Here is a 52,352-nt window from a genome sequence, read left to right on the forward strand (position 1 = left end):
GGCCTTCGCGGTCGGCGCATTCGACCTCGAACAGCTCGAGTCCGGCCGCCTGTGCCACCACGCGCGCGAGCTCGGTCTTGCCGGTGCCGGGCGGGCCGTAGAGCAGCACGTTGACGCCGGCCTGCTGCTGCGCGACCGCCGCGCGCAGCAGCGCGCAGAGCAGGGCGGCGTCCTCGCGCACGAAGTCGAAATCTGCCAGCGCCAGGCCGGAGCGCGGCGCCGGCCGGGTGAAGACCGCCATCAGCTCGTGGCGGTCGCGGTACTCGCGCAGCAGCACCGGCGGCAGCCGCTCGCTGACCTTCATGAGGTCGGCCAGGTCGGTGATGTTGTGTTCGGGCAGCAGGTTCTCGAGCAGGCCGATGCGCTCGAGCCGGCTGCCAGCGCGCAGCGCCTCGGCCAGCTGGGCCGGTGCGGCACCCGCGACCTCGGCGATCGCCGCGTAGGCCTCGTGCGCATTGCCGACCTTGAATTCGAGCAGCAGCGCGCGCAGCTCGCGCTGGTAGCGCGCCAGCGTGCCGTAGCGCAGCAGGGCGCGTTCGGCCGGATTGAGCTGCAGCAGTTCGCCCAGTGCCGCGATGTTGCGGTCGAGCAGGCTCTGCTGGCCGTCCAGGTGCCGGCCCAGCCAGGCGCCTGCGCTCGCGAGCAGCACCCGGATGTCCTTGGGCGCTTCGCGCGCATAGTCGTCGAGGTGGAAGAACAGGGTGCCTTCCTCGTAGGGCCCGAGCCAGATGCCGAAGCGGTCGAGCCAGGCCCGGTCGTCCAGCCTGGACTGGCCCTGCCACAGACCGTCGTCGTCGCCACAGCGCCGCAGCAGGAAAGCACGCAGGCGCTGCAACACGCCCAAAGGCCAGACCAGGTGGCGGCCGGTCAGCCCGAGCAGCGGCACCAGCTCGCTGCGCAGGTTGAAGCGTGGCCCGAGCCGGGCCGCCAGCGCGAGCACGAACTGCGAGCACATCAGGTCCAGTGTCGGCGCCTGTTCGAGTCCGGCCGGCAGCAGCAGCCGGCCCTGGCCGGGCGACAGGGCCGGGCCGGCCTTCGGCTCCTGCGGCAGGAGCTCGGGCGCGGCCGGCGCGGGCGGGCAGGCTGGGGCCGCCACCCATGTCTGCGCCGGCGATGTCGAGCGTTTGGCCATGCTGCTACCTCTTGCGGGCAACCCCGAGGTCGCCGATGCGCGAACCATAGCGCAGCCCGGCCGGCGCGCCAATAGGGGAAGCCATGCGCCCCGATCCGGCCTGGATTGAGTGTCGGCATGGGTTCATGCATTTTTTGCATGATTCGACGCTAGGCAGTTTCATGGCGGTTTCGTAAAATAGTCCACCTTGGCCGATACCGGGGCTGTTGGCGGGTCCAGACTGCGCCTGACAGCCCTTTGCTTGCTTGAACGCGAGTGATACCGGGCGCCGACCGAGGACTGGTTTTCTTGCCGGAAAAGGGATATGGAAACACGTCATGACCGACGCTTTTCCATATCGCTTTTTTATTCTCTGGAGCCTTTCCCATGAACGCACCCGTGCTGCAGGGCATCAATGCCCCCGCCTACGTCAAACATGCCAAGCTGATCGCCTGGGTCGCCGAGATGGCCGCCCTGTGCAAGCCGGCCAGCATCTACTGGTGCGATGGCTCGCAGGAAGAGTACGACCGCCTGTGCCAGCAACTGGTTGATGCCGGCACCTTCAAGAAGCTGAATCCGGCCAAGCGCCCGGGCAGCTTCCTGGCCTGCTCCGACCCGTCCGACGTGGCCCGTGTCGAGGACCGCACCTACATCTGCTCCGAGAAGAAGGAAGACGCCGGCCCGACCAACAACTGGATGGCCCCGGTCGAGATGCGCGCCACCCTGAACCCGCTGTTCGACGGCTGCATGGCCGGCCGCACCATGTACGTGGTGCCGTTCTCGATGGGCCCGCTGGGCTCGCACATCGCCCATATCGGCGTCGAGCTGACCGACAGCGCCTACGTCGCCGTCAACCAGAAGCTGATGACCCGCATGGGCAAGGCTGTCTATGACGTGCTGGGCACCGATGGCGACTTCGTCCCCTGCATGCACACCGTCGGCGCTCCGCTGGCCGAAGGCGAAACGGACAGCACCAGCTGGCCCTGCAACCCGACCGTCAAGTACATCGTCCACTACCCCGAGACGCGCGAGATCTGGTCCTACGGTTCCGGCTACGGCGGCAACGCACTGCTCGGCAAGAAATGCCTGGCGCTGCGCATCGCTTCCACCATGGGCCGCGACCAGGGCTGGCTGGCCGAGCACATGCTGATCCTCGGCGTGACCAATCCCGAAGGCAAGAAGTACCACATCGCGGCCGCCTTCCCGAGCGCCTGCGGCAAGACTAACTTCTCGATGCTGGTGCCGCCGGAAGCCGGCTTCGCTGGCTGGAAGGTCACCACCATCGGCGACGACATCGCCTGGATCAAGCCGCACGCTGACGGCAAGATGTACGCGATCAACCCGGAAGCCGGCTACTTCGGCGTGGCTCCGGGCACCAATATGCAGACCAACCCGAACTGCATGCGCTCGCTGGACAAGAACGTGATCTTCACCAACGTCGCGCTGACCGACGACGGCGATGTCTGGTGGGAAGGCATGGAGAAGGACGGCGGCGGCGTGCCGGCGCACCTGATCGACTGGCAGGGGAAGGACTGGACGCCCGAGATCGCCAAGCAGACCGGCGCCAAGGCCGCGCACCCGAACTCGCGCTTCACCGTCGCCGCGACCAACAACCCGGCGCTCGACGCGCAGTGGGATGACGCCAATGGCGTCGCGATCGACGCCTTCATCTTCGGCGGCCGTCGCTCCAACACCGTGCCGCTGGCGACCGAAGCCCGCACCTGGATCGAAGGCGTCTACATGGCCGCGACCATGGGCTCCGAGACCACCGCGGCCGCCTTCGGCGCCCAAGGCGTGGTGCGCCGCGACCCGTTCGCGATGCTGCCGTTCTGCGGTTACAACATGAGCGACTATTTCCAGCACTGGCTGGACATGGAGAAGAAGCTCGAAGCGACCGGCCACACCCTGCCCAAGATCTTCTGCGTCAACTGGTTCCGCAAGGGCGCCGATGGCAAGTTCGTCTGGCCGGGCTACGGCGAGAACATGCGCGTCATGAAGTGGATGATCGACCGCCTCGAAGGCCAGGCCCAGGGCGAAGACCATGCCTTCGGCATCAGCCCGACCTACGAAGAGATCAACTGGGAAGGCCTGGACTTCAGCCGCGAGCAGTTCGCGTCGGTCACCGACATGAACGCCGAGGACTGGAAGGCCGAGCTGGCGCTGCACGACGAGCATTTCGACAAGCTGGCCTACCACCTGCCGCAGGAACTGGTCGCGACCAAGGCCCAGATGGAAGCCCGCATCCTGGGTCAGTGATGAGCCCAGGCGGGACTTGAGTCCCGCCCGGTCCCGCAGGACCGAACCCGCAAAGCCCGCTCAAGCTCCGGCCTGCAGCGGGCTTTTTGCTGTCCAGGGGCCTGCAGCCCTTTCAGTACAATCGCCGGCCCGACGATCGGCTCTCTAGGAAGTTCCATGCATTACTCAGTCTCCCACCACAAGCTCAACCTGGTCCTGGCTGCCCACGGACTGTCCTCCGGCGATGCCGGCGGCATCGACAAGCTGTTCGGTGGCGCCGATGGCTATTACTGGTTCGGCACCCTGCGCGACCTGTGCCCGAAGGGCGCGACCATCACCTGGGAGAACCAGTACGAGATGGTCAAGGCGATCCAGGCGCACGAGAACGCCACCGCCGAGGAAGACGAGATGAAGCCGCAAGTGCCGAGCGCGGCCAATATCGCGGCCCTGTCCAAGCTGCTGTGCGATCCGATCTGAGTTGAGCTGAACCGGCCTCGATCCCGGCCGTCACGACCCTGGCCCCCGTCGCATAATGGCGGAAAAGCTCAGGGATTTGAAAATGACAAGTCGGTGGAAGTCGGCCCTCTGGCCGCTGGTCCTGCTGGCGGCGGTCGGCGCCGGGTTGTTCGGGTGGGCGCCTTGGCGCGACTCGGGCCTGCCCGCGGGCCTGGTCAAGGGCAACGGCCGCATCGAGGCAACCGAGATCGCGGTCGCCAGCAAGCTGGCCGGCCGGGTGCTGGCAATCGAGGTCGGCGAGGGCGACTTCGTCAAGGCCGGCCAGGTGCTGGCCCGGATGCAGGTCGACAGCCTGCAGGCGCAGCGCGACGAGGCGCTGGCCCGCCTGCAGCAGGCCCAGCAGGCGGTCGGCACCGCCGAGGTCCAGGTGGCGCAGGCCGAAAGCAATCATCAGGCCGCGCTGGCGCTGGTGGTGCAGCGCGACAGCGAGCTCGACATGGCGCAGCGGCGGCTGCTGCGCTCGGAGCAGTTGGCGCGCGAAGGCTTCTTTTCTGATCAATTGCTCGAGGATGACCGCGCCAAGCGGCGCAACCAGCAGGCCATCCTGAGCGCGGCCCAGGCCCAGGCGCGTGCCGCCGAGGCGGCCGTGCGGGCGGCGCGGACCCAGATCCCCGCCGCCCAGGCCCAGGTCCGGGCCCTCGAGGCGACGCTGGCCCGGATCGATGTCGAGCTGGCCGACAGCGTACTCAAGGCGCCGCGCGACGGCCGGGTCCAGTTCCTGATCGCGCATCCGGGCGAGATCGTCGCCGGCGGCGGGCGCGTGCTCGATCTGGTCGATCTGTCCGATGTTTACCTGACCTTCTTCCTGCCCGAGACCGTGGCCGGCCGGGTGGCGCTCGGCAGCGAGGTGCGGATTCTGCTCGATGCCGCGCCGGAGTTCGTGATTCCGGCCAAGGTCTCGTTCGTGGCCAGCCAGGCCCAGTTCACGCCCAAGACGGTCGAGACCGCCAGCGAGCGCCAGAAGCTGATGTTCCGCGTCCGGGCCCAGATCGACCGCGAGCTGCTGTTGCGCCACCTCGACCAGGTCAAGACCGGCCTGCCCGGGGTAGCCTGGCTCAAGCTCGACCCACAGGCCGCCTGGCCGGCTGACCTGGCGCTCAAGGGGCAGCCGTGACGGGGCCGGCGCCCCTGGACGCCGCGCTGGCTCCGGTGGCGCGGCTCGAAGGGGGGGCGCAGCGCTACCAGCAGGTGGTCGCGCTCGCGGGGGTGACGCTGGAGATTCCGGCCGCCTGCCGGGTCGGCCTGATCGGCCCGGACGGGGTCGGCAAGTCGAGCCTGCTGTCGTTGCTGGCCGGCGCGCGCGCGCTGCAGACCGGACGGGTCGAGGTGCTGGGCGGCGACATGGCGCGCCAGCGCCACCGGCGCCAGGTCTGCCCGCGCATTGCCTACATGCCGCAGGGCCTGGGCAAGAACCTCTATCCGACCCTTTCGGTCGAGGAGAACCTGCAGTTCTTCGCCCGCCTGTTCGGCCATGACGCGGCCGAGCGCCGCCAGCGCATCGACCAGCTGACCCAGGCCACCGGCTTGCAGCCTTTCCTGGCGCGCCCGGTCGGCAAGCTGTCGGGCGGCATGAAGCAGAAGCTCGGCCTGTGCTGTGCGCTGATCCATGATCCGGACCTGCTGATCCTCGACGAGCCGACCACCGGCGTCGATCCGCTGGCCCGGGCCCAGTTCTGGCAGCTGATCGACGGCATCCGGGCCCAGCGCCCCGGCATGAGCGTGCTGGTGGCGACCGCCTACATGGACGAGGCGCAGCGCTTCGACTGGCTGATTGCGATGGATGCCGGCCAGATCCTGGCCGAGGGCCGGCCGGCCGACCTGCTGCAGCGCACTGGCGCTGCGACCCTGGAGGCGGCCTTCATCGCCCTGTTGCCCGAGGCCAGGCGGCAGGGCTATCAGGCGATCGAGATCCCGCCGCTGCAGCCGGACCAGGATTGCGCGATCGAGGCCGACGGCCTGACGATGCGCTTTGGCGATTTCGTCGCGGTCGATCAGGTCAGCTTGCGCATCCAGCGCGGCGAGATCTTCGGCTTCCTGGGCTCGAACGGCTGCGGCAAGTCGACCACGATGAAGATGCTGACCGGCCTGTTGCCAGCCAGCGCCGGCAGCGCCAGGCTGTTCGGCCATCCGGTCGATCCGAAGGACATGGCAACAAGGCGGCGGGTCGGCTACATGTCGCAGTCCTTTTCGCTCTACGGCGAGCTGACGGTGGCGCAGAACCTGGCGCTGCACGCGCGCCTATTCCATGTGCCCGAGTCCGAGGTCGCGCAGCGGGTGGCCGAAATGGTCGGGCGCTTCGGCCTGGCCGAGGTGCTGGCCGAACTGCCCGAGAAGCTGCCGCTCGGCATGCGCCAGCGGCTGTCGCTGGCCGTGGCCATGGTGCATAGACCTGAGCTGCTGATCCTGGACGAGCCGACCTCGGGCGTCGATCCGATCGCGCGCGACCAGTTCTGGCGTCTGATGATCGAGTTGGCGCGGCGCGACAAGGTGACGATCTTCATCTCGACCCATTTCATGAACGAGGCCGAGCGCTGTGACCGGATCTCGCTGATGCATGCCGGCCGGGTGCTGGCCAGCGCGGCACCGGCGGCGATCGTGGCCGAGCGCGGCGTGGCGACGCTGGAAGAAGCCTTCATTGCCCATCTGCTGGCGGCGGGTGGCGGCGCGGGGTCCCCCAGCGATGCCGCGCCAGCCGGCCAGCTGGCCGGACCGTCATCCGATCCGGGCCTGGCAGCGCCGCCCGCTGCGGCGCCGGGCCAGTCCCCGGCGCTGGCCGCTGGCGCCGAAAGCGGGCAGGATGCCAGCCGTCCGGAACCCTTCGGTCGGTTGCGCCGCAGCCTGCGCCGGATCTACAGCTACAGCTGGCGCGAGGCGCTCGAACTGCAGCGCGACCCGGTGCGCGGTGCGCTGGCGCTGCTGGGTTCGCTGCTGCTGATGTTCGTGATGGGCTACGGCATCAGCATGGATGTCGAGAACCTGCGTTACGCCTTGCTCGACCGCGACCAGACCGCGCTGAGTCGCGACTACGCCCTGAACCTGTCGGGCTCCAACTACTTTGTCGAGCGCCCGCCGCTGCAGGACTACGCCGAGCTGGACCGGCGCCTGCGCAGCGGCGAGCTGTCGCTGGCGCTCGAGATACCGGCCGGCTTTGCGCGCCGGGTCGAGCGCGGCGACCCGGCGCAGATCGGGGCCTGGATCGATGGCGCGATGCCACAGCGCGCCGAGACCGTCAGCGGCTTCGTGCAGGGCATGCATCAGCATTGGCTGGCGCAGCAGCAGCGCCAGCGCACCGGGATGACGCCGGCGGCGGCGGTCGCGGTCGAGACCCGCTTTCGCTACAACCCCGACATCAAGAGCCTGCCCGCGATGGTGCCGGCGGTGATCCCGCTGCTGCTGCTGATGCTGCCGGCCATGCTGACGGCGCTGGCGGTGGTGCGCGAGAAGGAGCTGGGCTCGATCATCAACCTGTATGTCACGCCGACCACGCGCACCGAGTTTTTGATCGGCAAGCAGCTGCCCTATGTCGCGCTGGCGCTGGTCAATTTCGGCCTGATGAGCCTGGCTGCCGTCACGCTGTTCGGCGTGCCGATGACCGGCAGCTTCGCCACCCTGGCGCTGGCCGCGCTGCTCTACAGCCTGAGCTCGACCGGAATGGGCCTGCTGGCCTCGACCCTGGTGCGCAGCCAGATCGCCGCGATCTTCTTCGCCATGGTCGGCACGCTGATCCCGGCGGTGCAGTTTGCCGGCCTGATCCACCCGGTCTCGTCGCTGGAAGGCATGGGGCGCTGGATCGGCGAGATCTACCCGGCCAGCCACATGTTCGTGATCAGCCGGGGCGTCTTCAGCAAGGCGCTCGGCTTCAATGACCTGGCGGCTTCCTTCTGGCCGCTGGCGGTCGCTGCGCCGCTGATCCTGGGCCTGGCCGTGCTGCTGCTGAAAAAACAGGAGGCCTGATGCTGCGCCATCTCGCCAACATCTACCGGCTCGGCATCAAGGAGCTCTGGAGCCTGTGGCGCGACCCGATGATGCTGTTCCTGATCATCTACACCTTCACGGTCGCGGTCTACACCGCCGGCACCGCGATGCCCGAGACCTTGCATCGCACGCCGATCGCCATCGTCGACGAGGACGACTCGGCGCTGTCGGCCCGCCTCATCGGCGCCTTCTATCCGCCCTCGTTCACGCCGCCGGTCCGCATCGGCCAGGCCGAGGTCGACCCGGGACTCGACGCCGGCCGCTACATCCTGGTGCTGACGATTCCGCCCGATTTCCAGCGCGACTTGCTGGCGGGCCGGTCACCTGCGGTGCAGCTCAATGTCGATGCGACCCGCATGAGCCAGGCCTTTGCCGGCAGCGGCTTCGCGCAGCAGATCATCCAGGGCGAGGTGGCCGAGTTCCTGCAGCGCCAGCGCGCCGTGCCGGTTTATCCGGTCGAGCTCGTGACCCGGGTCCGCTTCAATCCGACCCTGTCCAACACCTGGTTCGGCTCGCCGATGGAGCTGGTCAACCTGATCACGATGCTGTCGATCATCCTGACCGGCGCCGCGCTGATCCGCGAGCGCGAGCATGGCACGGTCGAGCATCTGCTGGTGATGCCGGTCACGCCGACCGAGATCATGCTGGCCAAGATCTGGTCGATGGCGCTGGTGGTGCTGCTGGCGTCGGCGCTGTCGCTCAACGGCGTGATCCGCGGTGTGCTGCAGGTGCCGATCGAGGGCTCGCTCTGGCTGTTCTTCAGCGGCGTGGCGCTGCATCTGTTCGCGACCACCTCGATGGGCATCTTCATGGCGACGCTGGCGCGCAGCATGCCGCAGTTCGGCCTGCTGATGGTGCTGATCATGATGCCGCTGCAGATGCTGTCGGGCGGCGTGACCCCGCGCGAGAGCATGCCGACCTGGGTCCAATGGGCGATGTCGCTGGCGCCGACCACCCATTTCACCGAGCTGAGCCAGGCCATCCTGTATCGCGGCGCCGGCATCGACGTGGTCTGGAGCTCCTTCGTCGCGCTGGCCTTGATCGGTTCCGTGCTGTTCGCGCTGTCGCTGCGGCGCTTCCGGGCCACGATTGCCCAGCTGGCCTGATCCGGGGTGAGGCAAGGTCCAGCCCGCCTGACGCCTGACGCCTGACGCCTGACGCCTGACGCCTGACGCCCGCCGCCTTCAGCGCAGCGTCAGCGCCAGCGCGACCGGCAGAAAGACCACCGCGGCCAGGTTGCCGAGCAGCACCATCGACGCGACCTTGTCCGGTTCCTGGCCGTAGCGTTCGGCGAACATGTAGTTGAGCACCGCGGGCGGCAGCGCGCCGAACACCAGCAGCAGCGCCTGCTCGCGCTCGGGCAGTCCGATCAGGCGCAGCATGACCCAGGCCGCCGCCATGCCGGCGAGCGGGCGCAGCACTGCACCGAACAGGCCGAAGCCGACCGCCTCGATGCGCGAGTCGGCCAGCCGCACCCCGAGCGCGAACAGCATCAGCGGGATCGAGATGTCGCCGACCATCCGGATCGCCGTCAGCAGCGGTGGCCAAAGCTCGATTCCGCTCAGGCCGACCGCCAGCCCGGCGAAGGTGGCCAGCACCGGCGGCGATTGCCAGGCTTGCAGCCAGCTGCTGCGCGGGTCGAGCAGCCAGGCGCCGAAGGAGAAATGCAGCAGGTTCGACAGCACGAACAGCACCACCATCGGCGCCAGCGCCGCGTCGCCAAAGGCCAGCACCGCCAGCGGCAGGCCGAGGTTGCCGCAGTTGTTGAACATCATCGGCGGCACCAGCGTCCGGGGCGTGATGCCGAGCGCGCGCGCCGCCAGCCAGCCGACCAGTCCGGTGCAGGCGATGACGCCCAGGCCGGCCAGCAGCAGCGGCAGATAGTCGCTCAGGCGGAACTCCTTGCCGGCCATGGCGCCGAACACCAGCGCCGGCACGAAGACCGCGAGGTTGAGCCGGTTCGCGTGCGACAGGTCGGGCTTCATGCGCCGCGCCACCACATAGCCGAGCGCGGTGATGGCGAACAACGGAAACAGGATCGAGAGGATGCGGATCAGCATGGATGCCATTCTGCAGCGTCGCGCTGGGCATTGATCTTGCATGATGGAGGGGTTTGTCTGTCTACCCCCTGATTCATGCCCTGGCACGCCCATCTCGACCTCCAGTATCGCCGCGACCCGAGCGGCCAGACCCTGCTGCGGCACCGCCACAGCGGCCCGCTGCGCATCTTCAAGAGCCTCTATCCCGAGGGACTGGCGGTCTGCCACAACGTGATCGTCCATCCGCCGGGCGGACTGGTGCAGGGCGACCGGCTCGAGGTCGATGTCACGGTCGCGGCGGGCGCGCATGCACTGGTCTCGACCCCGGGCGCGACGCGCTTCTACCGCAATGCCAGCGGCGAGCCGGCCGAGCAGCGGGTGCGGCTGGCGCTGGAGGAGGGCGCGCGGCTGGAATGGTTGCCGCTCGAAACCCTGGCCTATGACGGTTGCCGCGCGCTGAACCGGGTCGAGCTCCAGATCGCGCCGGGCGCCGAGCTGCTGGCCTGGGATGTCGTGAGCCTGGGTCTGCCAGCGGCCGAGCTGCCTTTTGCCAGCGGCTGCCTCGAGCAGCAATGGGACTGGCCCGGGGTCTGGCTCGAGCGCGCCCGGCTCGATGCCGCCGATGAGCGCCTGCTGCGCAGCCCGGTCGGGCTCGACGGCCAGAGCACGCTGGCCACGCTGGTGCTGGCCTGTGGCAGCGCGCTGACGCGCCACCGGCGCGAGGCGCTGCTCGAGGCCTGCCGCGACCTGATCGAGACCCATGCGCTGGCGCCGCGCTGCGGCGCGACCTGCCCGAACGACCAGATGCTGGTGGTGCGCGCGCTGGCCGGCCAGGTCGAGCCGCTGATGCAGCTCTGGCAGGCGCTGTGGGCGCTGCTGCGGCGCGAGGCCTGGGGCATGGCCGATGCGCCGCCGCGGATCTGGAGCGTCTGAGCTGCGCCGCTGGCCGGGGTGACGGCATTGGACTGGGCGCTGGCATGGCTTGTACGCCATCTGGCGTACAGACGGTTCGGGGGGCGATCCTTAGCATGGAGACATCCGCTGCAAAACGGCCTGAAAGGGATCAAAAATGATCCGAAACGGCCGGCCAGCGGCGGAAAACCCTCCAACCCCTCGAAACGGAAATCGCCATGTCCAGCTATTCCACGCGTCGCCTGACCCTCAAGACCCTGTCGGCCGCTGCCGCCGTCGCTTCCATGGGCCTGTTCGGCCTGCCAGCCCATGCCGCCGACACCATCAAGGTCGGCGTGCTGCACAGCCTGTCGGGCACGATGGCGATCTCCGAGACCGTGTTGAAGGACACGGTGCTGATGGCGATCGACGAGATCAACGCCAAGGGCGGCGTGCTGGGCAAGAAGCTGGAGCCGGTGGTGGTCGATCCGGCTTCCAACTGGCCGCTGTTCGCCGAGAAGGCCAAGCAGCTGATCGACCAGGACAAGGTCGCGGTGGTGTTCGGCTGCTGGACCTCGGTTTCGCGCAAGTCGGTGCTGCCGGTGTTCGAGGAAAAGAACAGCCTGCTGTTCTACCCGGTGCAGTACGAGGGCGAGGAACTGTCCAAGAACGTGTTCTACACCGGCGCGGCGCCGAACCAGCAGGCCATCCCAGCGGTCGAATACCTGATGAGCAAGGACGGCGGCGAGGCCAAGCGCTTCGTGCTGCTGGGCACCGACTATGTCTACCCGCGCACCACCAACAAGATCCTGCGCGCCTTCCTGAAGTCCAAGGGCGTCGCCGAGTCCGACATCATCGAGGAGTACACCCCGTTCGGCCACAGCGACTACCAGACCATCATCGCCAAGATCAAGAAGTTCTCGTCCGAGGGCAAGAAGACGGCCGTGATCTCGACCATCAACGGCGACTCCAACGTGCCGTTCTACAAGGAACTCGGCAACGCCGGCCTGAAGGCCAAGGATGTGCCGGTGGTGGCCTTCTCGGTCGGTGAAGAAGAGCTGCGCGGCGTCGACACCAAGCCGCTGGTCGGCCACCTGGCAGCCTGGAACTACTTCATGAGCGTGAAGAACCCGGCCAACACCGAGTTTGTCAAGAAGTGGAGCGACTACGCCAAGGCCAAGAACATCCCGGGCCACAAGGACAAGCCGCTGACCAACGACCCGATGGAGGCGACCTACATCGGCATCAACATGTGGGCCCAGGCGGTGGCCAAGGCCAAGTCGACCGATACCGACAAGGTGATCGCGGCCATGGCCGGCCAGACCTTCAAGGCGCCGGGCGGCTTCGTCAGCACCATGGACAAGGAAAACCATCACCTGCACAAGCCGGTCTTCATCGGCGAAGTCAAGGCTGACGGCCAGTTCAAGGTGGTCTGGAAGACCAAGGGCCCGGTGGTCGCCGACCCGTGGAGCGACTACATCGCCGAGAACAAGGGCAAGGTCAACGTGCCGGCCAAGAAGTAAGGCGATCGGGCCAGGCATCGGGGTCGGGCTGCGGTCTGCCCCTGTTGCCTGGAGGCTTGAACGGGCCGCCTTGCCGCGGCCCGCTGTTTTTTCGGGAAGTCGATGATGCGACACAAGATGATGGACGCGCTGCGGCACAGCGTGCTGAGACTGGGGTTGGGCCTGGCCTTTGCCTGCGGCCTGCCGCTGGCCGCCCATGCCCTGACGGCGCCACAGGCGCTGGAACTGGCCGCGGGCGAGGCCGACGAGCGGGTGGCGCAGCTGCTGCAGCTGGCCGCCAGCGACGACGCGCGCGCCCATGCGCTGATCCGCGCCCTGTCCGACGAGAGCGTGCAGGTACAGAACGGCCAGGTGTTGATCGTGCAGGGCGCCGAGGCCATCGATGCCGTCAGCGGCGCCGTGGTGGCGCTCGGTGATGGCGCCGAGGAGGCCGTGGTCAACAACCGCCTGCGTGGCGCGCTCGACAGCGCGCTGGCCGGCATGGATCTGCTGCAGGGCGATGCCGCGCGTCAGCGCGAGGCGGCCGCCATCCTGCAGCGTGGCGCCTTCGACGACCCGACCCCGGCCCAGCTGCCGCTGGTCGAGCGCGCGCTGTCGCCCGAGTTTTCCGCCCGGCTCGACCCGGCCGCGCGCGAGTCGCTGCAGCTGGCGCAGGCCGCGCTGCACCTGGCCAGCAACGACCCGGCGCAACGCATTGCCGCTGCCCGCAAGCTGGCCGGGGTCGGCCAGCCGATCGTCAAGGCGCTGCTGAGCCAGCGCCTGGAGTCCGAGACCGACCCGGCCGTCAAGACCGCGCTGAGCCAGGCCCTGAGCGCGGTCGAGCGCGCGCTGAGCACGGCTTCGGTGCTGGGCCAGATGTTCACCGGCTTCAGCCTGGGCTCGATCCTGCTGCTGGCCGCGCTCGGGCTGGCGATCACCTACGGCCTGATGGGCGTGATCAACATGGCGCATGGCGAGCTGATCATGATCGGCGCCTACGCGACCTACCTGGTGCAGCTGGCGTTTCGCCAGTACCTGCCGGGCGCCTTCGACTGGTATCTGCTGGCGGCGCTGCCGCTGTCCTTCCTGGCCTCGGCGCTGGTCGGCGCGGCGATGGAGCGCAGCGTGATCCGCTTCCTCTACGGCCGTCCGCTCGAGACCCTGCTCGCGACCTGGGGCATCAGCCTGGTGCTGATGCAGGGCGTGCGCAGCCTGTTCGGCGCGCAGAACGTCGGCGTCGAGAACCCGTCCTGGATGAGCGGCGGCATCACGCTGCTCGGCAGCCTGACCCTGCCCTGGAACCGGATCATCATCATCGGCTTTGCGGCTGCGGTGCTGCTGGCGGTCGCGCTGCTGATCGGCAAGACCCGACTCGGCCTGTTCGTGCGCGGCGTGACGCAGAACCGCCCGATCGCGTCCTGCATGGGTGTCAATACGGCACGCATCGATACCTACGCCTTCGCGCTCGGTTCCGGCATCGCCGGTCTGGCTGGCTGCGCCTTGAGCCAGGTCGGCAACGTCGGCCCGGACCTGGGCCAGAACTACATCGTCGACAGCTTCATGGTGGTGGTGCTGGGCGGGGTCGGCCAGCTGGCCGGCACGGTCTACGCCGCGCTGGGCCTGGGGCTGCTGAACAAGCTGCTCGAGGGCTGGGCCGGCGCGGTGCTGGCCAAGATCGCGGTGCTGGTCTTCATCATCGTCTTCATCCAGAAGCGTCCGCAGGGCATCTTTGCCCTCAAGGGTCGCCAGGCCTGATCCGGGAGCCATCCTCATGACAACTCAAGTTCTGACTTCCGCCACTGGCCTGCCGGCCAAGGGCCCCCTGCTCGCGCGCAGCGGCTGGGGCGCGATCCTGGTCGCGCTGCTGGTGGTCTGCGCGCTGGCACCGGCGCTCAATCTGCTGGTGCCCGAGTCCAGCATCTTCCACCTGAGCGACTACATGGTCGGCCTGCTCGGCAAGATCATGTGCTACGCGATCTGCGCGCTGGCGATGGACCTGATCTGGGGCTATACCGGCATCCTGAGCCTGGGCCACGGCCTGTTCTTCGCGCTCGGCGGCTATGTGATGGGCATGTACCTGATGCGCCAGATCGGCCGCGAGGGCAGCTACCAGAGCGACCTGCCCGACTTCATGGTGTTCCTGGACTGGAAGGAACTGCCTTGGACCTGGGCCCTGTCCGACAGCTTCGCCGCCACCTTGCTGCTGGTGCTGCTGGTGCCGGGACTGGTCGCCTTCGTGTTCGGCTACTTCGCGTTCCGCTCGCGCATCAAGGGGGTGTATTTCTCGATCATCACCCAGGCGCTGACCTTCGCGGCGATGCTGCTGTTCTTCCGCAACGAGACCGGCTTTGGCGGCAACAACGGCTTCACCGACTTCAAGCGCCTGCTCGGCATGCCGCTGGCGACGCAGGAAATGCGCATGACGCTGTTCGTGCTGACCGGCCTGACGCTGCTGGGCTGTTATCTGTTCGCGCGCTGGCTGGTCAGCAGCAAGTTCGGCCGCGTGCTGCAGGCGATCCGCGACGCCGAGAGCCGCGTGATGTTCTGCGGCTACGACCCGCTGCCGTACAAGCTGACGATCTGGGTCATCTCGGCGGTGATGTGCGGCGTCGCCGGTGCGCTCTACGTGCCGCAGGTCGGCATCATCAACCCGGGCGAGATGAGCGCGGCCAACAGCATCGAGATCGCGGTCTGGGCCGCGGTCGGCGGCCGGGCCTCGCTGATCGGCCCGATCGTCGGCGCCTTCATCGTCAACGGCGCCAAGAGCTGGCTGACCGTGACCTTCCCCGAGTTCTGGCTCTACTGCCTGGGCGCGCTGTTCATCGTCGTGACGCTGTACCTGCCGCAGGGCGTGGTCGGACTGGTGCAGAAACTGCGGATCAAGAAAGGAGGCCAGGCATGACGCCCGAGCTGATGGAGCAAGGCGCGCAGCGCTATGAGCGCGCGCAGGAGGCCCTGGTGCAGGGCAAGACCGCCTCGGGCGGCCGTGCCGCCGCCTTCTCGCGCCCGCTGGTGCGCGGCGAGGTCGACACCACCCATGGCCGCATCCTGTATCTGGAGGATGTGCAGGTCAGCTTCGACGGCTTCAAGGCCATCAACGGCCTGAACCTCGACATCGCGCCCGGCGAGCTGCGCTGCATCATCGGTCCCAACGGTGCCGGCAAGACCACGATGATGGACATCATCACCGGCAAGACCCGGCCCGACTCGGGCAGTGTGTTCTTCGGTTCCACCATCGACCTGCTGCGCTACAAGGAACCCGAGATCGCGGCCCTGGGTATCGGCCGCAAGTTCCAGAAACCGACCGTGTTCGAGGAGCTGACGGTGTTCGAGAACTTGGAGCTGGCGCTGGCCACGCACAAGGGGGTCTGGCCCAGCATGAAATTCGGCCTCAATGGCGAGCAGAAGGACCGGCTGTCCGAGGTGCTGCAGACCATCCACCTGAAGGATGCGGTCCGGCGCCGCTCGGGCGACCTGAGCCACGGCCAGAAGCAGTGGCTCGAGATCGGCATGCTGCTGATGCAGGAGCCGAAATTGCTGCTGCTCGACGAGCCGGTGGCCGGCATGACCGACGAGGAAACCGCGCGCACCGCCGAGCTGTTCCTGACGCTCAAGGGCAAGCATTCGCTGATGGTGGTCGAGCACGACATGAGCTTCATCCGCGCCATCAGCGAGAAGGTGACCGTGCTGTGCGACGGCGCCGTGCTGGCCGAGGGCACGCTGGACCAGGTGCAGGCCGACGAGCGCGTGATCGAGGTCTATCTGGGCCGCTGAAGGACATATCCATGTTGCAGATCGAACAAATCCACCAGTACTACGGCGGCTCGCATATCCTGCGCGGCGTCGACCTCCAGGCCAAGGCGGGCGAGATCACGGTCGTGCTGGGCCGCAACGGCGTCGGCAAGACCACGCTGCTCAAGTCGCTGATGGGCCTGGTGCCGATTCGCGCCGGCCACATCGTGCTCGACGGCCAGCCGATCGAGAAGACCACGCCCTACGAGCGCGCGCGCGCCGGCATCGGCTTCGTGCCGCAGGGGCGCGAGATCTTCGGTCGTCTGACCGTGCACGAGAACCTGCTTATGGGGCTGGCGACCAAGAAGGCCGGCACGCCGATTCCGCCTGCGCTCTACGAGCTGTTCCCGGTCCTCAAGCAGATGCTGGGCCGCCGCGGCGGCGACCTGTCGGGCGGCCAGCAGCAGCAGCTCGCGATCGCGCGCGCGCTGGCAGCGGCACCGAAGCTGCTGGTGCTCGACGAGCCGACCGAGGGCATCCAGCCCAACATCATCAAGGACATCGGCAAGGTGCTGAAGAAATTGGCCAAGGAAGGCCTGAACGGCGAGCCGATGGCAATCATTCTGGTCGAGCAGTACTACGACTTCGCCGAGGAGCTGGCCGACCGCTACCTGGTGATGGAGCGCGGCGAGGTGATCGCCAGCGGCCCCGGCGCCGAGATGCCCGAGAAGGGCATCCGGCAGCTGGTGGCGATCTGAGCCAGGCGGCAATCCGCAAGACCAGCCAGTCCCCAGCCAAGCCCCCAGCCAGTCCGAAGCCAGTCCGAAGCCAGTCCCAAGCCAGCCCGCCAGGTCCGAGGTGGGTGGCGTCGGCGGCCGATTTGCTGGCCGCGCAGCGGACAGATGAGGCCGACGGCGTCACCTACCTCGGACCTGTCCATCACAGGCAGATCGATGAGGCCGCCAGTGCCAGTAGGGTAGAGGTCCGGGCCGGCTGGCACTGTCAGCCTCTCCGTCCGCTGCGCGTCCAGCAAATCGGCTACCAGTAGGGTAGAGGTCCGGGCCGGCTGGCGCTGTCAGCCTCATCCGTCCGCTGCGCGTCCGGCAAATCGGCCGCCAGCGCCAGCCGGCCCGTACCTCGTTGCTGTCAGGCTTGCGGCTGCAGCTGCGGCTGCTGCGGGATCGCGTAGCTGCCGACCACATGGGCCACCGGTTCCTCCAGCCCCTCGGAGTAGAGCAGCACCTCGCCGGTCGCGAGCAGACGGCCGACCTTGATCAGCTTGCAGACACCGATGATGCGGCGATCGGCCGCGGGCTTGCGCAGGAAATGGATGGTCAGGTCGGTCGTGACGGCCAGCGGCACGATGCCGATCTCGCCGAGCAGCGCGACATAGAGCGCGACGTCGGCCACGCCCATCAGGACCGGCCCCGAGACCGTGCCGCCCGGGCGCAATTCGGCCGGACCGACCCGGTGCGAGACGGTGGCGCCACGCGCGCCGACCGATTCGACGACGCACAGGCTTTGGGGAAATTCGGCGGCCAGGAAGGCCGCGACTTCATCTTTGCTGGCTGGCAAGGCTTGCTCCTGGGTGGCTGGGGCCATCATGTTGACCGGACTGCCTGTCGCGCGGCTTGCGCGCCCGGGCTTCAGAGCGCCTTGTCGACCAGATGGCCGCGGAACAGCCAGGGCAGGCTCGGGCCCTGGCCTTCGGGCACGCCGTCCTTGACTTCGACGCTGATGGCGAGTTCGGTCGCGCTGCCCAGTGCTGCCAGTGCGGCGGCGTCGAGCGGCAACTGCGGCGTCCGCTGACGGCGCGCGATCAGGCCGAGCGAGAGCGGGGCCTGGTCGCCGTTCAGCGCCCAGAGCTGCAGGCTCTCTTCCCGGCCTTCGCTGACCTGGTTCAGGCGCTGCAGCTGGATCAGCTGGGAGACCGAGTCAATGCTGACCAGCATGGCCGGCTGCTGCTCGGCGTCGAGCAGCACCGCGAGCTGGCGGATCTGCGGCTGCTCGGCCAACTGGCCCTGCAGATGCCGGATCTGGGTCTTGAACTGCTCGAACAGGCTCAGGCCGGTGGCGCCGCCGATGAACAGCAGCAGTGCGAGCAGGATGGCGAGCGCGCGCCACCAGGCGCTGACGCGGCGGTCGCGCACGGTCGGTGCGGGGTCATTTTTCTCGGGCAGGTGGTCGGTCATGGCATGACTGTAGCGCCAAAGTTTGTCGGCTCCAGTGCTCGCCCATCACAGGGCCCAGGGACAGGCCCGGGACTGCCCAAGGACGGGCCAGGGATGGCACCGGGACAGGCTTGTGCTGCGGCCAAGGTTTTGCCTATCGGTTAGATAGAGACTATTGAATTTATTTTTCAATAGCTTGGGACTAATATTGAGTCTGTTCGAACGACAACCCGTTCTTTTCTTCCCCCGACTCGTACAGGAAACCTCATGTCCCGCATCAATACCGCCGTCCAGCCGTTCAAGACCGAAGCCTTCCACAACGGCAAGTTCATCGAAGTCACCGAGCAGGCCTTCCAGGGCCGCTGGTCGGTCGTGATCTTCATGCCGGCCGCCTTCACCTTCAACTGCCCGACCGAGATCGAGGACGCCGCCGACCACTACGCCGAGTTCCAGCAGGCGGGCGCCGAGGTCTACATCGTCACCACCGACACCCATTTCGCGCACAAGGTCTGGCACGAGACCTCGCCGGCGGTCGGCAAGGCCCGCTTCCCGCTGGTCGGCGATCCGACTCATCGCCTGACCCATATGTTCGGCGTCCATATCCCGGCGGAAGGCCTGGCGCTGCGCGGCACCTTCGTGATCAACCCCGAAGGCGTGATCAAGACCATGGAAGTGCACGACAACGCCGTGGCGCGCGATGTGCAGGAAACGCTGCGCAAGCTCAAGGCGGCCCAGTTCGTCGCTGCCAACCCGGGCCAGGTCTGCCCGGCCAAGTGGAAGGAAGGCGCCGCCACCATCGCCCCGTCGCTCGACCTGGTCGGCAAGATCTGAGCGCTGCCAGTGCCCGTTGAACCGGCCGGGATGTCCCGGCCGGACTGAACCGAAAACCCTCCCCATTTCAAGAACGGAACCCCATCATGTTGGACGACAGCCTCAAGACCCAATTGCAAGCCTATCTGCAGCGCGTGAACCGCCCCTTCGAGCTGGTGGCCTCGCTCGACGACTCGGCCAGCGCGCGCGAGCTCGAGCAGTTGCTGGTCACGATCGGCGGTCTGTCCGACCAGATCAGCGTACGCCTGGATGGCAGCGACGCGCGCAAGCCCTCGTTCAGCCTGCGCCGCCGCGATGCCGGCACCGGCGCTGAGCCGCAGAGCCTGACCTTTGCCGCCATCCCGCTCGGCCATGAGTTCACCTCGCTGGTGCTGGCACTGCTGTGGACCGGTGGCCATGCGCCCAAGGTCGAGCCCGAGCTGATCGAGCAGATCCGGGCCCTGGACGGCGACTACCGCTTCGAGGTCTACATGTCGCTGAGCTGCCACAACTGCCCCGACGTGGTGCAGGCGCTGAGCCTGATGGCGGTGCTCAACCCGCGCGTGCAGACCGTGGTGATCGACGGCGGACTGTTCCAGCACGAGGTCAAGGCGCGCGACATCATGGCCGTGCCCAGCGTTTACCTGAACGGCGAGCTGTTCGGCGCCGGGCGCATGAGCCTGGAGCAGATCGTCGCCAAGCTCGACACCGGGGCGGCGGCGCGCGACGCGGCCAAGCTCGACGCCAAGGACGCTTTCGATGTGCTGCTGGTCGGCGGTGGCCCGGCCGGCTCGGCGGCGGCGGTCTATGCGGCGCGCAAGGGCATCCGCACCGGCATGGCGGTCGAGCGCATGGGCGGTCAGACCAATGACACGATGGCGATCGAGAACTACATCTCGGTGCTCGAGACCGACGGCCCCAGGTTCGCCGCCGCGCTCGAGGCCCAGGTGCGCCATTACGGCGTCGACGTGATGACCCAGCAGCGCGCGGTCGAGCTGATCCCGGCCACCACGCCGGGCGGCCTGATCGAGGTCCGGCTGGAAAACGGCGCCCGGCTGCAGTCGCGCAGCGTGATCCTCTCGACCGGCGCGCGCTGGAGGAATGTCAATGTCCCCGGCGAGCAGGAATACAAGAACAAGGGCGTGGCCTACTGCCCGCATTGCGACGGCCCGCTGTTCAAGGGCAAACGCACCGCCGTCATCGGTGGCGGCAACTCAGGCGTCGAGGCCGCGATCGACCTGGCCGGCATCGTGTCCCATGTCACGCTGATCGAGTACGGCGACCAGCTCAAAGCCGATGCGGTGCTGGTGGCCAAGCTCAAAAGCCTGCCCAATGTCACGATCCACACCAACGCCCAGACCACCGAGATCACCGGCGACGGCAGCAAGGTCAACGGCCTCAAGTACCGCGACCGCGTCAGCGGCCTTGAGCATCAGGTCGAACTCGAAGGCATCTTCGTGCAGATCGGCCTGGTGCCGAACACCGAATGGCTCAAGGGTACGGTCGAGTTGTCGCGCTTTGGCGAGATCGTGGTCGATGCCAAGGGCCACACCAACGTTCCGGGCGTGTTTGCCGCCGGCGACTGCACCACGGTGCCGTACAAGCAGATCGTGATCGCAGCGGGCGAGGGCGCCAAGGCAGCGCTGAGCGCCTTCGAGCACCTGATCCGTCAGCCGGCAGCGGCTGCCGATACCGCCGTGGTCCGGGTCGAGCAACCGGCGGCGCTGGCCTGATCGGGGCCGGGCAACGCCGCCTGGGGCCGTGGGGGCGCCGGGCGGCTGACGTGCCTGATGCGCCTCAGCGCTGTGGTGACCGGCTGCCCCAGACGGCGGCGCCGACCACCAGCGCTGCCGCGAGCGCGATGTTCCAGCGCAGCGCCTGTCCCGTGCTCAGCAGTAGCAGCGCGGTTGACAGCAGCGGCGTGATGAAGGCCAGCAAGCCGATCCGCCTCGGGTCGCCGCACTTGATCGCCGCATCCCACAGGAAGAAGGCGCCGCCGAGCGGGCCCAGCCCTAGCAGCGCAATCAGCGCGACATCGCCGGCACTGAGCGCTGTCGCGGGTTCGAGCAGGGCATGGCAGGCCAGCGACAGCAGCCCGGACACCAGCGCGAAGCTGCCGACCGCCGCGGTCGGGAAGGCCGGCACCCGGCGCGTCAGTAGCGAATAGCTGGCCCAGACAAAGGCCGATGCCAGCGCCAGCAGATAGCCGGGCTGGAAGCCGCTGCCGGCGCTGGAGGCCTCGCCGCCGCGACCAAGGATGGCGATCGCGGCACCGGCAAACCCCAGCAGCGCGGCCATCACATGCCGGCCATGCAGGCGCACGCCCGGCAGGAACAGCGGCGCGAGCACCACCATGCCGAGCGGCCACAGGTAGTTGATCAGGTTGGCCTCGACCGCCGGCGCCTGGCGCAGCGCCAGGAACAGCAGCCAGTGAAAGCCGAACAGGCCGTAGATGCCGACCAGCAGCGTCGGCAGCGGCACTTTCCAGGCCTGCAGGCGCAAGCGTGACAGCGGCAGCGCGATCAGGCTGCCCGCCAGCAGCCCGAGTCCGGTCAGCAGGAACGGGGGCACATGTGCCAGCTCGACGCCCAGGGTGGCCAGCGTGCCCCAGAGCGCAATCGCGGCCAGGGCCAGTAGATCGGATTTCATGGCTGGCGATCATAGCGGCCCGCCTTGGCTGCCCGGCTCGGTCCGGCACCCGGTGGGTGCTGCGGTGACAAGCGCGTGAAATCTTGCTGAAAACAGGGTAAACCCTTGTTACCGTATATCGTATACGGTAAGACAATATCCGAAGTTCTTCTTTTTCCCCGCCCACCCTGATTCAGCAACAAGGCCGCCCCGTGGATTCCAGCAGCTCCCTTCCCCTTGCCGGTGACCCGTCGCCGCTGCTGCGGCTGTCCCTGCCTCAGGCCGCGCGCCTGTCGACCTCGGATTTCGTGGCCGGGACCCTGCGCGAGGCGATCGTCTCGGGCCAGCTCGGCAGCGGCACCCTGCTCAAGCAGGACGAACTGGCCGAACGCTTCCATGTCAGCAAGATCCCGGTGCGCGAGGCCTTGAAGCGGCTCGAAGCCGAGGGGCTGGTCAGCTTCATCCGCAACAAGGGCGCGCTGGTGGCCTCGATGTCGCCCGACGAGATCTGGGAATATGTCGAGATCCGCGCCATGCTCGAGGCGCGTGCCGCCGAGCTGTCGGCGCCGCGCATCAGCGACGCCAACCTGGACAAGGCCCGTGCCGCGCTTGAGGCCTTTGGTTCCGAGCGCAATCCGGCCCGCTGGGGCGAGCTCAACTGGCAGCTGCATTCCGCCCTCTATGGCGACGCCCAGCGCCCGGTGCTGCTGGCGGAAATCCGTTCCCTGTACGACAAGGTGGAACGCTTCGTGCGTGCACTCCTGGCCGTGACCCCCGAATTGCCGAAAACCCAGCGCGAGCATCACATCATCATCGATGCGTTTGCCGCCCGGGATGCGGAGAGGGCGGCAACTCTGACGCGGGCCCATGTGCTCGATGGCGGAGCCTCCCTGGTGAAGTACCTCTCCGAACACCGCGCCGAACCGCGCACGAGTCCCGTCTGATCCCTCCATTCCAAGGAAATAGCCATGAAAAAAGCGTTGATTGCTAGCGCGGTGTTTGCCGCCCTGTCGGGTGCTGCCGTCGCCGATACGGTGGTCGCCATTGCCGGACCGATGTCGGGTCAGTACGCCTCGGCCGGCGACCAGATCAGGAAGGGCGCCGAGATGGCGATCGCCGACATCAACGCCCGCGGCGGGGTGCTGGGCCAGAAGCTGGTGCTCGAAGTCGGCGACGACGCCTGCGACCCCAAGCAGGCGGTGGCAGTGGCCAACCAGATGGTCAACAAGAAGATCGCCTTCATGCACGGCCACTGGTGCTCGTCGTCCACCATTCCGGCATCCGAGGTCTATCTGGAATCCAACATCCTGATGGCCACGGTCTCGACCAACCCCAAGGTCACCGACCGCGGCCTGAAGAACGTGTTCGCGATCGCCGGCCGTGACGACCAGCAGGGCCAGGTCGCTGGTGCCTATCTGGCTGACAAGTTCAAGGGCAAGAAGATCGCCGTCGTCGACGACAAGAGCGCCTACGGCAAGGGCCTGGCCGACGAGATCGCCAAGGCCATGGACGGCAAGGGCGCCAAGCCCGCGCTGCGCGAGTCGATCACCGCTGGCGAGAAGGACTACTCGGGCCTGATCGCCAAGCTCAAGCAGGCTGGCGTCGAGGTGCTGGCTTTCGGTGGCTACCACACCGAAGTCGCGCTGATCCTGCGCCAGGCCGAGCAGGCCAAGCTCAACCTGACCGTGCTGGGTGGCGACACCATGTCCAACACCGAGCTGGTGACCGCCGCCGGCAAGGCCGCCAACAACGTGCTGTTCACCTTCGGCCCGGATGCGCGCAAGAACCCGGCTGCCGCCCCGATCGTCAAGAAGTTCCGCGACGCCAAGGTCGAGCCCGAAGGCTATGTGCTGTACGCCTACGCCGCCTTCCAGCTGTTCGAGCAGGCCGCCAAGAGCGCCAACAGCGTCAAGTACAACGAACTCGAAAAGAGCCTGCGCGGCGGCAACTTCGACACCGTGCTCGGCAAGATGTCCTTCGATGCCAAGGGCAACAGCAAGGCACCGGCCTTTGTCGTCTACCAGTGGAAAGACGGCAAGTACGACTACGTCAAGTGATCCAGCCTCCGTGCCGCTGGCACCGGATCTGACCGTTTTTCTCTCACCAGCTCCCCGCGCGTCTTGCTGATGCCCGCGGAGCCACCGGGCCCGGGACTTTCCGGGCCCGGTTTCATTGCCTCACTGCAGGAGGATCCGGAACATGCTTGCCCATGCCTTCCAACAACTCATCAACGGACTGGCCCTCGGCTCGGTCTACGGCCTGATCGCCATCGGCTACACCATGGTGTACGGCATCATCGGCATGATCAACTTTGCCCATGGCGACATCTACATGGTGTCGGCCTTCATCGCGGTGACCAGCTTCACCCTGCTGGCCGCGCTGGGCATCACGTCGGTGCCGCTGGCGCTGCTGATCGTGCTGGTGGTCGCGATCGCGCTGACCTCGGCCTATGGCTGGAGCGTCGAGCGCATCGCCTACCGTCCGCTGCGCAGTGCGCCCCGGCTGGCGCCGCTGATCTCGGCCATCGGCATGTCGATCTTCCTGCAGAACATGGTGCAGGTCACCCAGGGCGCGCGCGTCAAGCCGATTCCGCCGCTGCTGACCGGCGGCATCGACCTGTTCACGCATGACGGTGTCACGGTGTCGTTCGCGTACAGCCAGATGCTGATCATCGTCGTGACGCTGGCGCTGATGCTGGGCTTCACCTACCTGATCACGCGCACCTCGTTCGGCCGCCAGCAACGCGCCTGCGAGCAGGACCGCACCATGACGGCGCTGCTCGGCATCAACGTCGACCGCACGATCTCGCTGACCTTCATGATCGGTGCCGCGCTGGCCGCCGTTGCTGGCGTGCTGGTCACGGTCTATTACGGCGTGGTCGATTTCTACATCGGTTTCGTCGCCGGCATCAAGGCCTTCACCGCCGCGGTGCTCGGCGGGGTCGGCTCGCTGCCGGGCGCGATGCTGGGCGGGCTGATCATCGGCCTGCTCGAAGCGTTCTGGGCTGCCTACCTGTCGCCCGAATACAAGGATGTCGCCACTTTCGCGATCCTGATCCTGGTTTTGATGTTCCGTCCCAGCGGTCTGCTCGGGCGGCCTGAAGTGGAGAAAGTCTAATGACTGCTGTGATCCAGACCTCGCACGCGCCGACCCGGTCCGAGCGCCTGAAAGATGCCGGCGGCGTGGCCTTCGTGGCCCTGGTGCTCGGCATTCCGATGATCGGACTGACCACGGTCGACGCGGGCGGCATGCTCGAAGTCAGGACGCGCTGGGCCGCGCTGGGCCTGTTCATCCTGCTGGCCTTCCTGGGCCGGCTGCTGTTTTCCGCGCTGGGTGATCGGCTGCGCGCGCGCCAGCGTACCAAGGCCAGGCTCAGTACCGGCGCGCCGGCCGCGGGCAGCCGGCCCGTGCTGCTCAAGGCGCTGGGCTGGGGCCTGCTCGGCCTGTCGCTGGCGCTGCCAATATTCTGGGGCGACAACCGCTATGTGATCGACACCGCCACCACGGTGCTGATCTACATCATGCTGGGCTGGGGCCTGAACGTGGTGGTCGGCCTGGCCGGCCTGCTCGACCTGGGCTATGTCGCCTTCTACGCGGTCGGCGCCTACAGCTATGCGCTGCTGTCGACCCAGTTCGGCTGGGGCTTCTGGGAGGCGCTGCCGGTCGCCGGTGGCGCGGCCGCCGCCTTCGGCCTGCTGCTGGGCTGGCCGACGCTGCGCCTGCGCGGCGACTACCTGGCGATCGTGACCCTGGGTTTCGGCGAGATCATCCGCATCATCCTGGTCAACTGGACCGACCTGTCCGGCGGCCCGAACGGCATCTCGTCGATCCCGCGCCCGACCTTCTTCGGGCTGCCGTTCAAGCCGCCGAGCGATGACGGGCCGGCCACCTTCGCGGGCTTCTTCGGGCTGGAATACGTCCCCGAGCAGCGCGTGGTGTTCCTGTACTGCCTGATCCTGGCGCTGGCGTTGCTGACCAACCTGTTCGTCAGCCGCATGCGCAAGCTGCCGATCGGCCGCGCCTGGGAAGCCATGCGCGAGGACGAGATCGCCTGCAAGGCGCTCGGCATGAACGTGACCAACGTCAAGTTGTCGGCCTTCGCGCTCGGCGCGATGCTGGGTGGCTTTGCCGGCGTGTTCTTTGCCGCGCGCCAGGGCTTCATCTCGCCCGAGTCCTTCGTGTTCTCGGAGTCGGCCATCATCCTGGCCATCGTGGTGCTGGGCGGCATGGGCAGCCAGCTCGGGGTCGTGCTGGCCTCGCTGGTGCTGGTGCTGATTCCCGAGGTCGGCCGCGATTTCGCCGAATACCGCATGCTGATCTTCGGCGCCGCGATGATCCTGATCATGGTCTGGAAGCCGGGCGGCCTGCTGTCGCACCGCGAGCCGACGCTCAAGGCACCTTCGTCCTTCATCCGCCAGTCGAAACGGGAGGCCGCATGAGCCCCATTCTGCAAGTCGATCATCTGACCATGCGCTTTGGCGGCCTGACCGCCATCGGCGACCTGTCCTTCGCCGCGCCAGCGCGCCAGGTAACCTCGATCATCGGCCCCAACGGCGCCGGCAAGACCACGCTGTTCAACTGCATCACCGGCTTCTACAAGCCGACCGAAGGCAGCGTGCGGCTGCAGCATCCGGTCGCGGGCGAGATCCGGCTCGAGTCGCTGGCCAGCCACCGCGTCGCGCGTGACGCCCAGGTGGTGCGGACCTTCCAGAACATCCGCCTGTTCCCGAAGATGACGGTGCTGGAGAACCTGATCGTGGCCCAGCACAACCCGCTGCAGGCGGCGTCGGTGTTCTCGCTCGCCGGCCTGCTGGGCCTGCCGTCCTACCGCCGCGCCGAAACCGCCGCGCTGGAAAAGGCGCTGAACTGGCTGGAACGGCTCGGTCTGCTGGCGCTGGCCGATACCCCGGCCGGCGAACTGCCTTACGGCACCCAGCGCCGGATCGAGATCGCGCGCGCGCTGTGCGTCAATCCGGTGCTGCTGTGCCTGGACGAACCCGCCGCCGGCCTGAACCCGCGCGAATCGGCCGAGCTCAACCAGCTGCTGCTGCAGCTCTCGCGCGAGGAGGGCGTGTCGGTGCTGCTGATCGAGCACGACATGAGCGTGGTGATGAAGGTCTCGGACCACATCGTGGTGCTCAACTACGGTTGCAAGATCGCCGAGGGCCAGCCGCTCGAGATCCAGAACAACCCGCAGGTGATCAAGGCCTATCTGGGCGAAGACGACTCCGAGGAGGTCGCGGCATGAGCTTGTTGAAATTGTCGGGGGTGCATACCCATTACGGCCATATCCACGCCCTCAAGGGCCTCGACCTCGAGGTGGCGACCGGCGAGGTCGTGACCCTGATCGGTGCCAACGGCGCCGGCAAGTCGACGCTGATGATGACGCTGTTCGGCGCACCGCGCGCCAGCGCCGGCCGGATCGTGTTCGAGGGCGAGGACATCACGCGGCTGAGCCCGCACGAGGTCAGCCGGCGCGGCATCGCGCTGGTGCCCGAGGGCCGCCGGATCTTCCCGCGCATGACGGTGCTCGAGAACATCCAGATCGGTGCCACCTTTGCCGATCCGGCCAACTTCGATGCCGACATCCAGCGCATGTTCGCGATGTTCCCGATCCTGGAGCAACGCCTGCAGCAGCGCGCCGGCACGCTGTCGGGCGGCGAGCAGCAGATGCTGGCGATCGCGCGCGCGCTGATGGGCCGGCCCAAGCTGCTGATGCTCGACGAGCCCTCGCTCGGCCTGGCGCCGATCTACATCCGGCGCGTGTTCGAGATCATCCGCGAGCTCAACCGCGACTACGGCATGACCATCCTGCTGGTCGAGCAGAACGCGCACCATGCGCTGCGCGTGGCGCATCGCGGCTATGTGCTGCAGCATGGCGAGGTGGTGCTGTCGGGCAGCGGCGCCGAGCTGCTGGCCAGCCCCGAGGTGCGCGCCGCCTACCTGGAGGCCGGGCATTGAGTTCAGCCGAACGTCCAGTCCCGCGCGGCCTGCCCCTGGTCGTGCTGGGGATCGGGTTGCTGGCCATTTCCTTTGGCGCCATCCTGGCCCGCTACGCCCAGGCGGCGCAGATTCCGTCGTTGGCCGTGGCGGCCTGGCGGCTCGGACTGGCGGCGCTGCTGGTCACGCCGCTGGTGCTGCTGCCCTGGCTCGGCCGCGCCGGCACCTTGCGGCGCCAGGGCGCGGGCCCGCTGCTCACCAAGCGCCAGCTCGGGCTGGCGTTGGCGGCCGGCCTGTGTCTGGCGGCGCATTTCGGCACCTGGATCACCTCGCTCGAATACACCTCGGTCGCCTCGTCGGCCTCGCTGGTGACGACCAACCCGCTCTGGATCGGCATCGCCTCGTTCCTGCTGTTCCGCGAGGTGCCGAACCGCTTCCTGCTGGCCGGCATAGTCCTGTCGCTGCTGGGCTCGCTGCTGATCTTCGTCTCGGACAGCCAGCAGGCGGGCAGCGGCGCCAACCCGATGCTCGGCAACGGCCTGGCCATCGTCGGCTCCTGGTGTTTTTCAGCCTATCTGATGATCGGTCGCCGCCTGCGCGCCAGCCTGAGCTTGACGCTCTACATCTGGCTGGCCTACGGCATTGCCGCGCTGTTCCTGTTCGGCGCCACGGCCGCGCTGGCTCAGCCGCTGCTGGATTTCAGCTCGCTGGGCTGGCTGGCGCTGATCGGCATGGCGCTCGGGCCGCAACTGGTCGGCCACACCAGCTACAACTGGGCGCTCAAGCATGTCTCGCCCGCCTTCGTCGCCGTGGTGACGCTGGGCGAGCCGGTCGGCTGCGCGCTGATGGCCTACCTGTTCTTCGGCGAAACCCTGGCGCCGCTGCAGTCGGTCGGCTTCGGGCTGCTGCTGGTGGGAATCTACCTCGCGGCGCGCAGCGAGCGCTGAGTCGGGCGGGCCAACGCATCCGCCTTCCCTGGCAAGAGGATGGGTTTTGTATGGAAATTATTTCTATATAATCAGGGCATTACGACCAAGCAGCGCTTTCGCAACAACAAGTACCGGCTGGAGGTGCGCGAGCGTGACCACGGCCCGGCTCATTGCCATTTGGTCGGCGGCGAGGTGGACGTCATCATTTACCTGGATAGCTTGGCCACCGATGGCGCCTGGCCGCGCGGCCTGCGCGCCGAGGTGATGGAGTGGATCCGGGGCAACCTGGCTGATCTGTGGAAGGAGTGGTACCTATGGCACGCATGAAACGCGCCCGCCTGGCGGGCATCGAGGTCCTGAGCGATTTCAGGATGCGCCTGGCCTTCGTCGGCGGCGAGGTCTACGCGCTGGATTTCAAGCCGCTGTTCGATGAGTCACCCGGTCTGGCGCGGCTGCGCGACCCCGAGGTCTTCGCGACCGCCACGCTGATCGACGGCGAGGGCTGGACGGTCGAATGGCCCGAGCTGGACATTCAGATCGGTGCCGACACGCTCTGGCTCGACGCGCAGGCGCAGAATGCCGCCGACGAGAACACCCGCATCTTCGCCCAGTGGCGCGCACGCCACGGTCTTAGCCTGTCGCAGGCCGCGCAGGCACTCGGTATGACGTCGCGCACCATCAGCGCCTACGGTACTGGCGCTCGTCCCGTACCGCGCTACATCGCCCTGGCATGCAAGGGCTGGGAAGTAGAGCATCGCCCCACGGCTTGAGCAAGCGCGCAATTTTTGCGAGCCTTATCGGTCGCCATCTGCATTTCCCGCTTTCGGGTGAAGGACTGGATTGCTATGCCCCGCAATGGTTGCCTGAAGGCAGGCACGAAAAATCCCTAGCTGGTTCGCTGCAGCGCCCGCACCCGGTTCACCGCCATCGCCGCTGCGGCGGTCCGGGTCTCGACCCCGAGCTTGCCGTGGATGCGCTCGAGGTGCTTCTTGACCGTGGCCGGGCTGGCGCCCAGGATGTCGGCGATGTCGCGGTTGATCTTGCCCTGCGCGACCCAGTACAGCACCTCGGCCTCGCGCGCGGTCAGGCCGAAGGCGCTGACCAGGGCCTCGATCGCGCTGCCGTCCGAGCTTTCCTCCATCACGATCAGCCATTCGCCTTCGGGGCTGTCGTCCGAGCATTCTTCCTCGCCCAGGCGGCGGTGCAGCCGGAAGGTCAGCCGGCTCGGGCCCTGGTCCAGATGCAGGCGCGGCGGCTCGAGCTGGCGTTGCGCCTCGGGCAGGTGACGGCGCAGCCACTGCAGCACCGGTTCGGGCGTGATGGGCGACTCGGTGTCGCAATGGCGCCGCAGCAGCTCGCGCGCCAGCGGGGTCTGCCACATCAGCCGGCCGTCGCGCGCGCGCACCGTGATGGTCGCGTAGCCGAAGGCGTCGAGCGCGTTGCGCGCCTGCTGGCGTTCCAGCGCGCCGAGCCGGGCCTGGCGCGCCGCGCGCAGGTGCACTCCCATGCGCGCCATGACCTCCAGCGGCTTGACCGGCTTGGTCACATAGTCGACCCCGCCGGCCGCCAGCGCCTTGACCAGATGCTCGGTCTCGGTCAGCCCGGTCATGAACAGGATCGGGATCTGCGCCAGCTCGGGGTCGGCCTTGAGCCGGCGCGCGACCTCGAAGCCGTCGATGCCGGGCATCAGCGCATCGAGCAGGATCACGTCGGGCCGGGCTTGGGCGGCGCGCGCCAGCGCGGACTGGCCGTCGAGCGCGACCAGCACCGTGTAGCCGGCGGCGTCGAGCGCGTCGTGCAGCGGCGCGATGTTGTCGGGCATGTCATCGACCAGCAGCACGACGGCGTCGTCCGGGTCGGCGTTCAGGGGGGCAGGGTGCACAGGGGGTCTCCTGCCGCCGGCTGCGGCTGCAGCGCGGCGACGATGGTCTCGAAGCGGAATTCGCGTGCCAGCGCCTGCAGCTGCGCCAGCCAGTCCGCGCAGTCGGGATGGCTGGCCTGCAGCGCGCTGGCACGCTGGACGAAGCCGCGGTAGTAGCCCAGCCGCGCCAGTTCGAGCAGGCTATCCATCGCCTCGGCGGGCAGGCCCGGGCCGGCTGGCGCCGTCAGCAGGGCGGCGCTGGCGGCAGCCGGCCCCTGGCTTGCAGCCAGATCGGCACCGGTGCCGGCTTCGGTCTCGGTTGTGGTCTTGCGCTGCCACTGCAGGTCGAGCCGGCGCTGCAGCCAGTCCAGCAGGTCCAGCCGCCGTACCGGCTTGACCAGGAAGTCTTCGGGCGGCAGGCCGATGTCGTTGTCCAGTCCGCGGTCGAAGGCATTGGCCGACACGATCGCCAGCGCCGGTGCCGGCTGCAGGTCGAGCGCCTGAATGTGACGCAGCGTCTCCCAGCCGTCCATGCCCGGCATCGCCAGATCCATGAAGATGGCGTCGGGCCGCAGGCCCGCCTGCAGCTGGGCCAGCGCGTCCTCGCCCTGGGTCGCCAGGCTGACCGCGAAGCCCAGCGGCTCAAGCCAGCGCGCCAGCAGCTGGCGGTCGGCCTCCTCGTTGTCGACCACCAGCAGCTGCCGGCGCGGCCCGGCATAGCCGGCGGCGTCGCCAGCCAGGGTCCGTGCCGGCCCGCTGACCCGCACGGCGCCAGCCGGCCGGGCATGCAGCTCGGGTAGGAACAGGCGCAGGCGGAAGGTGGTGCCATGGCCGGGCTCGCTTTGCGCGCTGAGCTCGCCGCCCATCAGCTCGGCCAGCATGCGGGCAATCGTCAGGCCCAGTCCCGAGCCAGGCGCGCTGGCACTCGCCGCGCTCGCCGCGCGCGCGAACGGCTCGAACACCCGGGCCAGTTCGGCCGGTGCGATGCCGGGGCCGGTGTCGACGATCTCGAAGGTCGCCATCTGGCGTGCGTAACGCAGCGTCAGCCGGACCTCGCCCCGGCTGGTGAACTTGACGGCGTTGCCCAGCAGGTTGATCAGGATCTGGCGCAGCCGCTGCTCGTCGCTGCGCACCGCGGCCGGCCAGTGCTCGGGGCCGTCGAAGCCGAAGCGCAGGCCCTTGGCCGCGGCCTGCAGCTCGAACATCTGCGCCACTTCCTGCAGCAGCGCGCGCAGGTCGACCGGACCCTGCTGCAGCGCGAGCTTGCCGGATTCGATGCGCGCGATGTCGAGCGTGCCCTCGATCAGCGACAGCAGATGCTCGCCGCCGCGCAGGATGACGCGGATCGCGTGCGCGCGCTGCTGGCCCAGCTCGCCGTCCTGCTGCAGCAGCTGGGCATAGCCCAGTATGCTGTTGAGCGGCGTGCGCAGCTCGTGGCTGATGTTGCTGATGTAGCGCGTCTTGGCCTGATTGGCCTGGTCGGCCTGGGCCCGCGCCGCCTCGGCGACCTGGCGCGCCTGCTGCAGCTGCAAGTCGGTGTGGTGATGCGACTCGATTTCGCGCAGCAGCAGGCCGGTCTGGCGGTTCGATTCCTCCTGGGCGACGGCGCGGCTCTTGTGCGTCAGCACCAGCCACCAGGCCACGATCGCGAACGCCAGCAGCAGCGCGGCATAGATCTTGGCGTAGCCGGCGCGCAGCGCCTGCTGCAGCGCGTCCAGCGAGTCGGGCGTGGCCGGCAGCTCGGCCAGACCGCTCCATTCCTGGCGGTAGAGCAGGCCCAGCAGGCCCGCCAGCAGCAGCGCTACCACCAGCATCAGCAGCAGGTAATGCGCCAGTCCGCCGTCCAGATGCGGCCAGCAGCGGCGCGGCGTCAGCCAGCGCAGCGCCCCGGTCCATTGCACCGCCAGGCTGGCGTGCGGCTTGCAGCGGTCGCCGCAGCGCGCGTCGAGCGTGCAGCACAGCGAGCAGATCCGGCCCTGGTAGGCCGGACAGTAGGCGCTGTCGGGCGTCTCGTACTCGCGCTCGCAGACCACGCAGCGCACCAGCCTGGGCACCGCCTGGGCGCTGCCGCCAGTACCAGCGCAGGCTGAACCGGCGCAGCCCGCACCGGCACAGCCGCTGTCACAGCCGGCCGCGCTGGCGCCGTCCTGGCCGACGTCGGCCTCGGGCTCGCGCGCCAGATAGTAGCGGCCCCGCGTGGCCCAGGCGATCAGCGGCGAGGCGATCAGCGCGGTCGCCATCGCGACCAGGGCCGAGAAGGCCTGGGCGGTCGGGCCGAACAGGCCCAGGTGGGCGCTGATCGACAGCAGCGAGGCCAGCAGCATCGCGCCGACGCCGACCGGGTTGATGTCGTACAGATAGGCGCGCCGGAACTCGATGCCGGGCGGCGACCAACCCAGCGGCTTGTTGATCACCAGGTCGGCCACCACCGTCATGATCCAGGCGATCGCCAGGTTGGCATAGAGCCCGAGCACATCGCCGAGCGCCTGGAACAGGTCCATCTCCATCAGCATCAGCGCGATCGCGGCATTGAACAGCACCCAGACCACCCGACCCGGGTGGCTGTGCGTCAGGCGCGAGAAGAAGTTGCTCCAGGCCAGCGAGCCGGCATAGGCGTTGGTGACATTGATCTTGAGCTGTGACAGCACGACGAACAGCGCAGTGGCCCAGACCGCCCAGCGGTAGGGCAGCAGCGTTTCCCAGGCCGTCAGGTACATCTGGTTCGGATCGACTGCGCGTTCGGCCGACACCATGTTCGACAGCGCCAGCCAGGCCAGCACCGCACCGCCCAGCATCTTGAGCACGCCCGGCAGCACCCAGCCCGGCCCGCCCGCCAGCACCGCCAGCCACCAGTGCAGGCGTCGGCCCGGCTGTGGCGGCGGCATGAAGCGCAGGTAATCGGCCTGTTCGCCCATTTGCGTGATCAGTGCCACGCCCACGGTCAGGCCAGCACCAAACAGGTGCCAGTCGAAGGCGCGGCCCTGGCCCGATTCCCCGGCGTAGTGCGTGATGCCCTCCCATGCACCAGGTTCGAGCATCCAGACTGCGCCATAAGGCAGCAGCATCAGCAGCAGCCAGAGCGCCTGGGTCCAGACCTGGAAGCGGCTGATCGCGGCGATGCCATGCATCACGAACGGGATCACCGCCAGCGCGCAGATCAGGTAGCCCCAGGCCGGCGGGATGCCGAACGCGAGCTCGAGCGCATAGGCCATCACGGCCGCCTCGAGCGCGAAGAAGATGAAGGTGAACGACGCGTAGAGCAGCGAAGTCAGCGTCGAGCCGATGTAGCCGAAGCCGGCGCCGCGCGTCAGCAGGTCCATGTCGACGCCGTGGCGCGCCGCATAGACGCTGATCGGCAGTCCGGCCAGGAAGATCAGCAACCCGGCGCTCAGGATGGCCCAGACCGCGTTGACGAAGCCGTACTGGACCAGCAACGTGGCGCCGACCGCCTCCAGCACCAGGAACGAGGCGACGCTGAAGGCGGTGTTGGCGACCCGCCATTCCGAGCCGATGCGCGAGCGCTGCGGCGTGTAGCGCAGCGCGTAGTCCTCCAGCGTCTCGCTGGCGACCCAGCGGTTGTAGTCGCGCCTGAGCTTGACGATGCGTTGCGGGGCGGCGGCCTGGGACGGATCAGGCGTGGTCGGGGGGCGGTTCACCTCGGGTGTCGTGCAGCTTTCGTGCCACCGCGCGGCCCCCGTACGGTACGGCGGGCACGGCTCTTGCAAAAGGTCAGCCATGGACCTGACCCCGCGCGAAAAAGACAAGCTGCTGATCTTCACCGCTGCCCTGCTGGCCGAGCGCCGGCGCGCCCGCGGCCTGAAACTGAACTACCCGGAGGCGGTCGCGCTGATCAGCGCCGCCGTGATGGAGGGCGCACGCGACGGCAAGAGCGTGGCCGAGCTCATGAGCGCCGGCCGCGAGATCCTGACCCGGGCCGACGTGATGGACGGCATCCCCGAGCTGATTCCCGACATCCAGATCGAGGCCACCTTCCCCGACGGCACCAAGCTGGTCACGGTGCACCAGCCGATCGCCTGATTCAACCCTCCACCGCGAGCACGCCACCATGACCTCCCTGCTGATTCCCCTGATGGCCGCGATCGCCGTCTCCGCTCCGACCGCCGTGCTGGCCCATGACGGCCACGGCCTGCTCGGTTCGCACTGGCACTCGACCGACGTGCTGGGCTTCGTCGCCGTGCTGGTGATCGCGCTGGCCGCCTCGTTCTGGTCCAAGCGCTAAGTGAGCAGCGCCATGATCCCGGGCCAATACCTGCTCGAAGACGGCGAGCTGCTGCTCAACCCCGGCCGCCGCAGCTTGACGCTGGTGGTCAGGAATACCGCCGACCGGCCGATCCAGGTCGGCTCCCACTATCACTTCGCCGAGACCAATGGCGCACTCGACTTCGACCGCGCGGCTGCGCACGGCATGCGGCTCAACATCGCTTCCGGTACTGCGGTGCGCTTCGAGCCCGGCCAGCAGCGCACGGTCGAGCTGGTCGACTATGCCGGCGAGCGCGTCGCAACCGGTTTCCGTGGCCTGGTCAACGGCGCGCTCGATTCCCGCGCCCCCCTCGCTGCGGCCTGAGAACAAGGACATCCATGGCAACCATTTCCCGCCGCGCCTATGCCGACATGTTCGGCCCCACCGTGGGCGACCGCGTGCGCCTGGCCGATACCGACCTGCTGATCGAGGTCGAGCGCGACTACACCCTGGCCGCTGGCGGCGGCCTGCGTGACGCTGACGGCCGCCCGCTCGGCTACGGCGAAGAGGTCAAGTTCGGCGGCGGCAAGACCATCCGCGACGGCATGGGCCAGGGCCAGCGCAGCCGGGCCCAGGGCGCGGTCGACCTGGTCATCACCAATGCGCTGATCGTCGACCACTGGGGCATCGTGAAGGCCGACATCGGCGTGCTCGACGGCCGCATCTGCGCCATCGGCAAGGCCGGCAACCCCGACATCCAGCCCGGCGTCGACATCGTGATCGGTCCCGGCACCGAGGTGCTGGCAGGCGAAGGCATGATCGTCACCGCCGGCGGCCACGATAGCCACATCCACTTCATCTGCCCGCAGCAGATCGAGGAAGCGCTCTATTCCGGCATCACCACCATGACCGGCGGCGGCACTGGACCTGCGACCGGAACCAACGCGACCACCTGCACCAGCGGGCCCTGGTACATGGAGCGCATGCTGCAGGCGGCCGAGGCGTTCCCGATGAACATCGGCTTCCTCGGCAAGGGCAACGCCAGCCAGCCGCAGGGCCTGCTCGAGCAGATCGAGGCCGGCGCGATCGGCCTGAAATTGCACGAGGACTGGGGCACGACGCCGGCGGCGATCGACAACTGCCTCAACGTGGCCGAACAGACCGATACCCAGGTCGCGATCCACACCGACACCCTCAACGAGTCCGGCTTCGTCGAGGACACGCTGGCCGCCTTCAAGGGCCGCACCATCCACACCTTCCATTGCGAGGGCGCCGGTGGCGGCCACGCTCCCGACATCCTCAAGGTGGTCGGCGAAGCCAATGTGCTGCCGTCCTCGACCAACCCGACCCGCCCCTACACCGTCAATACGCTCGACGAGCATGTCGACATGCTGATGGTCTGCCACCACCTCGACCCGGCCATTCCCGAGGACCTGGCCTTCGCCGAGAGCCGGATCCGACGCGAGACCATCGCGGCCGAGGACATCCTGCACGACCTCGGCGCGATCAGCATCATGAGCAGCGACAGCCAGGCCATGGGCCGCGTCGGCGAGGTCATCACCCGCACCTGGCAGACCGCGCACAAGATGAAGCAGCAGCGCGGCTGGTTGTCGCCGTCAGAGGGCCGTGGCGAGCCGGTCGAGCGCGACAGCCGCAACGACAACTTCCGCGTCAAGCGCTACATCGCCAAGTACACCATCAACCCGGCGATCGCGCATGGCATCAGCCACGAGATCGGCTCGGTCGAGGTCGGCAAATGGGCCGACCTGGTGCTGTGGAAGCCGGCCTTCTTCGGCGTGAAACCGGCGCTGGTATTGAAGGGCGGCATGATCGCCGCCGCGCTGATGGGCGACCCCAACGCCTCGATCCCGACGCCGCAGCCGGTGCATTACCGGCCGATGTTCGGCGCCTACGGCGGCGCGCTGGCCCGGACCTCGCTGACCTTCGTCTCGCAGGCCGGGCTCGATGCCGGCATCGCCGCACGCTTCGGGCTGCAGAAACGCCTGGTCGCGGTGCGCGGCTGCCGCAGCGCCAACAAGGCCGCGATGAAGCTCAACGACTACGCGCCGCGCATGGAAATCGACGCCCAGACCTACGCGGTGCGCGCCGACGGTCAGTTGCTGACCTGCGAGCCGGCCCACAGCCTGCCGATGGCACAACGCTATTTCCTGTTCTGATCATGCTGCACGCTTCCAGACGCATCCCCCAGGGCGCTGGCCTGGCACCCGTATTGCTCAAGCGCGCGCCCACGCTGACGCTGGACTGGGACCTGCGCCAGAAAAGCCGCTTCGACTGCGAGGACAGCGAAGGCCGGCGCATCGGCGTCTTCCTGCCGCGCGGCACGCTGCTGCGCGGCGACGACATGCTGGTCACGCTCGACGGCAGCTTGCTGCGCGTGGTCGCCGCGCCGCAGCCGCTGCTGCGCATCACGCATTGCCCCGCGCACGGCAGCCCGTTCGACCTGCTGCGCGCGGCCTACCATCTGGGCAACCGCCATGTGCCGATCGAGCTCAAGCCCGACCACCTGAAGATCGAACCCGACCATGTGCTGGCCGACATGCTGCGCCAGATGCACCTGATCGTGGCCGAGGCCTGCGAGGCCTTCGAGCCTGAAGCCGGTGCCTACGGCGAGCATGCCACCATGGGGCATTCGCACGGCCACGAGCCTCACGGGGCGCATGACCATTCCCATGACAGCCATGGGCACTGAAATGAAACCACCGCTGGACAGACCCGCAGCGCCCCTGGCCGGTGAGGTTGCCGCTCCCGTCCTGGCCGATGCCCTGCTGCCGCTGATGTGGCTGGCCTCGCCAGCGCTGCCGGTCGGTGGCTTCTCCTATTCCGAAGGGCTGGAGCCCGCGGTCGAGGCGGGACGGGTGCGCGACGAGGCCAGCGCCGCCGACTGGCTGGCCGACCAGCTCCAGCTCGGCCCGGCGCGCGCCGAACTCGGCCTGATCGCGCAGGCGGTCGAGGCCTGGCGCCAGCAGGACTGGCCGACGCTGCTGCGCCTCGACCAGTGGGTGCGCAGCACGCGCGAGACCGCCGAGCTGCGCCTGCAAAGCGAGCAGATGGGCCGCTCGCTGATCGAATGGCTCAAGTCACTGCAGCGGCCCGACTTCTCGCCCCAGCAGCTGCCGCCGGCGCTGCAGGCCCCGACCTATCCGCTGGCCTACGCGCTGGCACTGGCGGTCCAGCTGCCGCCCGGCCAGCCCCCGGCGCACGGCCTCTATGCCTACGCCTTCGGCTGGGCCGAGAACATGGTGCAGGCCGCGATCAAGTCCGTGCCGCTCGGCCAGAGCGCCGGCCAGCGCATCCTGCAGCGGCTCTGCGCCGAAATCCCCGCCGCCATCACCCGCGCGCTGCGCCAGCGCGAGGACGAGCGCCAGGCCTTCAGCCCGATGCTCGCGATCCTGTCGGCGCGCCACGAAACCCAGTATTCCCGTCTGTTCCGCTCATGAACGCTCCCTCCCTGCACCAGATCCCCGGCCGCACCAAGATCCTGCCCCCGCTGCGCGTCGGCATCGGCGGCCCGGTCGGCTCCGGCAAGACCACCCTGCTCGAAATGCTTTGCAAGGCGATGCGCGCGCGCTACGACCTGATCGCCATCACCAACGACATCTACACCAAGGAAGACCAGCGCCTGCTCACGCTGAGCGGCGCGCTGCCGGCCGAGCGCATCATGGGCGTCGAGACCGGCGGCTGCCCGCATACCGCGATCCGCGAGGACGCCTCGATCAACCTCGAGGCGATCGACCGCATGCTCGAGCAGTTCCCCGATGCCGACATCGTCTTCATCGAGTCGGGCGGCGACAACCTGGCCGCGACCTTCAGCCCCGAGCTGTCCGACCTGACGATCTACGTGATCGACGTAGCCGCCGGCGAGAAGATCCCGCGCAAGGGCGGCCCCGGCATCACCAAGAGCGACCTGTTCGTGATCAACAAGACCGACCTCGCGCCCCATGTCGGCGCCGACCTCGAGGTCATGCGGCGCGACACCGCGCGCATGCGGCCCGACCACGAGCGCCGGCCCTGGTTCATGACCAACCTCAAGACCCTCGACGGCCTGGCCGACGTGGTCGGCTTCATCGAGCGCCGCGGCCTGCTGAGCCAGTCCTGAAGTTGCCTCCCGCGCGGGTACCGATTCCCGCGCCGCAGCGACGAAAAAAAGCCGCTCCAGGGAGCGGCTTTGCAATTTGCGCCTGACCGGGCGTGCAGCCCGGCAGTCAATCAGATGTAGAACAGGTGGCTGTCGAGCGCTTGGCTGGCCTTGGCCAGGCGCTGAGCGGCCGACGACGCCTTGGCCGCGCTCTGCACGGCGCGCTTTTCGATCGCCAGCAGGCGGGCGGCGGCGCGGGCCTGGGCGCGGCGGGCGGCCCACTGGTCCAGGCGGGCGACAGCGCGTGCGCTCATGCGGCGCACGGTGCCGGTCAGCAACAGGCTGCCGGCGAAGACCACGGCCCACAGGGCAACCCAGGCCAGGAACAGGTGGTCGTCGAGCCAGGTCTCGATCAGCTGGTCAGCCACCACGGCCAGGGCGGCGACGGAGGCGGCCAGCAGCAGGGCGGCCAGGCCGCGTGCATTCTCGGGCTTGGTCGACGGGCTGTAGCTGCGGGGGAACAGGGTGGCGGCGATATTCATGATTTTCTTTCCTCTCGGCGGTGGCTGTTGCGCTGCAACAATCAATGGTGCGATCTTAGGGTAAACCCGCATTGCATGCCAATTTATTTTTGTAATGCAATATATTCACATCGCATATGAATGAACTCAACTTCCGCACGCTGGACCTCAACCTGCTGCGCGTCTTCGACGAGGTGATGTCGGAGCGCAACCTGACCCGCGCTGCGCACAATCTCGCGACCACCCAGCCCGCCGTCAGCAATGCGCTGCGCCGCCTGCGCGAGCTGCTCGGCGACGACCTGGTGCGACGTTCAGGCTATGGCGTCGAGCCCACGCCGCTGGCGCTCACGCTCTGGCCCACGGTGCGCGACGCGTTGCGCCAGTTGCGCGACTCGCTCGCGCCGGGCGTGTTCGACCCGGCGCAGGCGCAGAACCATTTCGTGCTCGCGATGGCCGACTCGACCGCGACCAAGCTCGCGCCCGGCCTGGTCGAGACCCTGGCGCAGGAAGCGCCCGGGGTCACGCTGCGGCTGCTGCCGCTGACCACGCGCGACCCGCGTCCGCTGCTCGAGCAGGGCGAGGTCGACCTCGCGGTCGGCTATTTCCCCGGCGTGCTGACCGAACTGACCGCCAGCCATTTGCAGGAGAGCGCACCGCGCTTTCTGCACCAGCGCCTGTACGAGGGCCGCTATGTGGTCGTGATGCGGCGCGGTCACCCGCTGGCAGGCCGTCCCATCACGCTGGCTGATTTCTGTGCCGCGCGCCACCTGCTGGTGAGCTTTTCCGGCCGGCCGTTCGGCTTCGTCGACGAGGCGCTGGCGGCCCAGGGCCTGGCTCGGCGCGTCGTGCTGACGGTCAACCAGTTCTTCACTGCCGGCCGCGTGGTCTCGACCTCCGACCTGCTGACGGTGCTGCCGCTGCATTTCATCGGTGCCACCGGCATGGAAGCCGAGCTGACCCACTGCGAGCTGCCGCTCGATCTGCCGCATGTCCATGTCGACGCGCTGTGGCGGCGCCAGCAGCATGGCCAGAGCTCGCACCGCTGGCTGCGCGAGGCGGTGTTCCGCGCCGTCGGCAAGGGAGTGCCCGCGTGAGGCTGCAACTGCTCAGCGACCTCCATCTTGAGGCCAATCCCCACTGCGTGATCGAGCCAGCCCCAGGCGCCGACCTGCTGGTGCTCGCCGGCGACATCGGCTCCTACCAGGCCCGCCAGGCCGGTGTCATGACCGAGCCCGACTGGGGCCTGCAGCGTTTCTCGCCGCTGCCCCAGTACGCGGGCTGGCCGGTGCCGGTGCTGTTCGTGCCGGGCAATCACGAGTACGACGCGCTCGACTTCGACTGGGCCCATGCCGAACTGCGCGCCACCTGCGACCGGCTCGGTATCCGCTGGCTCGAACGCGAGCAGTGGTTGCACCAGGGCGTGCGCTTCGTCGGCACCACGCTCTGGTCCGACTACGATGCGCTCGCGCTGCGGGCCGAGCCGATGCGCGCGCTGCAGCAGCGCGGCAAGGCGTTCCGGGCCGCCAATTTCTACCTCGAGAAGATGGCCACCCAGCGCGCTGGCGCACTGTTCGATGCCGCCGCCATGCGCGAGCAGGCGCTGCTGTGCCAGCACTGGCTCGACCAGGCCCTGGCCCAGCCGCATGACGGGCCGACCGTGGTGATCACGCATTTCGCCCCCAGCCTGCGCAGCGCCGACCCGCGCTACGGCCTGACCCCGGGTACCGCGGGCTTCTGCAACGCGCTCGACGGCTGGCTCGAACGGGCCGATCTCTGGCTGCACGGCCATCTGCACTGCGCGCACGACTACCGCGTCGGTCGCTGCCGCGTGGTCGCCAATCCGCTGGGCTACGCCGGCAAGCAGGAGCAGGAGGGCTTCTTGCCCGGGCTGTGTCTTGAGCTGGCGCAGCGCGGCGCAGCCGGGCAATAAAAAAGCCGGTGCATGAGTCATGCACCGGCCTAAGCAATCGCATCTCTTTGGACGCTGGATCTGATGTTGTTGGACTTGTATTGTCTCCTCGGTCCTCTCGCTGTGCGACCGGCAGTTGAACTGTCCAGGTCGGCGAGTGGACTCATTGTAGGGAAACGTACCGGTTCCGGGCATAGGGACTTACCCGAACAGGGCTGACCCTGTGCCCAGCCTCAGTCCGCCGTCTGGTGGAGCTCAGGCCGCTGCTGCCACGGTCGCCGGCTCGGACTCATCGAGCGCGAACGGCACCCGGGCCGCCACCGCGCACAGCAGCTCGTACGCAATCGTCCCGGCCGCCTGCGCCACCTCGTCCACCGGCAGCAGCGCGCCATGCCGACTGCGGCCCCACAGCACCACCTCGTCGCCGATCTGGCAGGGCGGGGCGTCGGCTTCGGCCGGCCCGAGGTCCACGGCCAGCATGTCCATGCTGATGCGCCCGACCAGTTGGCTGCGCACCCCCCTGACCAGCACCGGCGTGCCGCTGCCCGCGTGGCGCGGATAGCCGTCGGCATAGCCGCAAGCCACGATGCCGATGCGCATCGTCGCTGGCGCGATGAAGGTCGAGCCATAGCCGACCGATTCGCCGGCCTCGACCTGCTGCACCGCGATCAGCCGGCTCGCCAGCGTCATGGCCGGCTGCAGCTGCCAGTCGGCGCTGCGGTGCTCGGGGTGATCCGGGGCACTGCCGTAGAGCGCGATGCCGCCGCGCACCCAGTCGGCCGACAGGGCGCCCGAGCCCAGCTCGCGCGCGGCGTGGCGCAGCGTGGCGGCGCTGTTGCACAGGCTGCGTTCGCCCGGCAGGTCGCTCGTGGCGGCCGCGAAGGCCTCAAGCTGGTGCGCGATGCCATCGGTACCAAAGCGTGCGCTGTCGGCATCGCTGAAATGCGTCACCAGCGAGATCTCGTCAACCTGGGGCAGGGCGTTGAGCCGGGCCCAGGCCGAGCGCAAGGCCGCCGGCCTGAAGCCGAGCCGGTTCATGCCCGAATTCATCTTGAGGAACACCCGGTGCGGCTGGTGCGTCTTGTGCGCCGCCAGCCAGTCGATCTGCTCCTCGCAGTGCACCACATGCCAGAGGTTCAGGCGCGAGCAGAGCTCGAGATCGCGCGCCTCGAAACAGCCCTCGAGCAGCAGGATCGGGCCGCGCCAGTCCAGCGCGCGCAGCCGCTCGGCCTCGGCCAGGTCGAGCAGCGCAAAGCCGTCGGCGGCGCGCAGCGCGGGAAAGACCCGTTCCAGGCCATGGCCATAGGCGTTGGCCTTGACCACGGCCCAGAGGCGCGAGTCGGGGGCGGCGCGCTGCAGGCGCTCGAGGTTGTGGCGCAGGGCGCAAAGGTGTACGGTGGCAAGTATCGGACGCGGCATGGGCGTGATGTTAGCAATGAAGCCGGGGCGCCGGGCCGGTCGACGCTTGAGCTCGACATGCTATAAACCCGCCACCCGTGGAGTGAATCCCCGGCCAGCCCTTGATCCGCCTCGACAAGACTCTGTGAACCGTACCCCCAGCCCCCAGAACAGACACCCATGAAGCGCGGCTTCTACACCATCATGACGGCGCAGTTCTTCAGCTCGCTGGCCGACAATGCCCTGTTCGTCGTCGCCGTCGAGCTGCTGCGCAGCAGCCATGCCCCTGAATGGCAGCGCACGGCCTTGGTGCCGATGTTCGCGCTGTTCTATGTCGTGCTGGCGCCCTTCGTCGGCGCCTTTGCCGACGCCAAGCCCAAGGGTTGGGTCATGTTCATGAGCAACGCGATCAAGGTGCTGGGCTGCCTGCTGATGCTCACGCCGATGCACCCCCTGCTGGCGTTCTCCATCGTCGGCCTGGGCGCGGCGGCTTATTCGCCGGCCAAGTACGGCATCCTGACCGAGCTGCTGCCGCCCTCGCAGCTGGTCAAGGCCAATGGCTGGATCGAGGGGCTGACGATCGCGTCGATCATCCTCGGCGTCGTGCTCGGCGGCCAGATGGTCGGCCCCGCCCTCTCGGGCTGGCTGCTGGCATTCGATCTGCCGCTGCTCGACACCGGTCTTGACACACCGGCCGAGGCCGCGATTGCCTGCCTGGTGCTGGTCTACGCGCTGGCGGCCTGGTTCAACACCCGGATTCCGCTGACCGGCGTGGCGCCGCGCCATATGCCGAGCAACCCGCTCGCGCTGCTGCCCGATTTCTGGACCTGCAACAGCCGGCTCTGGCGCGACCGCCTGGGCCAGATCTCGCTCGCGACCACCACCCTGTTCTGGGGCGTCAGCGGCAACCTGCGCTACATCGTGCTGGCCTGGGCGGCTGCGGCGCTCGGCTACGGCACCACCCAGGCCTCCAGCCTGGTCGGCGTGGTCGCGATCGGCACCGCCATCGGTGCGGTGGCGGCCTCGATGCGCATGCGGCTGGACCAGGCCACGCGCGTGATGCCGCTGGGCATCGCGATGGGCCTGCTGGTGGTGCTGATGAACGTGATCGACAACGTCTGGGCGGCGGCACCGTTCCTGATCCTGCTCGGCGCGCTGGGCGGCTTCCTGGTGGTGCCGATGAACGCGCTGCTGCAGCACCGCGGCCACAACCTGATGGGCGCCGGACGCTCGATCGCGGTGCAGAACTTCAACGAGCAGGCCTGCATCCTGTTCCTGGGCGGGCTCTACAGCTATTCGACCAGCGTCGGCCTGTCGGCCTTCGGCGCCATCACCGCCTTCGGCCTGGTGGTCGCGGCCGCGATGTGGCTGATCCAGCGCTGGCATGCGAAGAACCAGCGCCAGCATCCGCACGAACTGCAGCGCCTGCTCGAGATCGCGCGCCGCGACGACCTGCACGGCTGAGCCTTCAGTCCTCGTAGCGGTTGACCGGCAGGCCCGGTACCTCGACCCGCAAGGCAAACACCGCGCCGCTGTCCGGATCGCGCTTCAGCGCGTCCGGCCCGAGTCCGCTGCGCGCCGTGGTCAGGAACAGGGTGCGCAGGTCCGGCCCGCCAAAGCACAGTCCGGTCGGGCGCTGCGCCGGGGTCGGGATGCGGGCCAGCAGCTGCCCCTTCGGGTCCAGGCACAGCATGCAGCCGCCGTCGAGCAGCGCGACCCAGTAGCGGCCCAGCCGGTCCACCGCCGCCCCTTGCGGTCTTGCCGGCATTTCATCGGCCGGGCCGGGTGGCCGGCGCCAGAACGGTTGCGGATCTCCCAGCAGGGGCGGGTATTGGCCGGCGCTCGGCAGCGCATGGGTCTCGATCCAGCCGCGCTGGCCGTCGCCCCAGTAGAGCGTGCGGCCGTCGGGCGACCAGGTCAGGCCGCCGGACTCGATGACTCCGCTCGCGACCTGCCGCAGCTCGGGGTGGGGGCGCTCGCGCCGGCGCAGGCAGTACAGCCCGGCGACCGCCTGAGTCCCGGTCTCGACGCGGGTGCCGACCCAGAACCGGCCCCAGGGATCGCATTGACCGTCGTGGAAGCGCTGATGCGCCGGATCGTAGGGCGCCACCGCGATCTGCTGCGGTACATCCTGCCAGCTGGCCGACAGCAGGATGCCGTTGCGCATCGCCATCAGCAAGGCGCCGCTGCGGCAGGGCACGATGCTGCCGGGGGCCTGTGTCAGCTGCCAGAGCTCGACGCGCCCGCTGGGCAGGTGCAGGCGCCAGATCCGTTCCAGGATGCTGTCGACCCAGTACAGGCGTTCCTGCTGCGGATGCCAGAAGGGCGAGGCACCCCAGGCACAGCTAGGCGCGGTCAGGCATTCCCAAGCCTGGCCGGCATGCAAGCTGACAGGCGTTGTGCTGTCCATGGACTGCCCCCCTTGCGGCGATGATAGGCCGCATTCGCTACACTGACAAACATGCTCTGGATCAAGTCTTTACACATCGTTTTCGTGGCCAGCTGGTTTGCCGGCCTGTTCTACCTGCCGCGCATCTTCGTCAACCTCGCACAGGTCGAGCCCGCCAGCCAGGCCGAGCGCGATCGCCTGCTGCTGATGGCGCGCAAGCTGGCCCGCTTCATGACCATCCTGGCCGTGCCGGCGCTCGGGCTGGGGCTCTGGCTCTGGCTGTATTACGGCATCGGCAAGGGGCCGGGCAATGGCTGGATGCATGCCAAGCTGCTGCTGGTCCTGTTGCTGCTGGGCTACCACCATGCCTGTCAGCGCCTCCTCAAGGGCTTCGAGCGCGGCCAGAACCGCCGCAGCCATGTCTGGTTCCGCTGGTTCAACGAAGTGCCGGTGCTCATGATGCTGGTGATCGTGGTCCTGGTGGTCCTCAAGCCGTTCTGAGGCCGCCGCCCTGGGCCAGCCCATGCCGGCTTCCCGCCGCACCATCGCCGCGCCGCTGGCCCTGTGCTGGGTGGTCCTGGTCGTTCACGCCAGCCTCTATCCCTTCAGCGGCTGGCGTTCGCAGGACATGCCGCCCTGGTCCTACCTCGAGGCACCCTGGTCGCCCTACTGGACCGGCTTCGACGTCTGGCTCAACCTGCTCGGCTACCTGCCGCTGGGCTTCCTGTTCGCACTCGCGCTGGCGCGTAGCGGTTGCATCCGCTGGGCCTGGGTGCTCGGATTGCTCGGGCCGGCGCTGCTGTCGCTGCTGCTTGAGGGGCTGCAAAGCTATCTGCCGCAGCGTGTGCCCTCGCGTCTCGACCTGCTGCTCAACGCGGCCGGTGGCGCCATCGGCGCGCTACTGGCCTTGCTGTTCACGCGCTGGCGCTTGATCACGCCCTGGAACCGTTTTCGCGAGGACTGGCTGAGCCACGAGCCGCCCGTCGGCTATGTCGTGCTGCTGCTGTGGCCGCTGGCGCTGCTCTACCCGACGCCCGTGCCCTACGGTCTGGGCCAGGTCTGGGCCCGTGCCCTGTCCGCACTCGGGGCCTGGCTGCAGGACACGCCGTTTTCGCAATGGCTGCCGGCCCAGGTCGAGGCGCCGGCCCTGAGCCCCCTGGTGCAGGCGCTGGCGGTCGCGCTGAGCCTGTGGACGCCCTTGCTGCTGGGCTTCGCGCAGCTGCCCCGGTTGCGCCAGCGCCTGTGGCTGGTCCTGGCCTGGGGCCTGGTTGCGCCCGCCTCCGGTGCGCTGTCGGCTGCGCTGACCTACGGCCCGTCGCGCGCCTGGGACGGTTTCACGCCGCCGATCTGCCTCGGGCTCGGCCTGGCTGCCTCGCTCGGCCTGGCGGGCCTGTGGCTGTCGCGCCGCGCCAGCGCGGTGCTGCTGCTGCTGGCGCTGGGCCTGGCACTGGGCCTGCTCAACGGCGCGCCCGAGAGTCCCTACTTCGCGGTCTCGCTCGGCGCCTGGTCGGGCGGGCCCTTCATGCGCATCCACGGCCTGTCCCAGTGGCTGGGCTGGCTCTGGCCCTACGCCGCACTCGGGGTTGGCCTGCGCCTGGCCCTGCGCATGCCGTCCCCCCACTACAATGCCCAGGCATGAGCGAACCGAACCGGAACCCCGACTCCTATTACGAGCGGCACATCTTCTTCTGCCTCAACCAGCGCGACAACGGCCAGGACTGCTGCGCGGCGCACGGCGCCCAGCAGGCCTTTGACCACTGCAAGGCCAGGGTCAAGCAACTCGGGCTGGCCGGGCCGGGCCAGGTCCGCGTCAACAAGGCCGGTTGCCTGGACCGCTGTGCCGGTGGCCCGATCGCCGTGGTCTATCCGGAAGCGGTCTGGTACAGCTTCTTCGACCAGGCCGACATCGACGAGATCGTCGAATCGCACCTGCGCGACGGCCAGGTGGTCGAGCGTCTGTTGACGCCGCCTACGGTCGGCCGTTGAAGGGACTCGCATGAACTCCCGCACCGAATACCTGCTGCAGGCCGGTCCGGCCGGCCTGCTTGAAGTTGCGATCGATCGCCCGCCAGTCGATGCGGTCCAGCGCGGCACCGCCGTGATCGCACATCCGCATCCGCTGTTCGGTGGCACGATGCAGAACAAGGTGGTCGGCACGCTGGCGCGCGCCTTCGTCCAGACTGGCTGGACTGCCGTGCGCTTCAACTTCCGCGGCATCGGCCAGAGCGAAGGCAGCTACGACAACGGCATCGGCGAGGTGCAGGACCTGCTGGCCGTGATCGAGGCCCAGGCCCCGACCGGCCCGCTGGCGCTGGCCGGCTTCTCCTTCGGCGGTTTCGTGACCGCCAGCGCCGTGGCCCAGCTGCACGGCCGGCGCGAACCCGAGAAGCTGATCCTGGTCGGCACCGCGGCCAGCCGCTTCCAGGTGCCGCCGGTGCCGGTCGAGCTGCATCCGCGCACCCTGGTGCTGCACGGCGAGCAGGACGACACCGTGCCGCTGCAGGCGGCGCTGGACTGGGCCCGGCCGCAATTCCTGCCCGTGACCGTGATCCCGGGCGTCGAGCATTTCTTCCACGGCCAGCTGACCCTGCTCAAGGGTCTGGCCGTGCGTCACCTGTCGCAGGCCTGATGGCCTGCTCTGCCGGGGCCGCTTGCGGCGCCGGCGTCCACCGAGAGTTTCCGATGTCTCCCAATTCCTCTGTCCTGCGCCGCTGGTCGGCCGCCGGCCTGCTGGCCGCTTCCTTGCTCTGCGCGCCCGGCGCGCAGGCGCAAGCTCCGGCAGCGCCTGAAATCGCCGCGCGCGCCTACCTGCTGCTCGACGTCACCTCGAACCAGATCCTGGCGGCCAAGGATGCCGACATGCCGGTCGAGCCGGCCTCGCTGACCAAGCTCATGACCGCCTATGTGGTGTTCGATGCGCTGCGGGCCAAGAAGATCACGCTCGACCAGACCTTCGGTGTCAGCGAGCGTGCCTGGAAGATGCCGGGCTCGCGCATGTTCATCGACCCCAAGATGCAGGTCCGGGTCGAGGACCTGCTCAAGGGCATGATCGTCCAGTCCGGCAACGACGCCACCGTCGCGCTGGCCGAGGGCGTCGGCGGCAGCGTCGAGCGCTTCGTCGAACTGATGAACCAGCAGGCCAAGGTGCTGGGCATGAAGAGCACCGGCTACCGCAACCCCGAAGGCCTGACCGCGCCCGGCCACACCACGACCGCGCGCGATCTCAGCGTGCTCGCGACCCGCCTGATGCGCGACTTCCCCGAGTATGTCGGCTACTACGCGATCAAGCATTACCGCTACCCCGGCACGCCAGCGGCCAACGACAGCAACCGCAACCTGCTGCTGTTCCGTGACCCCTCGGTGGACGGACTCAAGACCGGCCACACCGATGCCGCCGGCTACTGCCTGGTCGCCACGGCCAAGCGCGATGTGCCGGCGCTGGGCAGTGGTGTCGCCGGCCAGCGCCGCCTGCTCAGCGTGATGCTGGGCACCTCGAGCGAGAACGCACGCGCCACCGAGAGCCAGAAGCTGCTCAACTGGGGCTATACCGCCTTTGATACCGTGCGCCTGTTCCCGGCCGGCCAGCCGGTCGCCACGCCTGCGGTCTGGAAGGGCCAGGCCGCCGTCGTCAAGCTCGGCCGTCCGGAGGGCGTGGTCGTGACCGTGCCGGCCGGCGAGGGCGCCAAGCTCAAGACCCAGATCCTGCGCCCCGACCCGCTGGTCGCGCCGCTGCAGAAGGGCCAGAGCCTGGGCACGTTGCGCGTGACCAACGCCGCTGGGGCGGTGGTGGTCGACAAGCCGCTGCTGGTGCTCGAGACGGTCGAGGAATCGGGCCTGGTCGGCCGGGCCTGGGACTCGCTGCGGCTCTGGATCAAGTGAGGCCAGGGCGGGGCGTTTGCATTTTCTGGCGCCGCGTACTACAATCATGAGCTTTTCGGAATATTCCGAAGGGGATCCTGTTTTCGGGATTAGTTCAATTTCAAACGTTTAGGGACGTTTCAATGCCAACCATTAACCAACTCATCCGTCACGGGCGGGAGGTCGAAAAGACCAAATCCAAGTCGCCCGCGATGGAAAACTGCCCCCAGCGTCGCGGTGTCTGCACCCGTGTGTACACCACGACCCCGAAGAAGCCGAACTCCGCTCTGCGTAAGGTCGCCAAGGTTCGCCTGACCAACGGCTTCGAGGTCATTTCCTACATCGGCGGCGAAGGCCACAACCTGCAGGAACACAGCGTCGTGCTGGTTCGCGGCGGTCGTGTCAAGGACTTGCCGGGTGTGCGTTACCACATCGTTCGCGGCTCCCTCGACCTGCAAGGCGTCAAGGACCGTAAGCAGTCGCGCTCCAAGTACGGCGCGAAGAAGCCCAAGGCCAAATAAGCCAACGGCTCTGCTGAAAGCAAACAAGGTGCTGTTTCCCGCGTGGCGCGGCGAATCAGCGAAGTGACCCCAAGCGCATTTCCTGCGTGGGTCGAGTAAGTGGGAGTCCTGAATGGCTCTCGCGGTGTTTGAAAAGACGCCAACTGAAGCAACAGAGGTAAAAAATGCCACGTCGTCGCGAAGTCCCTAAACGTGAAATTCTGCCGGATCCCAAGTTCGGCAATGTCGAGCTGTCCAAGTTCATGAACGTGATCATGGAAGGCGGCAAGAAGGCGGTTGCCGAGCGCATCATTTACGGTGCACTCGAGCAGATGGAAAAGAAGACCGGCAAGGATCCGCTGGAACTCTTCACCACCGCCATCAACAACGTCAAGCCGATGGTGGAAGTCAAGTCCCGCCGCGTCGGTGGTGCCAACTACCAGGTGCCCGTTGAAGTGCGTCCGGTCCGTCGCCTGGCTCTGTCCATGCGCTGGCTGAAGGAAGCTGCCCGTAAGCGCAGCGAGAAATCCATGGCCCTGCGCCTGGCCAACGAACTGCTGGAAGCCAATGAAGGCCGTGGCGGCGCGATGAAGCGCCGTGACGAAGTTCACCGTATGGCCGAAGCCAACAAGGCCTTCAGCCACTTCCGCTTCTAAGCCGGGGCTGGTCTCAGCATAGGCAAACAGGCCCGCGCATCCCCCAAAAGGGGTGGCGGGCTTATCCACATCAACGGAGTAATCTCATGGCACGTTCCACGCCCCTCGCGCGTTACCGCAACATCGGTATCTCGGCCCACATCGACGCCGGCAAGACCACCACCACCGAACGCATCCTGTTCTACACCGGCGTGAGCCACAAGATCGGTGAAGTGCACGACGGCGCTGCCACCATGGACTGGATGGAGCAGGAACAGGAGCGCGGCATCACGATCACGTCCGCTGCCACCACCTGCTTCTGGAAGGGCATGGACGGCTCCTACCCCGAGCACCGCTTCAACATCATCGACACCCCCGGCCACGTGGACTTCACCATCGAGGTGGAGCGTTCCATGCGCGTGCTGGACGGTGCCTGCATGGTCTACTGCGCCGTGGGCGGCGTGCAGCCGCAGTCGGAAACCGTGTGGCGTCAGGCCAACAAGTACAAGGTGCCGCGTCTGGCCTTCGTGAACAAGATGGACCGTACCGGTGCCAACTTCTTCAAGGTCTATGACCAGATGCGTCTGCGTCTGAAGGCCAACCCGGTCGCGATCGTGATCCCGATCGGTGCCGAAGAGAACTTCCAGGGCGTGGTCGACCTCATCAAGATGAAGGCGATCTACTGGGACGAAGCTTCCCAGGGCATGAAGTTCGACTACCGCGACATCCCGGCCGAGCTGCAAGCTCAAGCCCAGGAATGGCGCGAGAAGATGGTCGAGTCGGCTGCCGAAGCCAACGAAGAGCTGATGAACAAGTACCTCGAAGAAGGTGACCTGTCCGAAGCCGAGATCATGGCTGGCCTGCGTGCCCGTACCCTGGCGACCGAAATCCAGCCGATGCTGTGCGGTACCGCCTTCAAGAACAAGGGTGTCCAGCGCATGCTCGACGCCGTGATCGACTTCCTGCCCTCGCCGGTCGAAATCCCGCCGGTTGCCGGCATCGACGAAGACGAACAGCCGATCAACCGCAAGGCCGACGACGAAGAGAAGCTGTCGGCACTGGCGTTCAAGCTGATGACCGACCCCTTCGTCGGCCAGCTGACCTTCGTGCGCGTGTACTCCGGCGTCCTCAAGAAGGGCGACTCGGTCTACAACCCGATCAAGGGCAAGAAAGAGCGTATCGGCCGTATCGTCCAGATGCACGCCAACAACCGCCAGGAAGTCGAAGAAATTCGCGCCGGCGACATCGCTGCCTGCGTCGGCCTGAAGGAAGTCACCACCGGTGAAACCCTGTGCGACCCGACCGCCATCATCACCCTCGAAAAGATGGTGTTCCCGGAGCCGGTGATTGCCCAGGCCGTCGAGCCGAAGACCAAGTCCGACCAGGAAAAGATGGGCATCGCCTTGAGCCGCCTGGCTGCAGAAGATCCGTCCTTCCGCGTCCGCACCGACGAGGAATCGGGCCAGACCATCATCGCCGGCATGGGCGAGCTGCACCTGGAAATCATCGTCGACCGCATGAAGCGCGAATTCGGCGTCGAAGCCAACGTCGGCAAGCCGCAAGTGGCTTACCGCGAAACCATCCGCACCAAGGTCACCGACGTCGACGGCAAGTTCGTCCGTCAGTCCGGCGGTAAGGGCCAGTACGGTCACGTCGTGCTCACCATCGAGCCGCAGGAACCGGGCAAGGGCTTCGAGTTCGTCGACCAGATCAAGGGTGGCGTGGTGCCGCGCGAGTTCATCCCGGCAGTGGAAAAGGGCCTGATCGACACGCTGCCGAACGGCGTGCTGGCTGGCTTCCCGGTGGTCGACGTCAAGGTCACGCTGACCTTCGGCTCCTACCACGACGTGGACTCGAACGAAAACGCCTTCAAGATGGCCGCTTCGATGGGCTTCAAGGACGGTTGCCGCAAGGCCAACCCGGTCATCCTCGAGCCGATGATGGCCGTGGAAGTCGAGACCCCGGAAGACTACGCCGGCAACGTGATGGGCGACCTGTCCAGCCGTCGCGGCATGGTCCAGGGCATGGACGACATGGTCGGTGGCGGCAAGGCCATCAAGGCCGAAGTCCCGCTGTCGGAAATGTTCGGCTACTCGACCACCCTGCGTTCCGCTACCCAAGGTCGCGCTACCTACACGATGGAGTTCAAGCACTACGCTGAAGCTCCGCGCAACGTGCAGGAAGCCATCATCGCGGCACGGGCTAAGTAAGTTATTTTGGGGCAGACCACGGCGCGCAGCGACGTGCTCCGTACCCAACTGACTAAAAGGCCCCCCAGCCCACCCAGAGACACCGCAGAACCGGCTTTGCCGGGCTGCTGGTGTCGCCCCCTTGAGGGGGAAGCGGCGCAAGCCGCATCGGGGGTGGGCCAAGTTTTCCCGGTCTGCGACCCCACGCCGCCCTGTTCCCGTGCGGGGCGAACCAGCAGTGAAGTGCAGACCTTAAACCCCACACGGGCATTGTTCTTTTTAAAGGATTTGCATCATGGCAAAAGAGAAATTCGAA

General features: G+C 67.9%; 49 protein-coding genes and 1 pseudogene (1 of these 50 only partly in view). 40 read left to right on the forward strand and 10 right to left on the reverse strand.

What is annotated here, in order from left to right; translation table 11 throughout:
• Positions 1-1,132, reverse strand: partial view of an AAA family ATPase gene (locus C6P61_RS01320; RefSeq protein ID WP_105728119.1) — the 5' end (the start) only. 1,292 nt of this gene lie to the left of the window's left edge; 1,132 of the gene's 2,424 nt are visible here — the first part of the coding sequence; the start codon lies at positions 1,130-1,132; the stop codon falls past the left edge of the window.
• A gap of 366 nt (positions 1,133-1,498) precedes the next feature.
• Between C6P61_RS01320 and C6P61_RS01325 the strand changes: the two genes are divergently transcribed.
• The 5 genes from C6P61_RS01325 (at position 1,499) to C6P61_RS01345 (ending at position 8,943) form a co-directional block, all read left to right on the forward strand.
• The gene (locus C6P61_RS01325) at positions 1,499-3,367 is read left to right on the forward strand and encodes a phosphoenolpyruvate carboxykinase (GTP) (RefSeq protein ID WP_105728120.1); all 1,869 of its coding nucleotides are present in this window, start codon (positions 1,499-1,501) and stop codon (positions 3,365-3,367) included.
• A gap of 156 nt (positions 3,368-3,523) precedes the next feature.
• Complete coding sequence (locus C6P61_RS01330; RefSeq protein ID WP_105728121.1) at positions 3,524-3,823, forward strand: hypothetical protein; 300 nt, start codon at positions 3,524-3,526, stop codon at positions 3,821-3,823.
• A gap of 82 nt (positions 3,824-3,905) precedes the next feature.
• A complete protein-coding gene (locus C6P61_RS01335) occupies positions 3,906-4,976 on the forward strand; it encodes an HlyD family secretion protein (protein WP_105728122.1) in 1,071 nt (356 codons plus the stop codon).
• Entirely contained in the window at positions 4,973-7,816 is a 2,844-nt protein-coding gene (gene rbbA / locus C6P61_RS01340; protein ID WP_425319727.1) for a ribosome-associated ATPase/putative transporter RbbA, read from the forward strand. The genes C6P61_RS01335 and rbbA overlap by 4 nt, the downstream gene beginning before the upstream one ends.
• A complete protein-coding gene (locus C6P61_RS01345; protein ID WP_211296907.1) occupies positions 7,816-8,943 on the forward strand; it encodes an ABC transporter permease in 1,128 nt (375 codons plus the stop codon). The genes rbbA and C6P61_RS01345 overlap by 1 nt, the downstream gene beginning before the upstream one ends.
• A 78-nt stretch (positions 8,944-9,021) precedes the next feature.
• Here C6P61_RS01345 and C6P61_RS01350 read toward each other — a convergent pair whose 3' ends face one another.
• Positions 9,022-9,897: an AEC family transporter gene (locus tag C6P61_RS01350; RefSeq protein WP_105728170.1), complete on the reverse strand. Its 876-nt coding sequence runs from the start codon at positions 9,895-9,897 to the stop codon at positions 9,022-9,024.
• Between the two features lie 75 nt (positions 9,898-9,972).
• On the opposite strand from C6P61_RS01350, the gene C6P61_RS01355 reads away from it, so the two are divergent.
• The 6 genes from C6P61_RS01355 (at position 9,973) to urtE (ending at position 16,759) form a co-directional block, all read left to right on the forward strand.
• On the forward strand, positions 9,973-10,809 hold the full coding sequence (locus C6P61_RS01355; RefSeq protein WP_105728124.1) for an urease accessory protein UreD: 837 nt from the start codon (positions 9,973-9,975) through the stop codon (positions 10,807-10,809).
• 197 nt (positions 10,810-11,006) lie between these two features.
• Positions 11,007-12,290 carry an urea ABC transporter substrate-binding protein gene (urtA, locus tag C6P61_RS01360; protein WP_105728125.1) on the forward strand — a complete coding sequence of 428 codons (1,284 nt, stop codon included), beginning with the start codon at positions 11,007-11,009 and terminating at the stop codon, positions 12,288-12,290.
• Positions 12,291-12,392: 102 nt separating this feature from the next.
• Positions 12,393-14,024, forward strand: a complete 1,632-nt coding sequence (urtB, locus tag C6P61_RS01365) for an urea ABC transporter permease subunit UrtB (RefSeq protein ID WP_425319728.1) — start codon at positions 12,393-12,395, stop codon at positions 14,022-14,024.
• A gap of 16 nt (positions 14,025-14,040) precedes the next feature.
• Positions 14,041-15,171, forward strand: a complete 1,131-nt coding sequence (urtC, locus tag C6P61_RS01370) for an urea ABC transporter permease subunit UrtC (protein WP_105728126.1) — start codon at positions 14,041-14,043, stop codon at positions 15,169-15,171.
• Entirely contained in the window at positions 15,168-16,043 is an 876-nt protein-coding gene (gene urtD, locus C6P61_RS01375) for an urea ABC transporter ATP-binding protein UrtD (protein WP_105728127.1), read from the forward strand. Before urtC ends, urtD begins: the two co-directional genes overlap by 4 nt.
• A gap of 11 nt (positions 16,044-16,054) precedes the next feature.
• Positions 16,055-16,759, forward strand: coding sequence for an urea ABC transporter ATP-binding subunit UrtE (urtE, locus tag C6P61_RS01380; protein ID WP_105728128.1), 705 nt, complete (start codon positions 16,055-16,057; stop codon positions 16,757-16,759).
• A gap of 388 nt (positions 16,760-17,147) precedes the next feature.
• On the opposite strand, the gene C6P61_RS01390 is transcribed toward urtE, so the two are convergent.
• Positions 17,148-17,576 carry a PaaI family thioesterase gene (locus tag C6P61_RS01390; protein ID WP_244908724.1) on the reverse strand — a complete coding sequence of 143 codons (429 nt, stop codon included), beginning with the start codon at positions 17,574-17,576 and terminating at the stop codon, positions 17,148-17,150.
• Positions 17,577-17,647: 71 nt separating this feature from the next.
• Positions 17,648-18,193 (reverse strand): anti-sigma factor domain-containing protein, encoded by a 546-nt coding sequence (locus C6P61_RS01395; RefSeq protein ID WP_105728130.1) that lies wholly within the window; start codon positions 18,191-18,193, stop codon positions 17,648-17,650.
• 246 nt (positions 18,194-18,439) lie between these two features.
• On the opposite strand from C6P61_RS01395, the gene ahpC reads away from it, so the two are divergent.
• Together ahpC and ahpF are read left to right on the forward strand one after the other, a co-directional pair.
• Positions 18,440-19,003: an alkyl hydroperoxide reductase subunit C gene (ahpC, locus tag C6P61_RS01400; RefSeq protein WP_105728131.1), complete on the forward strand. Its 564-nt coding sequence runs from the start codon at positions 18,440-18,442 to the stop codon at positions 19,001-19,003.
• Positions 19,004-19,089: 86 nt separating this feature from the next.
• Entirely contained in the window at positions 19,090-20,715 is a 1,626-nt protein-coding gene (ahpF, locus tag C6P61_RS01405) for an alkyl hydroperoxide reductase subunit F (RefSeq protein WP_105728132.1), read from the forward strand.
• A gap of 64 nt (positions 20,716-20,779) precedes the next feature.
• On the opposite strand, the gene C6P61_RS01410 is transcribed toward ahpF, so the two are convergent.
• Entirely contained in the window at positions 20,780-21,631 is an 852-nt protein-coding gene (locus C6P61_RS01410; protein ID WP_105728133.1) for a DMT family transporter, read from the reverse strand.
• Between the two features lie 191 nt (positions 21,632-21,822).
• On the opposite strand from C6P61_RS01410, the gene C6P61_RS01415 reads away from it, so the two are divergent.
• The 9 genes from C6P61_RS01415 to C6P61_RS01455 all read left to right on the forward strand — a co-directional run bounded on the left by C6P61_RS01415 (position 21,823) and on the right by C6P61_RS01455 (position 29,249).
• The gene (locus tag C6P61_RS01415) at positions 21,823-22,554 is read left to right on the forward strand and encodes a GntR family transcriptional regulator (RefSeq protein WP_105728134.1); all 732 of its coding nucleotides are present in this window, start codon (positions 21,823-21,825) and stop codon (positions 22,552-22,554) included.
• A 24-nt stretch (positions 22,555-22,578) separates the two neighbouring features.
• Positions 22,579-23,667 carry a branched-chain amino acid ABC transporter substrate-binding protein gene (locus tag C6P61_RS01420; RefSeq protein ID WP_105728135.1) on the forward strand — a complete coding sequence of 363 codons (1,089 nt, stop codon included), beginning with the start codon at positions 22,579-22,581 and terminating at the stop codon, positions 23,665-23,667.
• Positions 23,668-23,800: 133 nt separating this feature from the next.
• A complete protein-coding gene (locus tag C6P61_RS01425) occupies positions 23,801-24,727 on the forward strand; it encodes an ABC transporter permease subunit (RefSeq protein WP_425319729.1) in 927 nt (308 codons plus the stop codon).
• Positions 24,727-26,049 (forward strand): high-affinity branched-chain amino acid ABC transporter permease LivM, encoded by a 1,323-nt coding sequence (livM, locus tag C6P61_RS01430; RefSeq protein ID WP_105728137.1) that lies wholly within the window; start codon positions 24,727-24,729, stop codon positions 26,047-26,049. Before C6P61_RS01425 ends, livM begins: the two co-directional genes overlap by 1 nt.
• Positions 26,046-26,858, forward strand: coding sequence for an ABC transporter ATP-binding protein (locus C6P61_RS01435; protein WP_105728138.1), 813 nt, complete (start codon positions 26,046-26,048; stop codon positions 26,856-26,858). Before livM ends, C6P61_RS01435 begins: the two co-directional genes overlap by 4 nt.
• 2 nt (positions 26,859-26,860) lie before the next feature.
• A complete protein-coding gene (locus C6P61_RS01440) occupies positions 26,861-27,571 on the forward strand; it encodes an ABC transporter ATP-binding protein (protein ID WP_105728139.1) in 711 nt (236 codons plus the stop codon).
• Positions 27,568-28,497 (forward strand): DMT family transporter, encoded by a 930-nt coding sequence (locus C6P61_RS01445; protein ID WP_105728140.1) that lies wholly within the window; start codon positions 27,568-27,570, stop codon positions 28,495-28,497. The genes C6P61_RS01440 and C6P61_RS01445 overlap by 4 nt, the downstream gene beginning before the upstream one ends.
• Before the next feature lie 39 nt (positions 28,498-28,536).
• Entirely contained in the window at positions 28,537-28,806 is a 270-nt protein-coding gene (locus C6P61_RS01450) for a hypothetical protein (RefSeq protein ID WP_211296908.1), read from the forward strand.
• Positions 28,794-29,249, forward strand: coding sequence for a DUF2442 domain-containing protein (locus tag C6P61_RS01455; protein WP_105728141.1), 456 nt, complete (start codon positions 28,794-28,796; stop codon positions 29,247-29,249). Before C6P61_RS01450 ends, C6P61_RS01455 begins: the two co-directional genes overlap by 13 nt.
• 116 nt (positions 29,250-29,365) lie before the next feature.
• Here C6P61_RS01455 and C6P61_RS01460 read toward each other — a convergent pair whose 3' ends face one another.
• The gene (locus tag C6P61_RS01460) at positions 29,366-30,361 is read right to left on the reverse strand and encodes a response regulator (RefSeq protein WP_202428260.1); all 996 of its coding nucleotides are present in this window, start codon (positions 30,359-30,361) and stop codon (positions 29,366-29,368) included.
• Complete coding sequence (locus tag C6P61_RS01465; RefSeq protein ID WP_244908725.1) at positions 30,343-33,996, reverse strand: hybrid sensor histidine kinase/response regulator; 3,654 nt, start codon at positions 33,994-33,996, stop codon at positions 30,343-30,345. Before C6P61_RS01465 ends, C6P61_RS01460 begins: the two co-directional genes overlap by 19 nt.
• A 79-nt stretch (positions 33,997-34,075) precedes the next feature.
• Between C6P61_RS01465 and C6P61_RS01470 the strand changes: the two genes are divergently transcribed.
• The 7 genes and pseudogenes from C6P61_RS01470 (at position 34,076) to ureG (ending at position 38,658) form a co-directional block, all read left to right on the forward strand.
• Positions 34,076-34,378, forward strand: coding sequence for an urease subunit gamma (locus C6P61_RS01470; RefSeq protein ID WP_105728144.1), 303 nt, complete (start codon positions 34,076-34,078; stop codon positions 34,376-34,378).
• A 28-nt stretch (positions 34,379-34,406) separates the two neighbouring features.
• Positions 34,407-34,580 (forward strand): hypothetical protein, encoded by a 174-nt coding sequence (locus C6P61_RS17870; protein WP_161126200.1) that lies wholly within the window; start codon positions 34,407-34,409, stop codon positions 34,578-34,580.
• A 12-nt stretch (positions 34,581-34,592) separates the two neighbouring features.
• Positions 34,593-34,925 (forward strand): urease subunit beta, encoded by a 333-nt coding sequence (locus C6P61_RS01475; protein WP_105728174.1) that lies wholly within the window; start codon positions 34,593-34,595, stop codon positions 34,923-34,925.
• 14 nt (positions 34,926-34,939) lie between these two features.
• Positions 34,940-36,718 carry an urease subunit alpha gene (ureC, locus tag C6P61_RS01480; protein WP_105728145.1) on the forward strand — a complete coding sequence of 593 codons (1,779 nt, stop codon included), beginning with the start codon at positions 34,940-34,942 and terminating at the stop codon, positions 36,716-36,718.
• A gap of 2 nt (positions 36,719-36,720) precedes the next feature.
• Positions 36,721-37,248, forward strand: a pseudogene (ureE, locus tag C6P61_RS01485) (urease accessory protein UreE); the annotation flags it as partial.
• 4 nt (positions 37,249-37,252) lie between these two features.
• Positions 37,253-37,999 carry an urease accessory protein UreF gene (locus C6P61_RS01490; RefSeq protein WP_237491401.1) on the forward strand — a complete coding sequence of 249 codons (747 nt, stop codon included), beginning with the start codon at positions 37,253-37,255 and terminating at the stop codon, positions 37,997-37,999.
• A complete protein-coding gene (ureG, locus tag C6P61_RS01495; RefSeq protein WP_105728148.1) occupies positions 37,996-38,658 on the forward strand; it encodes an urease accessory protein UreG in 663 nt (220 codons plus the stop codon). Before C6P61_RS01490 ends, ureG begins: the two co-directional genes overlap by 4 nt.
• A 110-nt stretch (positions 38,659-38,768) precedes the next feature.
• On the opposite strand, the gene C6P61_RS01500 is transcribed toward ureG, so the two are convergent.
• A complete protein-coding gene (locus C6P61_RS01500; RefSeq protein WP_105728149.1) occupies positions 38,769-39,179 on the reverse strand; it encodes a hypothetical protein in 411 nt (136 codons plus the stop codon).
• 116 nt (positions 39,180-39,295) lie between these two features.
• Here C6P61_RS01500 and C6P61_RS01505 point away from each other — a divergent pair, with 116 nt between their 5' ends.
• On the forward strand, positions 39,296-40,252 hold the full coding sequence (locus C6P61_RS01505; protein ID WP_105728150.1) for a LysR family transcriptional regulator: 957 nt from the start codon (positions 39,296-39,298) through the stop codon (positions 40,250-40,252).
• Positions 40,249-41,088, forward strand: coding sequence for a metallophosphoesterase (locus C6P61_RS01510; RefSeq protein ID WP_105728151.1), 840 nt, complete (start codon positions 40,249-40,251; stop codon positions 41,086-41,088). The genes C6P61_RS01505 and C6P61_RS01510 overlap by 4 nt, the downstream gene beginning before the upstream one ends.
• 234 nt (positions 41,089-41,322) lie before the next feature.
• Here C6P61_RS01510 and alr read toward each other — a convergent pair whose 3' ends face one another.
• Positions 41,323-42,486, reverse strand: a complete 1,164-nt coding sequence (gene alr / locus C6P61_RS01515; RefSeq protein WP_105728152.1) for an alanine racemase — start codon at positions 42,484-42,486, stop codon at positions 41,323-41,325.
• Positions 42,487-42,645: 159 nt separating this feature from the next.
• Between alr and lplT the strand changes: the two genes are divergently transcribed.
• On the forward strand, positions 42,646-43,929 hold the full coding sequence (lplT, locus tag C6P61_RS01520; RefSeq protein ID WP_105728153.1) for a lysophospholipid transporter LplT: 1,284 nt from the start codon (positions 42,646-42,648) through the stop codon (positions 43,927-43,929).
• A 4-nt stretch (positions 43,930-43,933) separates the two neighbouring features.
• Here lplT and C6P61_RS01525 read toward each other — a convergent pair whose 3' ends face one another.
• Complete coding sequence (locus C6P61_RS01525; RefSeq protein WP_105728154.1) at positions 43,934-44,875, reverse strand: SMP-30/gluconolactonase/LRE family protein; 942 nt, start codon at positions 44,873-44,875, stop codon at positions 43,934-43,936.
• A 51-nt stretch (positions 44,876-44,926) separates the two neighbouring features.
• On the opposite strand from C6P61_RS01525, the gene C6P61_RS01530 reads away from it, so the two are divergent.
• The 8 genes from C6P61_RS01530 (at position 44,927) to fusA (ending at position 52,057) form a co-directional block, all read left to right on the forward strand.
• Complete coding sequence (locus C6P61_RS01530; protein WP_105728155.1) at positions 44,927-45,355, forward strand: CopD family protein; 429 nt, start codon at positions 44,927-44,929, stop codon at positions 45,353-45,355.
• A gap of 22 nt (positions 45,356-45,377) precedes the next feature.
• Positions 45,378-46,493 (forward strand): VanZ family protein, encoded by a 1,116-nt coding sequence (locus C6P61_RS01535; RefSeq protein ID WP_105728156.1) that lies wholly within the window; start codon positions 45,378-45,380, stop codon positions 46,491-46,493.
• Positions 46,490-46,840 carry a (2Fe-2S) ferredoxin domain-containing protein gene (locus tag C6P61_RS01540; RefSeq protein ID WP_105728157.1) on the forward strand — a complete coding sequence of 117 codons (351 nt, stop codon included), beginning with the start codon at positions 46,490-46,492 and terminating at the stop codon, positions 46,838-46,840. Before C6P61_RS01535 ends, C6P61_RS01540 begins: the two co-directional genes overlap by 4 nt.
• A 10-nt stretch (positions 46,841-46,850) precedes the next feature.
• Positions 46,851-47,483: an alpha/beta hydrolase gene (locus C6P61_RS01545; RefSeq protein WP_105728158.1), complete on the forward strand. Its 633-nt coding sequence runs from the start codon at positions 46,851-46,853 to the stop codon at positions 47,481-47,483.
• A gap of 53 nt (positions 47,484-47,536) precedes the next feature.
• Positions 47,537-48,733 (forward strand): D-alanyl-D-alanine carboxypeptidase family protein, encoded by a 1,197-nt coding sequence (locus C6P61_RS01550; protein ID WP_105728159.1) that lies wholly within the window; start codon positions 47,537-47,539, stop codon positions 48,731-48,733.
• A gap of 122 nt (positions 48,734-48,855) precedes the next feature.
• Positions 48,856-49,233: a 30S ribosomal protein S12 gene (gene rpsL / locus C6P61_RS01555; RefSeq protein WP_105728160.1), complete on the forward strand. Its 378-nt coding sequence runs from the start codon at positions 48,856-48,858 to the stop codon at positions 49,231-49,233.
• 164 nt (positions 49,234-49,397) lie between these two features.
• The gene (gene rpsG, locus C6P61_RS01560; protein ID WP_105728161.1) at positions 49,398-49,868 is read left to right on the forward strand and encodes a 30S ribosomal protein S7; all 471 of its coding nucleotides are present in this window, start codon (positions 49,398-49,400) and stop codon (positions 49,866-49,868) included.
• 86 nt (positions 49,869-49,954) lie between these two features.
• Positions 49,955-52,057, forward strand: a complete 2,103-nt coding sequence (fusA, locus tag C6P61_RS01565) for an elongation factor G (protein ID WP_105728162.1) — start codon at positions 49,955-49,957, stop codon at positions 52,055-52,057.
• Positions 52,058-52,352 lie beyond the last annotated feature (295 nt).

It is taken from the genome of Malikia spinosa, assembly GCF_002980625.1.
Taxonomy (GTDB): domain Bacteria; phylum Pseudomonadota; class Gammaproteobacteria; order Burkholderiales; family Burkholderiaceae_C; genus Malikia; species Malikia spinosa.

Excerpts from the sequence above, each read along its gene's own strand:
- C6P61_RS01325 (WP_105728120.1), top strand. The coding sequence starts at position 1,499 with ATGAACGCACCCGTGCTGCAGGGCATCAATGCCCCCGCCTACGTCAAA.
- C6P61_RS01330 (WP_105728121.1), top strand. The coding sequence starts at position 3,524 with ATGCATTACTCAGTCTCCCACCACAAGCTCAACCTGGTCCTGGCTGCC.
- C6P61_RS01335 (WP_105728122.1), top strand. The coding sequence starts at position 3,906 with ATGACAAGTCGGTGGAAGTCGGCCCTCTGGCCGCTGGTCCTGCTGGCG.
- C6P61_RS01345 (WP_211296907.1), top strand. The coding sequence starts at position 7,816 with ATGCTGCGCCATCTCGCCAACATCTACCGGCTCGGCATCAAGGAGCTC.
- C6P61_RS01350 (WP_105728170.1), bottom strand. The coding sequence starts at position 9,897 with ATGCTGATCCGCATCCTCTCGATCCTGTTTCCGTTGTTCGCCATCACC.
- C6P61_RS01355 (WP_105728124.1), top strand. The coding sequence starts at position 9,973 with ATGCCCTGGCACGCCCATCTCGACCTCCAGTATCGCCGCGACCCGAGC.
- urtA (WP_105728125.1), top strand. The coding sequence starts at position 11,007 with ATGTCCAGCTATTCCACGCGTCGCCTGACCCTCAAGACCCTGTCGGCC.
- urtB (WP_425319728.1), top strand. The coding sequence starts at position 12,393 with ATGATGCGACACAAGATGATGGACGCGCTGCGGCACAGCGTGCTGAGA.
- urtC (WP_105728126.1), top strand. The coding sequence starts at position 14,041 with ATGACAACTCAAGTTCTGACTTCCGCCACTGGCCTGCCGGCCAAGGGC.
- urtD (WP_105728127.1), top strand. The coding sequence starts at position 15,168 with ATGACGCCCGAGCTGATGGAGCAAGGCGCGCAGCGCTATGAGCGCGCG.
- urtE (WP_105728128.1), top strand. The coding sequence starts at position 16,055 with ATGTTGCAGATCGAACAAATCCACCAGTACTACGGCGGCTCGCATATC.
- C6P61_RS01395 (WP_105728130.1), bottom strand. The coding sequence starts at position 18,193 with ATGACCGACCACCTGCCCGAGAAAAATGACCCCGCACCGACCGTGCGC.
- ahpC (WP_105728131.1), top strand. The coding sequence starts at position 18,440 with ATGTCCCGCATCAATACCGCCGTCCAGCCGTTCAAGACCGAAGCCTTC.
- ahpF (WP_105728132.1), top strand. The coding sequence starts at position 19,090 with ATGTTGGACGACAGCCTCAAGACCCAATTGCAAGCCTATCTGCAGCGC.
- C6P61_RS01410 (WP_105728133.1), bottom strand. The coding sequence starts at position 21,631 with ATGAAATCCGATCTACTGGCCCTGGCCGCGATTGCGCTCTGGGGCACG.
- C6P61_RS01420 (WP_105728135.1), top strand. The coding sequence starts at position 22,579 with ATGAAAAAAGCGTTGATTGCTAGCGCGGTGTTTGCCGCCCTGTCGGGT.
- livM (WP_105728137.1), top strand. The coding sequence starts at position 24,727 with ATGACTGCTGTGATCCAGACCTCGCACGCGCCGACCCGGTCCGAGCGC.
- C6P61_RS01435 (WP_105728138.1), top strand. The coding sequence starts at position 26,046 with ATGAGCCCCATTCTGCAAGTCGATCATCTGACCATGCGCTTTGGCGGC.
- C6P61_RS01450 (WP_211296908.1), top strand. The coding sequence starts at position 28,537 with ATGGGTTTTGTATGGAAATTATTTCTATATAATCAGGGCATTACGACC.
- C6P61_RS01455 (WP_105728141.1), top strand. The coding sequence starts at position 28,794 with ATGGCACGCATGAAACGCGCCCGCCTGGCGGGCATCGAGGTCCTGAGC.
- C6P61_RS01470 (WP_105728144.1), top strand. The coding sequence starts at position 34,076 with ATGGACCTGACCCCGCGCGAAAAAGACAAGCTGCTGATCTTCACCGCT.
- C6P61_RS17870 (WP_161126200.1), top strand. The coding sequence starts at position 34,407 with ATGACCTCCCTGCTGATTCCCCTGATGGCCGCGATCGCCGTCTCCGCT.
- C6P61_RS01475 (WP_105728174.1), top strand. The coding sequence starts at position 34,593 with ATGATCCCGGGCCAATACCTGCTCGAAGACGGCGAGCTGCTGCTCAAC.
- ureC (WP_105728145.1), top strand. The coding sequence starts at position 34,940 with ATGGCAACCATTTCCCGCCGCGCCTATGCCGACATGTTCGGCCCCACC.
- C6P61_RS01490 (WP_237491401.1), top strand. The coding sequence starts at position 37,253 with ATGAAACCACCGCTGGACAGACCCGCAGCGCCCCTGGCCGGTGAGGTT.
- ureG (WP_105728148.1), top strand. The coding sequence starts at position 37,996 with ATGAACGCTCCCTCCCTGCACCAGATCCCCGGCCGCACCAAGATCCTG.
- C6P61_RS01500 (WP_105728149.1), bottom strand. The coding sequence starts at position 39,179 with ATGAATATCGCCGCCACCCTGTTCCCCCGCAGCTACAGCCCGTCGACC.
- C6P61_RS01505 (WP_105728150.1), top strand. The coding sequence starts at position 39,296 with ATGAATGAACTCAACTTCCGCACGCTGGACCTCAACCTGCTGCGCGTC.
- alr (WP_105728152.1), bottom strand. The coding sequence starts at position 42,486 with ATGCCGCGTCCGATACTTGCCACCGTACACCTTTGCGCCCTGCGCCAC.
- lplT (WP_105728153.1), top strand. The coding sequence starts at position 42,646 with ATGAAGCGCGGCTTCTACACCATCATGACGGCGCAGTTCTTCAGCTCG.
- C6P61_RS01525 (WP_105728154.1), bottom strand. The coding sequence starts at position 44,875 with ATGGACAGCACAACGCCTGTCAGCTTGCATGCCGGCCAGGCTTGGGAA.
- C6P61_RS01530 (WP_105728155.1), top strand. The coding sequence starts at position 44,927 with ATGCTCTGGATCAAGTCTTTACACATCGTTTTCGTGGCCAGCTGGTTT.
- C6P61_RS01535 (WP_105728156.1), top strand. The coding sequence starts at position 45,378 with ATGCCGGCTTCCCGCCGCACCATCGCCGCGCCGCTGGCCCTGTGCTGG.
- C6P61_RS01540 (WP_105728157.1), top strand. The coding sequence starts at position 46,490 with ATGAGCGAACCGAACCGGAACCCCGACTCCTATTACGAGCGGCACATC.
- C6P61_RS01545 (WP_105728158.1), top strand. The coding sequence starts at position 46,851 with ATGAACTCCCGCACCGAATACCTGCTGCAGGCCGGTCCGGCCGGCCTG.
- C6P61_RS01550 (WP_105728159.1), top strand. The coding sequence starts at position 47,537 with ATGTCTCCCAATTCCTCTGTCCTGCGCCGCTGGTCGGCCGCCGGCCTG.
- rpsL (WP_105728160.1), top strand. The coding sequence starts at position 48,856 with ATGCCAACCATTAACCAACTCATCCGTCACGGGCGGGAGGTCGAAAAG.
- rpsG (WP_105728161.1), top strand. The coding sequence starts at position 49,398 with ATGCCACGTCGTCGCGAAGTCCCTAAACGTGAAATTCTGCCGGATCCC.
- fusA (WP_105728162.1), top strand. The coding sequence starts at position 49,955 with ATGGCACGTTCCACGCCCCTCGCGCGTTACCGCAACATCGGTATCTCG.